Source organism: Glaciecola sp. 33A (assembly GCF_002836745.1).
GTDB lineage: Bacteria > Pseudomonadota > Gammaproteobacteria > Enterobacterales > Alteromonadaceae > Glaciecola.
Genome location: NZ_PJAR01000040.1, coordinates 57,672 through 115,342, shown reverse-complemented (window position 1 = coordinate 115,342; position 57,671 = coordinate 57,672). Strand labels below are relative to the sequence as shown.

48 protein-coding genes, 2 pseudogenes and 1 riboswitch (1 of these 51 only partly in view) are annotated in these 57,671 nt (G+C 40.5%); of the genes and pseudogenes, 23 read left to right on the top strand and 27 right to left on the bottom strand.

Translation table 11 applies throughout. The features are described 5' to 3' along the window. The 4 genes from CXF81_RS10750 to CXF81_RS10735 all read right to left on the bottom strand — a co-directional run. Positions 1 to 1,502 carry the 5' portion of a replication endonuclease gene (locus tag CXF81_RS10750; RefSeq protein ID WP_101181359.1) on the bottom strand. It extends 190 nt beyond the left edge of the window, so 1,502 of the gene's 1,692 nt are visible here — the first part of the coding sequence; it begins with the start codon at positions 1,500 to 1,502; its stop codon lies off the left edge, out of view. After that, positions 1,499 to 1,798 (bottom strand): hypothetical protein, encoded by a 300-nt coding sequence (locus CXF81_RS10745; RefSeq protein ID WP_101181358.1) that lies wholly within the window; start codon positions 1,796 to 1,798, stop codon positions 1,499 to 1,501. The genes CXF81_RS10750 and CXF81_RS10745 overlap by 4 nt, the downstream gene beginning before the upstream one ends. Further along, positions 1,791 to 2,036 (bottom strand): AlpA family transcriptional regulator, encoded by a 246-nt coding sequence (locus tag CXF81_RS10740; RefSeq protein ID WP_101181357.1) that lies wholly within the window; start codon positions 2,034 to 2,036, stop codon positions 1,791 to 1,793. The genes CXF81_RS10745 and CXF81_RS10740 overlap by 8 nt, the downstream gene beginning before the upstream one ends. A gap of 86 nt (positions 2,037 to 2,122) precedes the next feature. Continuing rightward, positions 2,123 to 3,019, bottom strand: coding sequence for a hypothetical protein (locus CXF81_RS10735; protein ID WP_101181356.1), 897 nt, complete (start codon positions 3,017 to 3,019; stop codon positions 2,123 to 2,125). A gap of 518 nt (positions 3,020 to 3,537) precedes the next feature. Here CXF81_RS10735 and CXF81_RS10730 point away from each other — a divergent pair. Beyond that, positions 3,538 to 4,800, top strand: a complete 1,263-nt coding sequence (locus CXF81_RS10730) for an IS110 family transposase (RefSeq protein WP_101181355.1) — start codon at positions 3,538 to 3,540, stop codon at positions 4,798 to 4,800. A gap of 56 nt (positions 4,801 to 4,856) precedes the next feature. On the opposite strand, the gene CXF81_RS10725 is transcribed toward CXF81_RS10730, so the two are convergent. Continuing rightward, positions 4,857 to 5,858, bottom strand: a complete 1,002-nt coding sequence (locus CXF81_RS10725; RefSeq protein WP_101181354.1) for a DUF4062 domain-containing protein — start codon at positions 5,856 to 5,858, stop codon at positions 4,857 to 4,859. Positions 5,859 to 6,449: 591 nt separating this feature from the next. Here CXF81_RS10725 and CXF81_RS10720 point away from each other — a divergent pair. Continuing rightward, complete coding sequence (locus CXF81_RS10720; protein WP_232771888.1) at positions 6,450 to 6,632, top strand: hypothetical protein; 183 nt, start codon at positions 6,450 to 6,452, stop codon at positions 6,630 to 6,632. Positions 6,633 to 6,952: 320 nt separating this feature from the next. Here CXF81_RS10720 and CXF81_RS19890 read toward each other — a convergent pair whose 3' ends face one another. Beyond that, positions 6,953 to 7,099 (bottom strand): hypothetical protein, encoded by a 147-nt coding sequence (locus CXF81_RS19890; RefSeq protein WP_157825551.1) that lies wholly within the window; start codon positions 7,097 to 7,099, stop codon positions 6,953 to 6,955. 151 nt (positions 7,100 to 7,250) lie between these two features. Continuing rightward, complete coding sequence (locus CXF81_RS10715; protein WP_101181353.1) at positions 7,251 to 7,514, bottom strand: hypothetical protein; 264 nt, start codon at positions 7,512 to 7,514, stop codon at positions 7,251 to 7,253. Between the two features lie 465 nt (positions 7,515 to 7,979). Between CXF81_RS10715 and CXF81_RS10710 the strand changes: the two genes are divergently transcribed. Further along, positions 7,980 to 8,807 carry a hypothetical protein gene (locus CXF81_RS10710; protein ID WP_101181352.1) on the top strand — a complete coding sequence of 276 codons (828 nt, stop codon included), beginning with the start codon at positions 7,980 to 7,982 and terminating at the stop codon, positions 8,805 to 8,807. A gap of 208 nt (positions 8,808 to 9,015) precedes the next feature. On the opposite strand, the pseudogene CXF81_RS20315 reads toward CXF81_RS10710, so the two are convergent. Continuing rightward, a pseudogene (locus CXF81_RS20315) lies at positions 9,016 to 9,328 on the bottom strand (transposase); the annotation flags it as partial. Positions 9,329 to 9,412: 84 nt separating this feature from the next. Here CXF81_RS20315 and CXF81_RS10700 point away from each other — a divergent pair. The 5 genes from CXF81_RS10700 (at position 9,413) to CXF81_RS10680 (ending at position 16,710) form a co-directional block, all read left to right on the top strand. Further along, positions 9,413 to 10,560, top strand: a protein-coding gene (locus CXF81_RS10700; protein ID WP_101181350.1) for an IS3 family transposase whose coding sequence is annotated in 2 segments (ribosomal slippage) — positions 9,413 to 9,659 and positions 9,659 to 10,560 — 1,149 coding nt in all. Because the reading frame shifts where the segments join, the coding sequence is not laid out codon by codon here. 703 nt (positions 10,561 to 11,263) lie between these two features. Beyond that, positions 11,264 to 11,920, top strand: a complete 657-nt coding sequence (locus tag CXF81_RS10695; RefSeq protein ID WP_101181349.1) for a cyclase family protein — start codon at positions 11,264 to 11,266, stop codon at positions 11,918 to 11,920. Between the two features lie 150 nt (positions 11,921 to 12,070). Then, entirely contained in the window at positions 12,071 to 14,332 is a 2,262-nt protein-coding gene (locus CXF81_RS10690) for a TonB-dependent receptor (RefSeq protein ID WP_101181348.1), read from the top strand. Between the two features lie 22 nt (positions 14,333 to 14,354). Further along, entirely contained in the window at positions 14,355 to 15,740 is a 1,386-nt protein-coding gene (locus CXF81_RS10685) for a cytosine permease (protein WP_101181347.1), read from the top strand. A 118-nt stretch (positions 15,741 to 15,858) separates the two neighbouring features. Continuing rightward, a complete protein-coding gene (locus CXF81_RS10680) occupies positions 15,859 to 16,710 on the top strand; it encodes a helix-turn-helix transcriptional regulator (protein WP_101181346.1) in 852 nt (283 codons plus the stop codon). A gap of 64 nt (positions 16,711 to 16,774) precedes the next feature. On the opposite strand, the pseudogene CXF81_RS20695 reads toward CXF81_RS10680, so the two are convergent. From CXF81_RS20695 to thiD, 9 genes and pseudogenes are all read right to left on the bottom strand, one after another. Next, positions 16,775 to 17,755 (bottom strand): annotated as a pseudogene (locus tag CXF81_RS20695) (IS3 family transposase); the annotation flags it as partial. 750 nt (positions 17,756 to 18,505) lie between these two features. Beyond that, complete coding sequence (locus CXF81_RS10670; protein ID WP_101181344.1) at positions 18,506 to 19,951, bottom strand: sodium:solute symporter; 1,446 nt, start codon at positions 19,949 to 19,951, stop codon at positions 18,506 to 18,508. A 46-nt stretch (positions 19,952 to 19,997) separates the two neighbouring features. Beyond that, positions 19,998 to 20,705, bottom strand: coding sequence for a thiaminase II (gene tenA, locus CXF81_RS10665; RefSeq protein ID WP_101181343.1), 708 nt, complete (start codon positions 20,703 to 20,705; stop codon positions 19,998 to 20,000). 57 nt (positions 20,706 to 20,762) lie between these two features. Beyond that, entirely contained in the window at positions 20,763 to 21,800 is a 1,038-nt protein-coding gene (locus CXF81_RS10660; RefSeq protein WP_232771887.1) for a HesA/MoeB/ThiF family protein, read from the bottom strand. Then, positions 21,773 to 22,390 carry a thiamine phosphate synthase gene (locus tag CXF81_RS10655; RefSeq protein WP_101181341.1) on the bottom strand — a complete coding sequence of 206 codons (618 nt, stop codon included), beginning with the start codon at positions 22,388 to 22,390 and terminating at the stop codon, positions 21,773 to 21,775. Before CXF81_RS10655 ends, CXF81_RS10660 begins: the two co-directional genes overlap by 28 nt. 7 nt (positions 22,391 to 22,397) lie before the next feature. Continuing rightward, entirely contained in the window at positions 22,398 to 23,171 is a 774-nt protein-coding gene (locus CXF81_RS10650; protein WP_101181340.1) for a thiazole synthase, read from the bottom strand. A 1-nt stretch (position 23,172) separates the two neighbouring features. Further along, a complete protein-coding gene (thiS, locus tag CXF81_RS10645; RefSeq protein WP_101181339.1) occupies positions 23,173 to 23,373 on the bottom strand; it encodes a sulfur carrier protein ThiS in 201 nt (66 codons plus the stop codon). Between the two features lie 12 nt (positions 23,374 to 23,385). Further along, complete coding sequence (locus tag CXF81_RS10640; RefSeq protein WP_101181338.1) at positions 23,386 to 24,405, bottom strand: FAD-dependent oxidoreductase; 1,020 nt, start codon at positions 24,403 to 24,405, stop codon at positions 23,386 to 23,388. Then, on the bottom strand, positions 24,402 to 25,232 hold the full coding sequence (gene thiD, locus CXF81_RS10635) for a bifunctional hydroxymethylpyrimidine kinase/phosphomethylpyrimidine kinase (RefSeq protein WP_101181499.1): 831 nt from the start codon (positions 25,230 to 25,232) through the stop codon (positions 24,402 to 24,404). The genes CXF81_RS10640 and thiD overlap by 4 nt, the downstream gene beginning before the upstream one ends. A gap of 67 nt (positions 25,233 to 25,299) precedes the next feature. Beyond that, a riboswitch (TPP riboswitch) is annotated at positions 25,300 to 25,411 on the bottom strand. 929 nt (positions 25,412 to 26,340) lie between these two features. On the opposite strand from thiD, the gene CXF81_RS20495 reads away from it, so the two are divergent. Together CXF81_RS20495 and CXF81_RS10630 are read left to right on the top strand one after the other, a co-directional pair. Beyond that, positions 26,341 to 26,475, top strand: coding sequence for a hypothetical protein (locus tag CXF81_RS20495; RefSeq protein WP_255409438.1), 135 nt, complete (start codon positions 26,341 to 26,343; stop codon positions 26,473 to 26,475). Positions 26,476 to 26,733: 258 nt separating this feature from the next. Continuing rightward, positions 26,734 to 28,197 (top strand): carbon starvation protein A, encoded by a 1,464-nt coding sequence (locus CXF81_RS10630; RefSeq protein WP_101181337.1) that lies wholly within the window; start codon positions 26,734 to 26,736, stop codon positions 28,195 to 28,197. A 242-nt stretch (positions 28,198 to 28,439) separates the two neighbouring features. Here CXF81_RS10630 and CXF81_RS20690 read toward each other — a convergent pair whose 3' ends face one another. The 5 genes from CXF81_RS20690 to CXF81_RS10600 form a co-directional block, all read right to left on the bottom strand. After that, positions 28,440 to 28,514 carry a PEP-CTERM sorting domain-containing protein gene (locus CXF81_RS20690; RefSeq protein ID WP_369828685.1) on the bottom strand — a complete coding sequence of 25 codons (75 nt, stop codon included), beginning with the start codon at positions 28,512 to 28,514 and terminating at the stop codon, positions 28,440 to 28,442. Positions 28,515 to 28,558: 44 nt separating this feature from the next. Then, the gene (locus CXF81_RS10615) at positions 28,559 to 30,490 is read right to left on the bottom strand and encodes a S9 family peptidase (protein ID WP_101181336.1); all 1,932 of its coding nucleotides are present in this window, start codon (positions 30,488 to 30,490) and stop codon (positions 28,559 to 28,561) included. Between the two features lie 286 nt (positions 30,491 to 30,776). Beyond that, positions 30,777 to 31,145 (bottom strand): hypothetical protein, encoded by a 369-nt coding sequence (locus CXF81_RS10610; protein WP_101181335.1) that lies wholly within the window; start codon positions 31,143 to 31,145, stop codon positions 30,777 to 30,779. A 144-nt stretch (positions 31,146 to 31,289) separates the two neighbouring features. Further along, positions 31,290 to 31,913 (bottom strand): hypothetical protein, encoded by a 624-nt coding sequence (locus CXF81_RS10605; protein ID WP_101181334.1) that lies wholly within the window; start codon positions 31,911 to 31,913, stop codon positions 31,290 to 31,292. A gap of 383 nt (positions 31,914 to 32,296) precedes the next feature. Further along, complete coding sequence (locus tag CXF81_RS10600) at positions 32,297 to 32,725, bottom strand: organic hydroperoxide resistance protein (RefSeq protein ID WP_101181333.1); 429 nt, start codon at positions 32,723 to 32,725, stop codon at positions 32,297 to 32,299. A gap of 112 nt (positions 32,726 to 32,837) precedes the next feature. Between CXF81_RS10600 and CXF81_RS10595 the strand changes: the two genes are divergently transcribed. Beyond that, positions 32,838 to 33,272 carry a MarR family winged helix-turn-helix transcriptional regulator gene (locus CXF81_RS10595; protein WP_101181332.1) on the top strand — a complete coding sequence of 145 codons (435 nt, stop codon included), beginning with the start codon at positions 32,838 to 32,840 and terminating at the stop codon, positions 33,270 to 33,272. A gap of 7 nt (positions 33,273 to 33,279) precedes the next feature. Here the strand turns inward: CXF81_RS10595 and CXF81_RS10590 are convergent, their stop codons facing one another. Together CXF81_RS10590 and CXF81_RS10585 are read right to left on the bottom strand one after the other, a co-directional pair. Further along, the gene (locus CXF81_RS10590) at positions 33,280 to 34,860 is read right to left on the bottom strand and encodes a PH domain-containing protein (protein WP_101181331.1); all 1,581 of its coding nucleotides are present in this window, start codon (positions 34,858 to 34,860) and stop codon (positions 33,280 to 33,282) included. After that, complete coding sequence (locus tag CXF81_RS10585; RefSeq protein ID WP_101181330.1) at positions 34,853 to 35,395, bottom strand: PH domain-containing protein; 543 nt, start codon at positions 35,393 to 35,395, stop codon at positions 34,853 to 34,855. The genes CXF81_RS10590 and CXF81_RS10585 overlap by 8 nt, the downstream gene beginning before the upstream one ends. Positions 35,396 to 35,710: 315 nt before the next feature. Here CXF81_RS10585 and CXF81_RS10580 point away from each other — a divergent pair, with 315 nt between their 5' ends. The 5 genes from CXF81_RS10580 to CXF81_RS10560 all read left to right on the top strand — a co-directional run bounded on the left by CXF81_RS10580 (position 35,711) and on the right by CXF81_RS10560 (position 41,352). Next, positions 35,711 to 35,881, top strand: coding sequence for a hypothetical protein (locus CXF81_RS10580; protein WP_198556380.1), 171 nt, complete (start codon positions 35,711 to 35,713; stop codon positions 35,879 to 35,881). A gap of 356 nt (positions 35,882 to 36,237) precedes the next feature. Next, positions 36,238 to 38,547 (top strand): bifunctional diguanylate cyclase/phosphodiesterase, encoded by a 2,310-nt coding sequence (locus CXF81_RS10575; RefSeq protein WP_101181329.1) that lies wholly within the window; start codon positions 36,238 to 36,240, stop codon positions 38,545 to 38,547. 130 nt (positions 38,548 to 38,677) lie between these two features. Further along, the gene (locus CXF81_RS10570) at positions 38,678 to 39,574 is read left to right on the top strand and encodes a histone deacetylase (protein WP_101181328.1); all 897 of its coding nucleotides are present in this window, start codon (positions 38,678 to 38,680) and stop codon (positions 39,572 to 39,574) included. A 365-nt stretch (positions 39,575 to 39,939) separates the two neighbouring features. Further along, positions 39,940 to 40,821 (top strand): WYL domain-containing protein, encoded by an 882-nt coding sequence (locus tag CXF81_RS10565; protein ID WP_101181327.1) that lies wholly within the window; start codon positions 39,940 to 39,942, stop codon positions 40,819 to 40,821. Positions 40,822 to 40,959: 138 nt separating this feature from the next. Beyond that, positions 40,960 to 41,352, top strand: coding sequence for a TerB family tellurite resistance protein (locus tag CXF81_RS10560; RefSeq protein WP_101181326.1), 393 nt, complete (start codon positions 40,960 to 40,962; stop codon positions 41,350 to 41,352). 78 nt (positions 41,353 to 41,430) lie between these two features. Here CXF81_RS10560 and nadE read toward each other — a convergent pair whose 3' ends face one another. Next, complete coding sequence (gene nadE, locus CXF81_RS10555) at positions 41,431 to 43,311, bottom strand: NAD(+) synthase (protein ID WP_101181325.1); 1,881 nt, start codon at positions 43,309 to 43,311, stop codon at positions 41,431 to 41,433. A 198-nt stretch (positions 43,312 to 43,509) separates the two neighbouring features. Beyond that, entirely contained in the window at positions 43,510 to 44,223 is a 714-nt protein-coding gene (locus CXF81_RS10550; RefSeq protein ID WP_101181324.1) for a class I SAM-dependent methyltransferase, read from the bottom strand. 790 nt (positions 44,224 to 45,013) lie between these two features. Between CXF81_RS10550 and CXF81_RS10540 the strand changes: the two genes are divergently transcribed. From CXF81_RS10540 to CXF81_RS10510, 7 genes are all read left to right on the top strand, one after another. After that, positions 45,014 to 46,258 (top strand): histidine kinase, encoded by a 1,245-nt coding sequence (locus CXF81_RS10540; RefSeq protein WP_157825550.1) that lies wholly within the window; start codon positions 45,014 to 45,016, stop codon positions 46,256 to 46,258. Next, positions 46,251 to 46,898, top strand: a complete 648-nt coding sequence (locus CXF81_RS10535) for a response regulator transcription factor (protein ID WP_101181321.1) — start codon at positions 46,251 to 46,253, stop codon at positions 46,896 to 46,898. Before CXF81_RS10540 ends, CXF81_RS10535 begins: the two co-directional genes overlap by 8 nt. 10 nt (positions 46,899 to 46,908) lie before the next feature. Then, on the top strand, positions 46,909 to 47,757 hold the full coding sequence (locus CXF81_RS10530) for a hypothetical protein (RefSeq protein ID WP_101181320.1): 849 nt from the start codon (positions 46,909 to 46,911) through the stop codon (positions 47,755 to 47,757). A gap of 117 nt (positions 47,758 to 47,874) precedes the next feature. Beyond that, positions 47,875 to 49,071, top strand: coding sequence for a hypothetical protein (locus tag CXF81_RS10525; RefSeq protein ID WP_101181319.1), 1,197 nt, complete (start codon positions 47,875 to 47,877; stop codon positions 49,069 to 49,071). Between the two features lie 73 nt (positions 49,072 to 49,144). After that, complete coding sequence (locus CXF81_RS10520; protein WP_101181318.1) at positions 49,145 to 50,164, top strand: proline iminopeptidase-family hydrolase; 1,020 nt, start codon at positions 49,145 to 49,147, stop codon at positions 50,162 to 50,164. A 330-nt stretch (positions 50,165 to 50,494) separates the two neighbouring features. Continuing rightward, entirely contained in the window at positions 50,495 to 53,386 is a 2,892-nt protein-coding gene (locus tag CXF81_RS10515) for a pitrilysin family protein (protein WP_101181317.1), read from the top strand. Between the two features lie 467 nt (positions 53,387 to 53,853). Further along, positions 53,854 to 55,398, top strand: a complete 1,545-nt coding sequence (locus CXF81_RS10510) for a S10 family peptidase (protein WP_101181316.1) — start codon at positions 53,854 to 53,856, stop codon at positions 55,396 to 55,398. 37 nt (positions 55,399 to 55,435) lie between these two features. Here the strand turns inward: CXF81_RS10510 and CXF81_RS10505 are convergent, their stop codons facing one another. Further along, positions 55,436 to 57,430 carry a sigma-54-dependent Fis family transcriptional regulator gene (locus tag CXF81_RS10505; protein ID WP_101181315.1) on the bottom strand — a complete coding sequence of 665 codons (1,995 nt, stop codon included), beginning with the start codon at positions 57,428 to 57,430 and terminating at the stop codon, positions 55,436 to 55,438. Positions 57,431 to 57,671: the final 241 nt, after the last annotated feature.

The window sequence follows — 57,671 nt, the reverse complement described above, 5'->3', positions numbered from 1 at the left end:
ATCGCGAGGGTATAAGCTTGCCAATCGCTATTGTCCGCAGCAAAACGCGCTTGCTCTAATAACGAATCTTTTTTATCCATAAACTTAGTGCGTAATCGTCTTAATTCACGCCATATCGAAACACTTGCACCACCAATTTGTTGAAACTGTCGAATACACCAACATGAAGCCCACGCATCAATACGTTGTGCTACAAGTATCGAATCATTACCAAACTTATCTTCTCCTACTCCTTCACCATCAATATTTTTAACAATGTACTTGAGAATATAGCCTGTTGCCGAGCCTTTTGTTGGGTCAATTTTTTTAAAGTCACAACGGTTTTCTGCTGCCCCTTTTTCATCACCATCAACCTCTAAGGCGTAATGGCGAATAATATCTTGTAAGGCTTGAAGCTTTTCGCCTTCAATGAAAAACAACATATGCCAATGAGGTGTTCCATCATGTTGCGGCTCAACCACACGAAAACCATAAGGGGTTATATCTTGACGTTTAAACTCTGCTCGCGCTTTTTGCCATTGATGATTTAAATACTCGTTCGCTTCATCAGGCATAAGCCCTTGCCATTTTGGATTAGTGGCTCCTGATTTTGAAAAGGCACGATGATATTTTGAAGGACACGTTATTGTAGTAAACAACGCTTCATGGCCTAAGTCTTTAGCAAGATTTTCAAAGCCTCTTGCGCGACATATAAGTTCGTCTTTTCGTACTTTGGGGTTCGATACGTTTAGGTCTGATATATCCTTTAAAGAATAGCGTTGACCTTGTTCGTTAATGATAAAGCTTGAACTGAGTAGCTCGTCATTTCGTAGTCGTTGCGCAATTCGATTTTTAGTCGTTATGTTGCTCGCGTAAACTTGTCTTTTACTGTTAACGAAATTTAATTGAATTGCCGCTTTTTCGTTTACTTGAGTAATAAGTTTGCGAAATTTTCGTAACCACCAACGATTATCTGAATACCGCTTTAGGCACCCTGAAATTTGTATGGTTTTGTTTAATTCAATTGGGTTTATTTTATATGATTCGACGTAACGTGATAAAAACGTGTATACGGTTTTTTGCTCTGCTGTAGCGAACTCGCTATCCTTTTCGCTCATGGCATAGCGAACAAAGGGTGAAATTCCGTTAACGGATTTACTCTGGTGGACATGAATGAAGGCAGTTTTTTTCGGATCAATGACAATTTGTCGGCAGTAATTCGCGCAAGCTTTCGCTTTGACGTTAATATCATCATCAAAACAAAAGAACATATGCGCCAATTTTTTGGGCAAAAAACTAGCGAGCTTTGCTGAGGTATCCAAAATATGTCTATTACGGTCATAGTTTGTCGATTTATTAAAAGCCTCTGTTAAAATAGTACTTTTAATAAGGTTAGAAAAATGCGTTAGCTTATTCGTAATAAACTGAGCATCCGCTCTATCCACTTGTGCTAAGTAAGGCGCTAAAAAAGTATCGTTATCATTAATGGCCTTTACAATTAATTTTTCCTTGAAAATACTCATGTGCTTACGGAACACGCCATCATTGACACGTAAGCTTGACCCGGTTCGGTCAAAAAGTAGTGCTCGTGCTTTATGCCAAAAGGATAAACCAATTCACTTGTTACAAGGTTTTCGTTAACGAGCTTGTTCAAGGTGCGTATATCAAACTTGAAAGGCTCACCATTATCATTAACGTAAGTATTAAGGCCATTTACTTTTCGATAGGAATAACCCGCCTCGCGACAAATCTCAAAGTGGGTTTCAGTCCATGACAACCAAATTAATAAACGCACTTGCTCTTTAGTTAACTTAGACATGTTCACCCCCTAGAGGGTTTTGACCTAAATGCTCTAAGCGACAAAAGCTATTTAACCAATTATCCAAATCATCCTTTAAGTAACGCACAGCACGACCAATTTTAATAAATGGTGGCGCAGGAGTTCTGGTTTCGCGGTTTCCTTCCATACGTGATTGACGTAAGAAAGAACGACTCATACCGATATATTCGGCTGTTTCTATTTCAGATAGTGCACGTTTGTTTTGTGTAGTGGGCATGATTGCCTCCATGTACGTTTAAGTTCATGGAGGACTTTAAGTGGTTGGGTTAGTCCTAGGACTCCTTTGAGGAGTCCTAGGACTAATTAATTTATTTTCAGCTTATTAATTAGATTATAAAAACTTTTATTTTTTATTGTTTTTATCTCTGAATTATCATCGAACCAATAAAGTGTGTCTAAGTCAATTTCATCGATTATTTCATCAATGTCTAGAATTCTAGGCTCTTTGTTCAAATCATCTTTTAACTTCTCCCAAACATTCGCAGGCTTATCGGCTGGAAAATGCTTGAGTAGCTTTGTTAACAAAACATCAATTGGTCGATTGCTTGTATTTGTAATCCTTGCTAAATGCTCATGATCTTCCAGTGTGGCTGGAGAATTATCTGACAAATAAGTTCGCGCTTTAATTAATTCATCTGAAATAATGCAAACATCATCAAATGTAAATGATTGCCAATTATCAAAAAGCTCCTTTGTAATCGGTTTATCAGGTTCATAAAAAGATAAAGGTTCTAATGATATTTTATTATCAGGAAATTCATCTATCATTTTATAAAATTGCTTTAACAAGCTTTTTCTTTCTTCAGGATAGAAGCAAAAAGGAATTTTATCGAATTGTATTTTATCAAAAGGTGCCGAGTACCATTCTTTCAATACTTTATTGGGTAGCGCAACGCTAAAGGGATTATCAAAAGAACATTGTGTGACTTTACCTTTTTGTAAAATAGTTGATTGAGTTAGGCTCACTTTGTTTGTTTCGAATACTTTAGTTTGTTGATATCTTTTCATTGAAATCAAGCCAGAATAGTTAGCTTTACCAAAAGCACAGAATTTACCTTCTTGATAACCACCAAGAACTATTTTTGTTGTTTTACAATAAAGACAAAACGAGATATCCGTTTCTGAATTTAAATATTTAACGTCTTCATGAGTTATGCCAAAAGCATCCTTTAATTCAGACAATCTATAATACTTTTTCAAACTTACTTCCTATTATTTCTAACCAATCAAATTAACTGCTGCTGCTTTAAGCTCTAGCGCTAAGTGAGCATATCGCAATGTCATTTTTAAATCACTATGCCCAATTGCTGGCAGCAAGCTTTGAGCGCTCAGTTGTCATTGGAGATATTTGGTTTCTGGTAGGGCTATGCTCTATAGCGGGCATTAACGCCCAAATAACAAGCAAAAAATAGTTGATTAAAATAAGCGACGAAGGAGCAAAAACCAACTGTTTTTTGTCCTTGTTAATTTGCTTATAGTTCGACCAAGCCACCTAATTGACTAAAGTAACTTACTATTAGATTAGGTGGAACATGCTTCTGTTGGTTACGAATATTTAATTTCAAACATTCAATGTTTTTAACAAGACGTTCGAGCCAACAGAGCAACTCATTTCAAAACGCATACTCAGGGATTGCCTACCACGACTATCTATAAGACCTGCGAGAAATGAGATTTAAGCACATTCCACTATTAACTTTACGCTTAGGAGCTTCAAAATGAAAGCATATAACGTTGATGATTTCGCTGTGTTGATTGGCATTGATTGGGCCGATAAGAAACATGATGTCTGTGAACACGTTCTCGACTCACAAAAGTACCACTATTCTATTATTAAGAGCAAACCTGAAGCATTGCATGACTGGGCAATGAGCCTTAAACAGCGTTACCCGAGCCAAAAAATTGCCGTGGCTTGCGAACTCAAAAAAGGTCCCCTCATTTATGCTTTATCCAAATATACCCATCTCACATTATTTACCATCAATCCTTCATCCGTAGCTAATTACCGTAAAGTCTTTACGCCAAGTAATGCGAAAGATGACCCCTCTGATGCACTATTACAAGTCGAAATACTCACACTGCATATGGAAAAACTATGTATTATTGAGCCTGAGTCAGCTGCTATGCGATCACTTGCACAGTTAGTTGAATACCGTCGAAGTTTAGTTCAAGATAGCGTAAATTTATCAAATAAGATAACCGCCACCTTAAAGAATTATTATCCTCAAGCCCTTGAATGGTTTAAAGAAAAAGACACCTTTATCTTCTGTGACTTTATCAGTAAATGGTCTTCACTTACCAAGGTTAAAAGAGCAAAAAAACAAACACTCTTAGACTTTTTTAACAGTCATAATTCACATTATGCGCATGTAAATGACGCGCGGATTTTAAGCATCAAAAGTGCGATGCCATTAACTGAAGATATCGGGGTTATAGAACCAAACCAATTAGTAGTTGAAGTGCTAATCGCACAATTTAGAATTTTACTAAAAGGGATTGAGTCGTTAGATAAAACTATAAAACTGGCCTATAAGTCACATGATGACAAAGTGATTTTCGATAGTTTCCCTGGTGCAGGTCCACAACTTGCGCCACGTTTATTAGTCGCTTTCGGCAGTAATAGAGACCGTTATAATGATGCCTCTGAGCTACAAAAATACGCAGGGATTGCGCCAGTCATTGAACGAAGTGGTAAGAAAATGTGGACACACTGGCGTTATAGTTGCCCTACCTTTTTAAGGCAGACCTTTGTTGAATGGGCTGGTTTTTCGATACGTTATTCATTTTGGGCAAAGGCTTATTATGACCAACAAAAAAGCAAAGGAAAACCGCATAACAGTATAATCAGATCACTGGCTTTCAAGTGGATTCGGATCGTATTTAGGTGTTGGAAAACGATCACGCCGTATAATGAATCGAAATACTTAGAAGCCTTAAAACGAAGAGGTTCGCCGCTATTAACATTTGCAGTTAATAGCTAAATGATACTTGTTGTCCACCTCAGGGCGTGTTGTTAGGCGACAATTAGCTACAAACTTTATTCACTCGCCCTAACAACTCTAGCCTCCAACATTTTATTAGTACCCACACCTGTTAACTCCCACTTAGATATTGTATCTTCGTTATTAACAGTGATTAAATTTAATGCTACAAACTGAATACGAATAGTAAATAACACCTGCGTATCGACCAACAGGCTATCGATTTTATAATTGTTCGTATCGATGCCACTATAATGAGAGGCTATAAACTCATTAACTGAGGTTTCATATGGCCGATCAACTAAGAATGGTGAAATAGTGCCAAAAAGTTCTTCCCAAGTAGTTTCTTTAGACCAAGTGGAATATCGAGTATCGTTGTGAAAACTTTTGGCATCAATACTATAATCGCCTTTTAGTATTATTTTGCTATCGAAATTTGCTAACTCAGTTTCAGGTATGATTGTTGTGGGTGCATTACTTTCAGTTAATTGCGTTTTTAAACTATTATTCTCTTTTCTCAATTCATTTATTTCAGCTAATAATTCAGGCGAAGCCGAAGAATCAGCTCGTAGCCAGCCTATAGCAGGAAACATTTTCATGGTTTTGTTTAGACTAAGAGAAACTTCACCAGGCAACTGTGCTGGATTATCCCAAAAACGAATTAATCGACCGTCGCTTACTTTATCTCGAAAATCTTGTAGTTTTTGATAATTACTTTCTTCAGTTTCTGATTTCGACCTTGGTAATTCATCTGGTGCTTTATGCAATAAAGCTATTACTTTTATACCTTTACTAACAGCGTAATCAAATTCTTTTTCTGTATAGCTGAGCCCATCATCAGCTGTTGAACCATAACGGCCACCGATTATTAACAAGTAATAATCGCAGTCATCAATGATTCTCTTGATAAATTCCCACTGTTCTTCATCTGCTGCTGGAAATAATTCCATTCCCGCAGGAATGCAATCCATTTCCATCAAAGTTTGCAAGACACTCTGCCTTTCTTCTCGAAGATCAATATACGTAGAACTAACAAAAACCTGATAACGCTTATCCATAAACTTCCTATTTGTTTTAACAAACTCAAATCGATAACAACATTGCGACCATGTCGCCTTACGCCCAAATAACAGGCTAAAAATAGTGGGCTAAAATGGAGCGGATCTAACAGCCCGCTGTTTTTAGTCTTTGTTGATTTGCTTGTTATGTGTGTATTAGAAAAACATTGGGGACGGTGTCTCGTCCCCTTTGCCCACTACCTAAAGAAGTAAAATAAAAGCTAAACGAATAGCCCATTTTACGACTTCAGGGTGTATTCTGACGGTCAGTTCAATTGTCATGAATAATCCCCAAGTGCAGATCCAAAGTATCGATAAAAAACGGTAAAACCGCCTAGTACCATGACGTTCCAGCACACTATGCCTGGTCGATGGGATGTTAGATGCCACCTAACAGAGCCACTTTTGCCTACTTTTATACTTGATGAGTCAGAAATCCTTTACGCTACCTCGCACACATAACGCTTATTAGTGCGACCTTACAAGCTATACTTACCTGGCAAGGTAGGAGAAAGCTATGTATCCACGCACCAGTAAATATCAAAAAAATTATCTAAATCATACACTAGTGAAGTGAAAACGGAATCACATTTGGAGCAGAATGTTGACCATCAGCCAGTTTGGGAAATTCCAAAGCTCAGGCGAGTGATTGAGATAACAGATTTTGACAGCGGTGGGCCTATTGTTCACAAACTCGAACTATACAAAACGGATCGTATAGATTGCTACGATGTTAATGTGGATGGTGCAATTTGGAAAAATCGAATTGGATGAAGCCAAATTTTAGCTGGTATTAGAAAAGCAATGCCACGAAGAGTAAAAGAATGAATGTATATTGTTTCCAATGGCTAAAGATATGGGTTCCAGATGAATGTCTCCGATCTGCTAACAGTGTCACTGACCAACAGCAGGTATTGGCACAAACCCGGCCAAAATCGGGGTTAATTCAGTTGTGTGAGTTTTCAAACATTAATTTACAGTTTCAAACTTAACCTCGGTGAAAAGTATGACTTATAGCTCTACGTCTTATTATACAAGCCTAAGAGAGTCAATAATGTTAATTCATAATTTTGTTATTTTCATCGATTTCAATTTTAATCCATTACTGGTTTGGATAACTTAATTATTAGCTCACCATTTACTTCAGCGATATCTTGTATTTCCTGAAAATTCCAATCATCTCCAGAAACAATATCAGCATCAAAGGGAACGGTAGTATTAATGTTCTTAAGTCGTTCCAATAGCCCCTTGACTGACGAATACTTGCCTTGAACTTCAGTCCCCTGAATAAATGTTCTAGGTACCGCTTATCTATACCTTAGGCCGATAGTTTGTTTTTTTAATGAGGCAATACGACTGGTCAAGGATATTGTCGCTTAATATTATATGCCATTACCACCAAACTCTAGCATAAATTGCTAAAGAAAATAAAACATAACCTACACCCGAAAGACCCCAAAAGAATTTAGGAAAATTTAAAGTTTTAATACTTACAAAGGCTGATAAAGCGATTAAGGCTAAGCCAATAAATAAACTAGGATTCGGGAAAGCATCATAACCGTGACCTACTTCTAAAGAAGGTATTGGCGGAATAGCTAAAGCTAATGCAAAAAACACCAAAATAACGATTAATAATTGATAAAGAGCAGGTTTCACAAATCATCCTTGAAAGGCATATAACACTTATTATCGAGCATTTCGTATATGTGATTACCCGATTTGATTTTAATCGCCTTGAGTTTTAGCCCTTACCTTCTGATTTAATTGAGTGTTTTTACTCTGTTCATCACAAATTCACTTCGTTCACAAAAAGTAAAAGAAGAGCTGACTTTAACGCGACTTTTGTCCTCCCCACTAAATAGGATGTGAAGAATATTTTCAATAATTAGATTAATGGCTTACAAATTTTCAGCAAAGCAAAGTGAGACCTAAAAGCGCCAATTGACTGAAGAGCCCTGGACAGTCTCCTTCGAGCGATCAAGAGACGTTTATGTTTTCAGATTGAAATGACTTTAGATACAATATTGGGTATTTGTAAGGCAGGGGGCTTCAACCTGTTTGATTTGATTATTGATTGCCTGTAATATCCTGAAAATAACTCAAAATGTACAGGACGTTTTTATGAGAGCTGGATTATTGATAGTTTTGTTGTCTGTCAGTATGACTTATATAGCCAACGCTACACTCGTTTCATCTTCCGAACCTATCATTCCTTTTGTGGATCGGAATGTTCTCAGTTTTTCCGAAAATCAATACTCATACGAGAACGGAAACGGCAATATAATTAACGGTAAATCGATTCTCGTAAGTGGTATGGATATAGAATGGTTACCGTTGAACTTCACCACAAATCATTCATTTAGTGAAATACTGGAATTAACACAGCTAGGACAAAAATTCAATGGATGGAGATTAGCTTCATCCGCTGATATCATTGATCTGACTACTATTTTTATGGGCGGTCCAGTAGATTTTAATATGGAATTTAGCGACCCAAATGATACTTTCCAAATACCTGAGTGGGAGGGCGCGGTGGATGCGTTATACCCATATTTTAGAGATACATTCGGTATCTATGTTATTGAAGAAAATCCTGATTTGTATGAAAGATTGGGCATAAGTGAAGGATATTGGAATGTTGGTGGACATTTCAATGATGACCAAAATTTAACAGGATTTAGCAATAACGATGATGCACCAACCTTTTTTGTTAGTCAGGTTTCAACAGCCCGTGGAAACGGTGCTATAGACCGCACCGGCATGGGAGACTACATTTCAGCGGGTACATTTGGTGGTAGACAACAAAAATATCCAACATTTGGTTCGTTTCTCGTTAAAGATAGCGTGCATGTTGACGAACCCACTACGCTTTTTTTATTTATTATGTTTCTTGTTTTTGCTGTTAGCCAGCAACACTTAAAATGTAAGAGATCAATTACAAAGTATTAGAAAAGGGATTTTAATGAAACTATTTACAGCATTCATTATACTAATAACATCAAGTTTTTATCTAATACGGGTTTAATTGCCCCAGCGGATGGGGCGTTAGACACTGAAAATAATATTGAATGGATGGATTTTACACGAACTACTGGCTTATTGTTAATTTGCAGGTAAAACTGAACCACGGAGGATGCGGCCAATTTCTTGGACTGATTTATACCGAATAACCTAAACTCAAACGATACTCTATTGGGCTTTTCGCTCCAAGTGATATCTTAATGCGTTTCAGATTATACCATTTTATATAATTGTCGATTTCCGCCATTAAATGCTCGAGTGTTGGATTGCCCCAATCCCTGGGATAAAAAATTCAGTCTTAAGGCGACCAAAAAAGCTTCACAAGCAGCATTGTCAGGTGAATAGCCTCTGCGAGACATAGAGCGAGGCAAGCGGGCGTTATCTATGCTTTCTAACCAACCTGGCCAGAGATAGTGTCCTCCCCGATCAGAGTGCACAATGGGTTGTTCCGAAGGGCCTAATGTAAAATTGAACTTCCCAGATTTTGCTAGACACTTTTAACAGTTACAATGTAACTTACAGTAGAGGTGTTTATGAGCAAAGGTAAAAGATATACCGAAGAGTTTAAGATTGAAGCCGTCAAGCAGGTGACTGATCGCGGATATTCGGTGAATGAAGTCGCTGAGCGACTCGGAATAACGACTAAATCATTATACAACTGGCGTAGTCAATTAAGCGGCAAGAAGGAAGTGCGCCAATCATCTGATAACTCGGTTCGGATAGCGAAGTTAGAAGCTGAATTAAAGCGTGTTACGGAGGAAAGGGACATATTAAAAAAAGCCGCAAGGTACTTTGCGAGCAACCCAGAGTAAAGTACGCCTTTATTCGCGAAAACCAGCAAACGTTTTCTGTGTCAGCAATGTGCCGAGTGCTTAAAATTAATCGTAGTGGATTTTATACCTGGTTGAAAAAGCCGTTGAGTAATCGTGCTATAGAAGACAATCGTTTACTTGAGAGTATTAATGAATTTTACGAAGCCAGTGGCGGAACGTACGGTAGTCCTTGGATACACCAAGACTTACGTGAGGCTGGCGAAATATGTAGTGTCAATCGTGTCGCTAAAATTATGCGGCAAAACAACTTGGTAGCGCAGATAGGTTACAAGCGAAAATATGTGAAGGACAGCAAGCTTTCAAATGTTGCGGATAACGTTTTAGACCGTAACTTTGCACCTGATGCCCCTAATATTGCGTGGGTGAGTGATATCACGTATATCCGCACTTATGAGGGATTTTTGTATTTGGCAATCGTTATAGATTTATTTTCTCGCCGCGTTGTTGGTTGGTCAATGGACAAAAATATGGATAAACGATTGGTGATTAACGCGTTACTGATGGCGGTTTATCAACGGCGGCCAAGCCAATCAGTGCTAGTACACACTGATCAAGGTAGTCAGTATGGTAGCGCCGACTACTTAGCATTCATGAACGAACAAAACCTTATACCCTCAATGAGCAGACGTGGCAATTGTCATGATAATGCGGTAGCCGAGAGCTTTTTTGGGACACTTAAAAAGCGTGTGTTAAGAAACAAGATATTTTCAATGAGGGACGAAGCGAAGACTGAGATATTTAATTTTATCGAAATGTTTTACAATCCAAAAAAGCGTCATTCGCACACATGCGTTGTATCACCTACTAAATTCGAAGAAGCGTATTTTTTGGAACAACAAACTGTCTAGTGAAGTCTGGGAAGTTCAAACCTGTGAATAGCTCCATTTTGGCTTAATAAGAAAGTGCTCCAATAATTGATTCTCTTGAAGTTACCTGACACATTTTTTTGTAAACTGAATAAGTCCCCTCATCTACTTCAACCTCACTACTTGCCAGATCGGTACAAAAATCAGGAAATTCGCTTTCCATCAATGCTTCTGCGGTTTGACTTTTAAGTCCATAATCAATTAAATTTCTGATTTAAATTAAGTTTTTAATTGAATCTTCGTCTGAAACCTTTTTTATGACATTTAATTGGCGAAGATTGCACTTTAAGTCACTTGTATTTACATAATCACAACTGCCTCATAATGCTGAATTCTGGTTTGAAGTACTATTTAGCCAATTAAAGTTCTCATCAGAAGCAAAAGTACTAGTACTAAAAATTACCATTAACAATGCTGTTAAATTTCTCATTCGTCTTCCTTGTTTTGATACCTCGTTATTCTAAATATCTACACAGTCTATTTTTAGCTTATAGTTAATAAGTTAAGATAAACTGCAATAAGAAAAAGTCAAAATCACTATGCTAATTCAAATCAACCGCGGTTATAGTCATCAAGATAACGTTATATTCAGGTTATAACGAATAGTTCTTATGGACTATTCATAGTCCAATATTGCTGTGTTTCAATAAAATGATAACGTTCATTGAAAAATAAGATGCTATCCATGATAAAACTACGCAAAATTGTTGACCTATCGTTAAAGTTAAACTCTGACACGCCAATTTACCCCGGCGACCCTAAACCGAACATAAGTATTGCCACCACCATAGAAAACGACGGTTATAACCTTTTTAATTTACACTTAGGGAGTCAAACTGGATCTCATATTGATGCGCCTTATCACTTTGATAACCAAGGTACAACGGTGGATAGTATCGATCTAACATTATGTTTTGGGACGGGCTTTGTCATTGATGTATCTCACAAAACTAGTAACGAAGAGATAACACTTGAAGACATTCTTCCACATGCCAATAAAATAGATAACTGTAATATGGTTTTATTTAAAACGTGCTGGGATAAAAAAAAGGGAACCAAAGAATTTTTTGAACATCCATATCTATCAAAGACGGGCGCTGAATACTTATTAAGTAAAGGTATCAAAACTCTTGCTATAGACACCATTAATTTGGATAAAACGGGAGGTAGCTCTTTCCCAGTTCATGAACTCTATGCGAAAGCGAATGGGATCATTGCAGAAAATTTAGCTAACTTTTCAGACATCACTTTTGAAAACCCTGTCATTTCTATTTTGCCATTAAATTTAGAGGGCTGTGATGGCTCCCCTGTTCGTGCTGTCGCGATACAACTCAGTGAATAGATAGTCATTATTGTATCTGAGTATAGTACTTAGGGACTATACCAAATGGAATGTAGATGCTGTTCTATACGTAAGGTCAAAACAGAGTTTTGAACTAATACAATAAAAAAAAACTTAAATTTTGTTTATTTAACACTGAGGATCATTTTAATGAAATCATTTCCGCTTAACCCAATATCTCTGGGTCTTGTTGCCGCAAGCCTTTCATTTTCGGCATCTTCAGTAGAAGAAACAAGCTCAACAACCGTTGAGAATAACCTTGTACTTGAAACAATAATAGTAACCGCTCAAAAGAAAGTACAAAACATTCAAACCGTTCCCGTTAGTGTTATTGCATTGGGTCGTGACGATTTGAGTAATATGAAAATGCGAAATACCCAAGAAATCGTATCTCAAGCTCCAAACGTCCAGATGTTAGGCAGCAATGGCGATGCACAATTGGTATTAGGCATGCGTGGTGTAACACAATCTGACTATAGCCCTAATGGTAGCGGTGCGGTTGCCTTATATGTTGATGAAGTTTATATGGGTGCAACACCTCTCGCTGCAGGAGTTCAACTTTTTGATATAGAGCGTATCGAGATGTTGCTGGGTCCTCAAGGGACACTTTATGGCAAGAACACGACCGGTGGTGCGGTAAACATTATGACCACTAAACCTCAAATGGACGGCATCAGTGGATATATTGATGTAGGTTTAGGGAATTTTGGGTTCCAAACTGTCACTGGTGCGATTGATACAGAAATATCTGACAATTGGGGAGCTAGGTTTGCATTCACGTCAAGTGAAAACGATGGTTTTGTCGACAATAAGCTGCCAGATACTGAAAATCCAAGTCAAATAAACGAAAGTGCGATCCGTTTCTCATTAGCCTACCAAACAGACGGACTAGACGCGATTTTTAGGCTCCACAATAGTAGTAGTAGAGCAAATCACTCAAGTATCTTATTACTTGAAGCTGATGAGGGTGTCGAAAATGGCGGTATAGGCATAGGAAATACGGGATATGGTCGAAAAGATATAGGCTTTCATGACACTGAATCTAATCGAGTTGAAGAAAAAGAATTCGATCTTACTGGTGCAAATTTGACCATCAATTATGGTATTGACGACTTCACCATTACTTCTATCACCTCCTATGATGACGGCGAATATTTTGTTCCTGAAGACCCTGATGGTAGTCCATATCATTTACTTGAAGATGACTTTTATGCTCGAACTAATCAATTCACTCAAGACTTAAGATTATCAACTGATTTTCCTGGCCCATTCGATTTTATTGCTGGTTTGTATTATAGCGAAGATACAACTGACGGAGCTACTCGCTATCGTTGGTTAGCGGATTTTGGTGATGGTACACAACCGTTAGCTAATAATTGTGAAGATACCTTCTTTTTTGGCTGTTATTACTCAAATAGTTATGAACAAACGAGAACAACTGAAGCGGCCTATATTCATAGTACTTACCAATTAACGGACAGTGTATCTCTTACCCTAGGTATCCGACATACACGTGATAGTATTGAAGTTGATGATTACAGCTCATGGTATGGTGAAGCCGAAAATAGTTTCGAGCAAACTGTCGATGGCCCTTTACTTGGTAGCTTGGGGTTAGATGATCGAAATGAAAAAATTAATGATTCTAATACATCGGGTAAAATTGGCGTAGATTGGACTGTCGATGAAGATCTAATGATATATGGTTCATACAGCACCGGATATCGCGGCAGTGCATTCAATGGTTTTGCTTTTGCACCAGAAGAGTTTACTTCTGTGAAACCTGAAGAATTATTAGCTTGGGAGTTTGGTTTTAAATCAACACTTCAAAATGGACAGACACGATTAAATGCTGCAGTCTTTAACTATACTTATGAAAACCAACAATTTCTTATTTTTGACGCAGGATTACAATCTTTACTCAATGCGGGTGAGTCTGAAATAAAAGGCATGGAACTACAGCTAACGACTCAGGCGACAGAAAAGCTTTCCATTAATGCGGGTATTGGTTTATTAGATGCGAAATATATAGAGCTGAATTATGCGGGGGCTGACTTATCTGGTAATACATTACCGTCGGCACCTAAAGTAAATATAAATATGATGCTCAATTATGATCTATGGCAAAGTGATTCGCTCTGGGTACAACTGCACTACGATGCTAATTATGTCTCAACACAATATTTTGAACCATTCAATGATGATCGTTTAGACCAACCTGGATATACTATCCATAATGCGCGTGTAAATTTTTCGTTTGACGATGAAAATCAAAAAGTAAGTATTTACGTTAAAAACTTAACAGACGAAGAGTATGCAACTTATTCTGTAGACTTAACTGCTGACTGGAATGGCTTATTTTTCTTTCGTGGCGCGCCAAGAACATTTGGTATTGATTATAAGTACTCATTTTAAAGTTTAAGAAAAGGACTAGTTGATGTCACAACTAAGTTCACCACTAAACTCACCACTACCGGAATATAATTCAGTGTCAGAGAAAAAAAGTGAAGCGTACGGACCGGTTAAAGGTACTTTATCTACGGGACGTATAGCCATGATTTGGTTAGCGGCAAACTTAGTAGTGACAACGTTACTCACTGGAACATTATTTGTTCCAGGAGTATCTTGGCAACTTGCGTTGTCCTTAATTGCAATAGGTACTGTTATAGGTTCAATTGTATTGGTTTTAATTGGTAATATGGGCACCAGAACTGGTTTAGCGACGATGTCTCTAACAAAAGGCGCCTTTGGCCTTCGTGGATCATTTTTTACCACTATTGCCAATGTCGTAATTTTAATGGGTTGGTGTTGGGTTCAGGCAATACTGGCTGGAGTCACCGTTAATTTTCTAGTCGAACAATACACGGGGTTTTCAAATCCAGTGTTATTTTCTGTGTTATGTCAGACACTTGTTGTTGGTTTGGCAATTTTTGGCCATGAGGGTATTTCAAAGGTCGAACCTTGGTTGGCAGTGATGATTCTTATCATTATGATGTATATTTTTTCAGTGGCGTTTACTGCATATTCCGTTGACGAGTTTATGTTTTTACAAACGGACAATGCACTAGGTTGGAATGCCTCGTTAGTAATCGATGTAGTTATCGCTACAGCAATTTCTTGGACGGTATTATCTGCTGAATTTAACCGCTTAGCAAAATCACAAAAAGCAGGGATCGTTGGTTCAGGCTTAGGTTACATTGCATCAACAATACTTTCTATGAGTTTGGGCGCAACAGCGATTGCTTACATTGCATTGCAAGGATCGGAAATAAAAAGCTTTGATCCTATTTCCATCGTGGCTGCGTTTGGTGCACCCTTTGCCTTAGTCATATTTTTATCCGTTATGGCGACTAATACCATGGTGGTTTACGGCATGATTGCTTCTGTTGTAAACATAACACCAAATAAGAAAATAAAATTTGTGCCAACAGCATTAGTTTTGGGTGTTATTTCAATTATCGGTTCTAGTTGGCTAGCAATGTTAGATCAATTCACTTCTTTTTTAACTTTAGTTGGAACACTATTTATCCCCGTTTTTGCCATCATGATTGTAGATTATTATATAATTAAGAAATCAAGTTATCATCATGACATTTTGCTTGGATACGGCGGCCGATATTGGTATCAGAATGGTTTTAATATTCCTGCAATTATAATATGGACACTAGGTGTTATCGTCTCTTTAATATTAACTTATTCTATTCAAAGTCCGGTAGGAGTAACTATTCCAACGTTTGGTCTTTCATTTATTGCTTATTTAATTTGCATGACGTTACTAAAGAAACAGGTGAAAACAAAAGAAGTATCCGTTCATTTGGGGTAATGAGAGGAATTAGTCGTTTAGTTATATAAGGTTAGTTTGAAATTTTGGGTATTAACATTGTACTATTTTTATAAAATTCAATAGTATCAGTACTGTTATAAGTTAATAGGGCAGTTGAATGATTAACACTCAAATTGCAAAATGGTATGAATTACTGGTCAAATTACAAAAAGATGTCGGCAGCGATTCATTTTATGCCACTTTATCAAGTACATTAAAACAAGTGATTAAAATTGACTGCTCGGGCGTTTTTTTTTATAACGGCTGCGAGGTAACTATCATTTATGAAGACGGGCATACTCCTACGTATCGTAAGTATATAGAACTTTACTTGGAGGGTCTTTATTTACTCGATCCACGTTATAGTTTTCTTTCCAAGGGAGCGCAAACTGGTTTATATCGTTTTAGTGATATCGCCCCTAGTTGCTTTCAGGATAGTAAGTATTACAAGACTTTCATCAAGCCTGTTGGTATTTCAGATGAGTATGATTTCATTATTAGCATTAACAATTGCTATGTTGACTTCTATTTAGAGCTTCTAGGCGACCAGTTCTCTAAGCAAGACAGTGAAACGCTTGAATTAATTAGTCCAATGATTACCTACTTAATCGAGGAGCATTGGCATAAATGTGAGACAAACTCAAAAGCAAGCACTGCTGTAGCTGATAGTATGGCTTATCAGAGTATTTTTGACGCTTTTGGCAAGTCTATTTTAACAAAAAGAGAGCAAGAAGTAGTTCAATGTATATTGCATGGACATTCGTCTAAATCATTGGCAAATAAACTCAACATTTCACCAAGTACGGTTAAAATACACAGAAAACACATATACCAGAAGTTAGATATTACAACCCAGTCAGAATTATTTTCGTTATGTCTACAATCTTTGCAACTTGGAAGGGTAAGTCGTTCTGAAGATCCGCTTGAGAGCTTAATAAGTAAGCAGGTACCTAAATATAGTTTAGGGTAATATTGGACAGCGAAACAGTATCACCAGCAGATGAGCAAAATCTTGAGAAAGAGCAAGCTCAAGGTTATCTAAAGGCCAGAGAGCTTGACCGATATTTAGACGCTGAATAACATGCAAATTTGTATATAGAAACAGTACTTGTTGCATCACTTCGCGTTGCGTACACTTTTCGCTTCACTCACTCTGTTTTAAGTGAATGGAAAAAGCTTTCCGCAACAGCATTATCTAAACAATGACCTCGGCGACTCATACTGGGTTTTAAATTATGAGCAGCTAAGAAGTCTCTATAATCGCCGCTAGCATACTGACTGCCTTGGTCAGTGTGTACCACAACACCCGTTGCTTCAGGTCGTCTCCAAATAGTCATTATCATCGCTTTTACTACAATATCGGACGTCATCGTTGATTGCATCGACCAGCCAATCACTTTTCGTGAAAACAAGTCCACTACTACTGCCAAATAAAGCCATCCTTCATATGTTTTAATGTATGTGATGTCCGCAACCCATGCTTCATCAGGCTCGCATACAACAAACTGCTGTTGAAGATGATTATCAGCAATGACCGATGGTATAGCTGATTTAAAGTACCGTCGTTTGTAGCCAATATTAGCTCTCAACTTAGCTTGTTTCATTAACTTCGCTACGCGGTTTTCACCACAAGTTTCACCTGAATAGCGTAACTCATGAGTGATGCGAGGACTACTGTAAACACTCGGCACATGGTGCTGACGCGATAAGTTTGGAGTCCGGATTTTATGAACGTGTACGTTTGTTTGACTCGCTTGCAAAGTACACGGCTGAGGATTCAAGTCAACAGCGGCTTCCTTTAGGATGTTTCGCTCTTCTGTGACATGCTTTAACTCCGCTTTCAGCTTACGTATTTCTTCTTGCTCAGCAGACTGACTGGTCGGCTTTTTAGCTTTACTGACCCAGTAATACAAGGATTTATCAGACATACCTAAACGCTTAGCCACGCTTGGTATCGAAAAGCCTTTAGCCAAGACTTGTCGAACGGCTTCTTGCTTAAATTCATCAGGATATTTTTATTCATAACACTTTTTACCTTACTTCGCTTTCTAAGTAAAAAATGTCTACAGATTTAGGGGAAGATCAGCCCTCAGCAAATTCGATAAACACTATTTGTTCTGATCATTCCCGCTTTTTGCTTATTGCGATATATCTCTGTCGGTCGGCTCTACGGCAAAAGGGGTCATAAGTCGTTCAAATGTTCGCGGGGAATATGTGCAATCGGTGGTCGTGGCTCTGGCTCAAGAAAACTAGTTTTTACGCTCTTGTAAGCAACCAAAGCGGTCAGTCGAAAAACTACTCATAATGACAGATGGTGCGACATAGCTGGCGTATTTGATGTTGGTTAACAACCTTTAAAAGTAGATTATTAGAAAACTTATGATTTAAATTGACTACAACACCTTTAAATTGAAAAATGTCTACAGATTTAACGGAAGAGCAGGAACGTACAAATACCCGTAAAGAACGTGCGGATTTTTTTGAGAACGTCTGGAGCATAACAATCACTGCCTATATTTTCCATCGTAATAATGCTGGTGTATCTAGAAGTTGTTTTTTTGAGCCATTGGCGTCATTATCAGTTAGCATCTTCACGAGGCCATCAGCTTCATCATGCAACAGTATCAATTCAGCATCCTTGTTGTCCCATTCTTGTCTCCCAAGCTTTAGTCTGTCAGTCGCTTAAGAGGAGATCCGTAACAGATAGTCATGTGAGAACATGGATGCTGTTAAGCAAGTTACGAAACGTAATCATTTGCCTCCACTTATCTAAAGCTTAGTACTTTATTTTTAATTTGTGAAAAATTAAAGGCTGTCCGGCTTGGTAATAACATTAGCACAAGGGAAACGATGACCGGCGTTAATGATGCCCACAAAAATGATTCGAATAAATAGTCGGCTGCTTCGCCTGGCGCTGGAAAATAATATGCACCCGCTACAAGCCCTGAGACCAAACTTAAAATGGCTTGATAATTTTTATAATTAGCATTGTAAAATCCAATAAAAACCGGAAACGCAGCCGCACAACATAATAAGTCGGCCAATAAAAACAAATACAAAATACTGTATCCTTGTGATGCGACAAGCAAGGCAATAAGACTTATAAACACAATTAACCCTAGCGATATACGCATTAATTTATGGTTACTTATATTCGGTAAAGCGTGTTTTAAATCAACAATAAACATGCTGTTTAGTGCACTAATTGTAGAATCTGCGCTACTCATCACCAACGCTAAGCCGAAAAAAATCATGGCTACTAAGAACCAATATGAAGCGTTGCCCAACAGCACACTAAATAAGGCGGTAGAAATTTCTCCGGGCAGCGACAATCCCACAAATGCTAAGCCGAATAAGCCCAAGCAAAATATAATTGGAAAACTAACTAAAGCGCTTATTATAAAACCATTACGTACTACTCGATCGTTTTTGGCAGCAAATATACGTTGCCACGTACCTTGGTAAAACAAACCTGTTAACGCTACCGCTAAGAAAAACGTGACACCAGTTTTGATACCTTGACTATCGAATGGATTAATAAGGTGAGGTGCATTTTCTTTTAAGCCACTAATTACAGGCTCCATTCCACCTATTCCTTGCCACGCAAGTATGATTATTAACGCAATAAAAGGCAGAATAAATATCATTTGCAGACGGTCGGTCAAAATAGAAACATTTAATCCTCCGTACAATGTGTAGGTGAGCGTGCAGAGCATAACAATGCTTGCTGTTATCCATAATGGTACGGAAGAAACCAGATTGACCAACTGTGCAATACCGGTCATGCCTGCGGTTAAACCAATAAACAAATAAAACACCATAATGCTAACAACGAACACGTACATCGTTTTACCGTAGCGCGCGTACACAAACTCTGTAAGAGTATGTCCATTGGGCATAATTTTACGTATTCGAATTCCCAAAGGTATCAATACAAGCGATGGAATTAATACCCCAAGTGCGTAGCCTAATATAGCACCAATACCGCCCCACACTGCGGATTCTGCAGGCCCAAATAGGACCCATGTCCCCATTGTTGTCGCAACAAGCGTAAGCCAAGTGGCATGACTACTTTGAGTATTGCGTGCCACAATAAATGTTTCGAGGTTTTTGGGTTGGGCACGTGACAACCATAAACCAAGTATCGCAAAGCTCAACGCAAATAACGATAAAAAAAGTATAGCGTGGTTTGAAGATATTGTGTTTTGCATAAAGTCCTCTGGTTTTGGATAGGTCGTTGTGGTGTGCTAAATCGGCTCAATTTAATACTTTAAGGCCCATTCCCCAGAACTCGGCTTCGAGTTCGACAGCTTTTGTGAAGCGGGCCTGCATCTTATTCCAACGAGGACTATTTTGAGGATCTTGCCCTACTCTAGTTGCCACGGCTAAATCAACCAGCTTTCCAACTTCTACACATACATCTTGAAATTTAGTACCACAGTAAGTACTGATCCATTTTTCGTAAGGGTGATCATCGCCCAAGTGTTTTTGTAATTTCAATCCAATTTCGCCATAGCCAAATGCACAAGGGGCTAAAGCCAAAATTAAATCAAGAAAATCACCTTGAAGTCCAGAATCAAGCACGTAACGTGTGTATGCAATGGTTTCTAGTTCTTCTTTTGCATTAAATAAGCTTTGCTCATCAATGCCATTCGCTGCACAAGTTTGTATATGTAACGAAAATTCATGATTAATTAACGAGTCGACCGTGGACGCACACAATCGCATTTCTTCTGTTGACTCGCTTTTAACGACACCTAGCGCCCATGCACGAGCATAATGCACAAGATACATATAATCTTGAACCATATAATGCAAATAGGCCTTATGAGGCAACGACCCGTCTGCTAAGCCTTTAACAAAATCATGATTAATATATTGGCCCCATTGCTTGGAACATCCCGCTCTCATTAAACTAAACGTTTTGCCATAGTTTGGTATAAAATCTGGTGTTGAATTTTTCATATTTTAGTCACTCAGTATAAGTTAAGGTAAATCTTAATTACGTATTTGTAGGTGTCATTAAAGAGGGTCTTCGCCCAATGCAATTAGGCGAATATCACCACTCCAATATTGTTGCAAGAGCCGAGCAGCGCGCCATGCTGTTAACCCGGTTTTGCAAACAATTACTGCATTTTGTTGGTTTTTTGGAGTCGGTCTGATCTTACAAAATTCATCAATACTTAAATGATGAACGGCCTTGTTGCGTATAGAAGTAGCGGCATTTGCGTCATCACTATTGGTTGTCGCCAAACTACGTAAGTCGAGCACCCAGTCATCCCTACATATTGCTGATACATCAATAAAAGACAGACACTTATCGATAGGTGGCTCTTGAGCATCATCAAAACGAAAGCTACGGTGTTTTAACAAGCGTAAGTCAATTGAGTATAACTGGCCTAGTGGAGATGGTGTCAGTTTAAGTAATATATTGAGGGCGTATTGCGCTTGGACGCTTGCTAACATGCCAACTACAGGGCCCATAATCCCCGCTGAAGAACAGTTTTGAGCGCGTTGTGGTAACTCAGGAAATAACGCCCTTAACGATGGCTTACCACCACAGAAACCGCCTACATACCCCTCAAAACCCAGCACCGAAGCAGACACCAAGCTCACGTTATGGGCTAAACAATAGTCTGACAATACATAGCTCACTGCAAAATTATCGGCACAATCAAGCACTAAATCGATACCGTCGCATAATTGGGCTACATTAGCGGATGTTAAGCGTTTGAAGTGTGTCTCAATATAGCATTCATGGTTAAGTGCGTTTAACTCGCGTTTTGCGCATTCTACTTTGGTGAAGCCAACATCCGACTCTTTATACAAAACTTGCCGATGAAGATTAGAAAGCGACACTACATCGGGGTCAACTAGTACGATATGTTTAAGTCCAGCTCCGACTAAGTAAGGTAATACGCCATTGCCCAAGCCACCCGCACCAACCACGAGTACTTTAGTCGTGCGAAATACTTGCTGTCCGTGTACCCCTATCTCGGGCAAACACTGCTGACGCTCATAACGATTAGTGCTCATATCTTTTTGGGATCTTGATGACATGCTGCAATCCACTCTGCAATTCGTTGTTCAGGGTCAGGATGCAAAGTAACATCGGTAACTGCTGCAACAATATCGGCACCCGCTGTAAATGCCCCGTCCGCTCTTTGTACAGACATCCCACCAATGGCCACTAAAGGGATGTTGCCAAGCGTGCTTTTCCACTCAGTTACTCTACCTAAACCTTGTTGATACCATTTCATCTTTTTTAAAATAGTGGGGTAAACAGGACCTAATGCAATGTAATCGGGTTTGAGTTGTACCGCTCTTTGTAACTCTTCTTTGTCATGTGTAGACACACCTAATTTCATACCTGCATTTTTAATAACATCAATATTAGCGATGTCCAAATCCTCCTGACCAAGGTGTACCCATTTGCAATCTAGTTCGATTGCGAGTTGCCAATAGTCGTTAATGATTAATGTGCAGTCATATTTCTCACATACTTTTTGTGCCTTTAATATTTCTGCACGAATATATTCTTGACTCTTATCTTTTATGCGCAGTTGAACCATTTTGATACCCAATGGTACTAAACGCTCTAACCAGTCACTATTATCAAAAATTGGATAAAATCGGCTTAAATCTGACATTAATAATTCATTCCAAAAAGCCCTTACCTAACACTGGGGTAGACGGGCTAGCCATATCTCTGGGTAACATAGGGCAAGCAGCTTCGGCGAGTTGACCTGCATAAATTGCACATGCAAAAGCTTCTGCCATTTGGGCGGGGTCTCCTGCTTTAGCCACAGCGGTATTAAGTAAAATGGCGTCCATTCCTAGTTCCATCGCTTGCGTTGCTTGACTAGGTAAGCCTATTCCTGCATCGATAACCATTGCTATATCAGGAAAGTGCGCCCGCAACGCTCTTAAACCAAATACGTTATTAAGCCCCATTCCCGATCCAATAGGCGCACCCCATGGCATCAATACTTTGCAACCCAAGTTCACTAAACGATCGGCAACAACCAAATCTTCAGTGGTATAGGGAAACACATCGAAACCGTCTTCAATTAAAATGCGAGTCGCCTCGACTAAAGCGAAAACGTCGGGGTGCAGCGTATCCTCCTCGCCAATCACTTCTAATTTTATCCAGTTTGTTGAAAATATCTCTCTTGCCATATGAGCGGTAGTTACCGCTTCTTTAACACTGTGGCAGCCCGCTGTATTGGGTAGCACCTTGACGTTTAAATTTTGAATAAGTTGCCAAAAATATTGCCCTGCCTTATCGCTGCTGGCTTCTCTTCTTAACGATACTGTCGCCACACTTGCTCGGCTGCGTGTAAATGCATCTGTCAAAATTTGAGGCGAAGGATATTGCGCAGTTCCTAACATAAAAGGGGTATCGAGTTCGACGCCATAGAAATTTCGCATATTAACCTCCTTGCATGGGCGCTAATACTTCAACTTGGTCACCCGTTTTAATGACGAGCTGTTGACGATTTGTTTGCGCTACGAACTGTCCATTAACGGCTGTAGCGACGATTGCACCGGCATAACCGAGTTCATTTAATAGCTCGGCCAAATTAAGTGACTCACAATTCACCTGCTCACTATTAACGTGTATTTGTTTCATATAAGTTACCTTTTAGTTGGACAATGAGGATTCAAACCACTCGGGTTCAACTTCATCAACAAGGTATTGAGTTACCATTTTGGCTAGCGTTGGGGCGAGTAAAAAACCATGCCTATATAAACCATTAGCCGTGATTACGTTGCCCTGATGACGCACCTTTGGCAGGTTGTCACTAAATGCGGGCCGACTATCAACACCGATTTCTAAAATTTCTGCTTCACCAAAAGATGGACTTACCGCATAAGCGGCGCTCAATAACTCCATCACCGAACGCGCCGTAGCATATTTTCTTGCGCCGCTTTCTATCATTGTGGCGCCAATCATATATACGTTGTTTCCACGAGGTACAATGTACAAAGGAATTCGAGGGTGGAGCAAGCGAATAGGTCGCTGCAAGTTAATATCGGGGCAACGCAATATAAGCATTTCTCCCTTTACACCGCGCAAACCCTTTGTGCTGGATTTTGCCTTTATTCCTCGACAATCGATAACCAAATGCTGTTTACCAAGCTCTTGAGGATCAACCTGTTGGGTAAGAAATTTCGCTCCTCTAATCAACAAGTTTTCGCGCAGTTTGTTTAAAGCATCCCGTGGCGAAAGGTGCGCTTCACTTTGATAATATAAACCTCTAACAAAGCGTCCATCGAGATCTGGCTCCAATGCAGAAACTTGTTGTTGATTTAAGCTAACATGATTTTGTGTGAGCTTAGCGAAACGCTGTAAATCAGCATGATCTCTATTGTTTGCTATTACCAAAGACCCGTTTTGTCTGACTAGCCCGGTTTTTTCCTGCCACCACGTGGCTGCAAACTGACCAAATTTGAGCACAGACGGTTCTGCACTTTCTGATTCACAAAATGGCGCGAGCATTCCTCCAGCCCACCAAGAACATGATTTTGGGCCAGGTTTAGATTGGCGGTCAATCACAGTCGTAATAAAGCCGTTGTCCAATAATTCACTTGCTACACATAAACCTGCAACGCCTGCGCCTACAACTATTACTTTATTTTGTGTGGATGCGTTTTTGCTCATTTTGTGTGCCAACTTTTATAGAAGTGATGCACTGGACCATGACCTTTACCGACTTGCAGAGTGTCTGCATTCATAATGGCTTGGTGTAAGTAGGTATGAGACATCTCGACAGCCTTTTCCATTGTGTAGCCTTTAGCCAAGTGCGCAGTAATACTAGACGAGTAAGTACAACCGGTGCCGTGGGTATTTTTAGTGGCTATTCGAGGGGCTTCAAAAATAGACGTGTTTAGATTCTGCCCGACTAAAATATCGCTACAAACATCTTTGTTACCATGTCCGCCTTTTAACAAAACATGCTTGGGACCTAGTGAAAGCATAGCTTTTGCATACTCTTGCAAGCTAGGCTTTTTATCTTCAATAGTGTTTGTCTGCAAGCCAAGTAAAACCTCAGCTTCTGGATAATTGGGAGTTAACAAATCTACGTAAGGGATCAACTCTGACAACAACGCATCAACGGCACTTTGTTGTAGCAATATATCTCCCGATTTAGCAATCATTACTGGGTCCAGTACAACAATACCTTTAAAATCTTTGATTGATTCTGCAACAGCTTTTACTAAAGCGGGTGAAAACAACATACCAATTTTAATCGCTTGCACATCAAGGTCGTTCAACACAGATGATATTTGAGCCACTACAATGCTAATGGGAATAGGATGAACTGCGCTGACACAAAGCGTATTTTGTGCAGTAACCGCTGTGATTACACTTGCACCATACACATCGTTAGCAGAAAAGGTTTTTAAATCAGCTTGAATACCCGCCCCACCACTACTGTCTGAGCCAGCAATAGTTAATGCGATAGGAGTAGAATGATTGAACTGCATAGCCACTATTTGTTACCAAAGTTACGCACATGGCAAAGAATAGAGGCAAAAATAATACACACAGTGGCACTAGATTGCTTCCGTTCCCTACGCCAATGCTAATTGGATCAGGTTCACCGGGTTAATGCCATGCATCTCTCAGCCTAAGAAATAAAACTTAAGCACCCCGACGGAATATTGGATAAAGATAAAGCAAATGGACAGTGTTGACAAGTTCACTTATAGAAGTAATTTCTGCGACAAGGTTTAAAGAGCGATATTGAAGATGATAAGTAGGTGGCTATATTTCATATTTTTACTCCTGTAAATAATTTTGTCTGGATATTCACACGTCACTTTATTACTTAGTTATATACACCAAACAAATATGATGACGAGCCCGCTTCGTTTGAATATATGAAGTGCCAATGGTGACAGAAGAAGATGAAGAGAATGTAGTAATAATGAAAATTCAAGTTAGAAATTAATAGATTTTTAAGTGTTAGAGTTAGCACTTTTAATTATTGATATCTTCATGTTTCGAACATCCACTTCAATCGCGCTTTCGTTTGGTAAAGCTAATCTAGCCGAATGACGGCAATTCTCTCGGAACTGCCTGTCAGTCTAATTTAATTTAACTTCGCCGCAGGTTTTTCATAGTCGAACATAGGCGCTGAAAATAACAAAAGCTTATGTCAGCAATCAGGCATTTTTTGTCTTTAACCAAAATCAGTCAACGGCTCCTATAAGAGATCACGTTCCAGTAACATTTTATTCAATCGTACAAATATAATTCGCTCAAAACGGAAGTAGTTTGTATAAACTCAATGTCGCTTAACTGCCCATTTGAGACCGTCATCAGATCATCTTGCGACGTTGGCAAATGGCATTGCGCAGTAATTCAATAAAAAGCGCTTACTGTCCGCTTTCTTCCATTCCGGCTAGTTCGCTTATCCATAAGCTCTAAGTTCCAAACATTAATTTATCGAATTATTATAATAATTGGGCTTTGGATTTTCTCAGTTCCAAACTTTACGAAGTTTTGAGACAGTCTAGGTTGGATAAATCGCAGTGTGCAAGACGTTTCAGTTTCACACATTAATACACTCGCACACAAACTGCAGGTCTAATGATAGTCACGAACATAATCGACTTTACATATAAAAAACGAGTATCACCAACAGATGAGCATAACCTTGAGAAAGAGCAAGCTCACGGTTATCTAAAGGCCAGAGAGCTTGACCGATATATAGGCCCTGAATAACATGCAAATTTGTATATAAAAACAGTACTTGTTTTATCAATGAGCAATTGTTGTGCATAAATCCTCATTAGTTACTTTTTCTGCAATTAGTCGAGAGTAATAATCCGTGTTATGCATTTTTTGTTGTGGCCTAGTTTGTTACTATCTGTGCCGTAAATTAACGTTCTGTTAATCTATTAAACATATTCATGGATGGAATGGTGGAGTGCTTTTGTCGCGCTCCTTTTTAAATTACTCTGAACAGAGATACGCGTTGTTATGATCATCTTTTTTATCTGTATCACTATATTGATCCTAGGCTATAAGTTTTATAGCCCATTTGTTGAAAAACAAGCTGGGATCGACACCACTGCCGCCACCCCGCAAACTCGCTTCAGCGAAGGCGTCGACTATGTGGCTATTCATCCGGTTAAAGCTTTTTTAATTCAGTTTTTAAATATTGCTGGTGTTGGGCCTATTTTTGGGCCTATTTTAGGCGCACTTTATGGCCCCATTGCCTTAGTATGGATCGTGCTAGGCAACGTTTTAGGCGGCGCCGTTCACGATTATTTCTCTGGTGTAATGAGCGTCAAAGAGGACGGTAAAAGCCTACCCGAAATCGCTGGGCATTATTACAACGTAGTGTTCAAAGCTTTTATGTTGATATTTACCGCCATGTTGCTGTTTTTTGTTGGGGTGGTGTTTATCATGAGCCCTGCCGGTTTGTTGAGTAACCTGGATTATTTTAAAGACACTTTTTTGGCTAATAATACCTTTTGGGTATTAGTGATTTTGGGTTATTACTTTTTAGCCACTTTATTACCCATAGATAAAATCATCACTAAATTTTACCCAATCTTTGGTGGTTTGATGATAGTAATGACCTCTCTTATCGCCATATCTCTGCTGATCAACGCGCCACATTTACCCGTTACTGGGGATTTTTTAGCTTATTTTACTGCCGATCATGCTCATGATTTTCTAGAACCGAATCCGGATGGGTTACCTATTTGGCCGTTGCTATTTATCACGATTACATGCGGGGCCATCAGTGGTTTTCACTCCACCCAAGCGCCAATCATTGCCCGGTGCCTAACAAACGAAAAATATGTGCGCCCGGTGTATTACGGCGCCATGGTATGTGAAGGTGCAGTGGCTTGTGTTTGGGCCTTGGCGGGCATTGCTGCTTTCCCTGATGGCTATGCTGAACTTAAAATCATGCTCGATGCAGGCGGGCCAGGGTTAGTGGTTAACCATATTGCCAACAGTTACCTCGGTGTATTTGGCGGCATTATGGCGATTATTGCTGTTGCTGTGTTCCCCATCACATCTGGCGATACGGCTTTTCGTTCACTGCGTTTAACGATGGTTGATGCGTTTAATATTCCGCAAAGTTTACGTAACCGTATGTTGTTAGCCGTGCCCATTCTTACCATTGCTTATTTTATGACTAAGCTGGATTTCACCGTGATTTGGCGTTATTTCGCCTTTTCTAATATGTTGTTATCTACTAGCGTATTGTGGCTAGCCACTAAATACCTATTTGACCGGGGTACCTTTCATTGGATTGCCAGTATTCCGGCCGTGATCGCTACCGCTGTGACGGTTTCATATATTATGACTGCGGCCATTGGCTTTCATTTGTCGTCTGACTTTGGTAAACCCATTGGCGCTGTCGTGGCGGTGATTGGTTTGGTATTGCTGGTACTGGCGCATAGCAGACACAAGACACCCGCTGCTTAGCACAAGCGAGTAAAGTATGGACTATAACCCGGCCGATCTGTTTCAAATACCGGTACTGTGTAACGGCGAACGATCTCTAATGTGCCATCGGTACTTGCCGCTATCAAGAACAATAATGTCATCGGCTAAGTCTTCCACAGACTCTAAATAATGTTAAACCACATTCCCTTGCTATCACTGCTTTATAAGCAAAAAAAAGCACCTGTTATAAAACAGGTGCGTAGCTCGTAAGTCGTGTTTCTTTACATTTTGAATCTGCGCGATGCGAGGCCAAGTGCACCCAATACAAACATTGCTAGGGTTGATGGTTCAGGCACGACAACTGGTGTTGGTGTGGCGTTTTCGCAAACTAACAGCCTGGCTAAGGAACTCCGTTCTCAGCCGGCAGATTAATTTTCAAAAACTGCTCTATAGCACCTAAAGTTTGCAGTCGATTGTTGTTGTTACTTAGATAATGGTCGCCTTTGTCAAGCTCTATAAACTGCACCGGTTTATTGGCATCTTTTAAAGCCTCAAACATATCCTCAGATTGTTCGATGTTAACGACTTTATCGTTTTCGCCGTGAATAAGAAGGATGGGACTGGTAATGTGCTGCACATGATTAATAGGCGATATTGCCTTAAGAAGAGATTTTTCGACATCGCCTTGTGCAATGACTTCTTCCCAATATGAAACCACCCAGTGATCATCTCCCGCCTCTCGGCGTTCTCTTTTGAGCATAACTTCAATATCGGATACGCCATTAATCGCTACAATGCAGCGATATACATCAGGCGTGAAAGCAGCACCAGCGAGAGCTGCGTAGCCACCATAGCTGGCGCCAACAATACATACTCTATCTTTGTCGATAATGCCTTTTGTGGCAAGGTCAGCTACCGCATCGGTTAAATCGTCTTGCATTTTGCGACCCCATTCTCCTCGCCCTGCCAATAAGTGTTCAGCACCAAAGCCACTTGATCCTCTATACTGCGGCTGAATAACAGCATAGCCTTGGTTGGCAAAATATTGCGCTAACCAATCAAAGCTATTTCTGTCATAAGATTCTGGGCCACCGTGCGGCAGCATGATCGCAGGCAAGGCTTTTGCTTCTTTATGATTAGGAAGGGTCAATAACGACGGAATAGCCAGTTCATCTCTCGCGTTATAACTATATTCAGTGACATTATGAACACTTTCTGCTGGTATATCGGGGCGCGCGCTAGCGAGCATGCTGAGTTCACCTCGCGTGTATAGTATGTAGTTTCCGGCTGACATTTCGCCTTCCATTAAAAAAATCATATTTGATAAGTTGTCAGAGAAGTCTGTAAGTCGAAAGGTATTGTTTGGCATGGCTTTTTCAATACCACGCATTTTCGCATTTAGTGTTTTGTCGAAAAATTCATACGTGGGCGTAAAACCAGAATAAGTCACGCCATGGACTACTCGATTAATATCCGTTATCAATGACTCTGCGTCTTTGTCTGCACGCTCAAAAATAGGGCCTTCTATTTTGCCATCACTTAATGCCAATGTGTAATAAGCCTTTCGGTTTGTGTTGTCATTATTAGCCCGCATAACAAGATGTTTCATATCAGGCGTTATGCCGTTAAAACCGACGTTAATGATCGGTGTCGTTTCACTGAACACAGTTACCCATTGATCATCAATTCTGGATTCAATCAGGTGTAAATTGGTCTCGTTGTTGTAACGTTCGCGGGCAACGACCTCGTCGTTGTTACCTATAAAGAAGTCGATAGTGTCTTTTTTCCCACGCGATACAACACGTGGTTTACGCTTTTTGCCTAAGGTGACTTTATACAAGTCGAACGAGCCAAGGTTTTTATAAGCGGGCATGTAAGCATACTTTTTATCTTTGGATACGCCTACAATTCGTCCTATATTGCTTTGCCCCGGAAAAATGCCATAACCGGGTTGCAGCATTTGATGCAAGTTATTGTCTTTTATATTAAATGCATAGGCAGCGCTTACATCGTGGCGCCCTCGGTAACCTGCAAAGCGTCTGTGACCATCCACGACTACCAGAATAAGCGTATCGTTATCGACAAAATAGGCACTGTCGGGGCGCACGCTACCAATATCAACTCGACCTACAACGCCACCATTAACAATGTCCATAATAGTCATTATGTCGGTATTATTTACGACCTCACGATAAGCAATACGCGTACCGTCATTGGAAATAGTGAACATGCTTTTATTAGGGATCCCGCCATAGGCTTCTAAAGGAACTTTGGGCTCAGTGGCAAACACAGAAAATGATAGTAAAAAATAGAGGCTAAACAATAGTCGCATAAAATACTCTTATCTAATAAATGACACGATTTCCCGAAACAAGTCCTTGTCGAAACACATCCTGTCGAGTTGACGAAAGTTGGCTATGGGTGAGCCAACTACTACATAATATCAAGGCATGGACTAGCATATAATTATACAAGCTAAGCTGGCGCCATTCATCATTTGCACCTTATGATCCACCAATGGTGAAAGATGAAAAAATGAACAGAAAGAATAAAACACATCGCTGTTGGATGCAACAGGGATCGATTTCGCTGGTTGCTAGGTGAAGACGATTTTTTGTTTATTTATTAACGCTAGGTCTATTTTGTGCCCAATCATGAATCGCTTTTGCGACATACAGTGCATCCAACTTATCACTAGTTTTTACTTCCCAATATTCAATTTGATAAGAACTTGAATTAGAGCCTGAGGGACTCTTTATGGTTGAAAACCGACCGCCAGAAAACATTACTTTGCATTGCGTATAACAAAGTGGCTCTATGTCGTCAATTAAGGCACTCGCGAAAATATCCCACTGTTTAACTTCTTTCTTAATCTGACTTATCATTTTATCTTCTGAACCTTTAAAGATGAACGAAAGGGTTTTCTTCACCAGTAAAGCAATAATAATTGAGACTATTAGGCCACTCAACATAATCAACAATTCCATACTATTCCTATTTAATTTGATTTCTCACTTCTTGACCAAAATAACCCGTAAACTTGCTAGACACTTTTAGTCTCCACCTCGCCTACCCTAATTTGCTCAAACAGTCTCATTTATGAATAGACAAAATCGAAGCTTACTATAATCCTAAGTGCCACTCACTTTTGATGGAAACAACTCAATTAATTTTGAAGACAAAATACAAGCGTCCTTTAGCGCTAATTCAATCTTAGGAAAGTCTAGGATAAAATCAGCTTGCTGCTTACTGTTTTTATCAGCACTGTCGGTCTGCTTATTTGAGTCATCTATTGCATCGGTCACAGACGCTGAAGACTCAGTCGTGCTTTTAAACGGATTTTCCTTTTCTTTTGGATATGGGAAGGCGAGAATTTTATCTCCTCCAAGAATATGTGGTTCCTCGGGTGCCCACGCATTTAAGCGAGAGCTCGGAAGCTCGCAGTTAAATGGATAATCACCGCTCCAATCCTTAATATTTTCCATCTGCAACAACAGCGCTCTATCTACAGTGATGCTTTTTTGCTTAATGACCTCTAGTGAGGTCTTTTTATCAAGTTTTATTAACCCTTCATAAGTGGCAGAGCCAATAGACACAAACTTTCTATTTGAAAGTGACCCTATTAGGTACTTGGTTGCTTGCCTGTAAAAGACCAACCCTAGGTCTTTTTTTTCAACTGCGTAACTAATGTCCGCAATTGATATTTGAAATAGCGTGTCCAGTTCATTCAGGTTGTAGTACTTTTTATCTAGCATTTTTTACAAATATCCATGTCGATTGGTTTATTTATTACTGTTGGGTTAGGTTGAAAGTGAGTAAACCTAAAGGCATTTTTTTGAAGCTAAGCTTCTTCACATTTACGTGCTCTACTCACTAATTGTAGGTCATTACACAGCCGCACATAGGACTTACTCTTCGCTGCTGGTCCCTTGTGGTGCATTTTACTTTGCACTTAAGCTCACTGCAAGTATTGGGCTAGATCATCCCATTTTATATTCAACTGTGTCAAAGCCATTTTGTGCTTTTCAGCACATTTAACAACAGTGGCATGTTGCCATGACGAACCTCAGACTCTGTAAAAAAAAGCACGCAGCCTGTATCCAGAATGCGTGCTTTATTATCGATATAACCTAGCGTATTAAATTACCGACAAAGTCACTTCAATGTTGCCACGAGTCGCATTTGAGTAAGGGCATACTTGGTGAGCTTTTTCTACCATTGCCATTGCCTCGTCTTTGTCCATATCACCTAATGACACAGCTAGCTTAACCGCAATACCAAAACCACCTTCGATGGCACCAATAGACACTTCTGAATCAATGTGGGTATCGCTAGGTAAACTGCGTTTTTCTTGCCCCGCAACAACCTTGAGTGCGCCAATAAAACAAGCCGCATAGCCTGCTGCGAATAATTGCTCAGGATTAGTACCCTGACCGTCGTCGCCGCCCAAGCCCTGTGGAGTTGATAATGTCAGGTCTAAACGGCCATCATCAGACTTTGCTGTGCCTTGACGACCGCCAGTTGCGGTTGCTTTCGCTGTGTACGCTACGTTTTGTAATACATTCATATAAAATTCCAAATTAGTTATTATTTAGTTTGTACGCAAAATAATATAGGAAAAAAATACTGATTGCAAATACTTTGCATGCAAATTAATATGTCGCGTCAAGGAGTAAGTTATGTCGTTTAATCAATTAAAACTCAAAAATCAGCTTTGTCACCGTTTGTATATGGCGTCAAACAGTATTGTTCGTGCCTATCGAGAGCCACTGAATGGTCTCAATATAACCTATACACAATATATCGTGATGATGGCACTGTGGGAGCAAGACAAAATCACGATTGCAGAACTGCTCGAAAAAACGGCCATTGATGGCGGTGCTATGACTCAAATTTTGAAGAAAATGGCCGACAAACGCTTATTAGAAATAATTAAGGACGAGAAAGATAAGCGTAAACGGCTTGTGCAACTGACAAAACAGGGACAAGCCTTAAAGCTGGAAGCGGTCAACATTCCAAATGAGATCGGCTACAAGTTTGAAAGTATCGACAGCGAACAGGCAGTTAAACTCAGGCAATTACTCGATTTAGTAGTCAGTGATTTACGCGTTTAGACAGCGTTCACATCCAAGAACGCTTGTCGATGACGAGTTGATCTAGAATGCAATTTATTATGTTCTTAACGTCTGATGCCGGCATATAGGGAACCAGCTTTGCACCTGAAGCCAACACGACTTTTAAGCTTGCCAATTGATAGGGACGAATGAATATACTTTGTTTAAATTGAGCTTGCTGTACTTTATACATTGGAAAGCAATAATAATTAACACCAAAAAGCCCCCTCCTAATGTAAAAATATTCTTTGTCATAACTGTACCCCCAACGCTTCCATCGTATGACCAATATGGCGCCGATGAATACAAATGCAGAACAAGCCACACTCGCAGCAACATAAAGATCGTTTCTAAATATCGCGGTAAAAAGTAATCCGCCGACTGGCAGCGCAATCAATAACAATCCACGCAATATATAACGTTTAGAAATTGGCTTAAATACCTGTTCAGCTAGGGTTTGGGAGGGCATCGCGTTTTTCATTAAAGCCAAGGACTCGGGGATGGTGACAGATGGAACAAGCAGCTTATTCGACATTTGCCCATCTGACTTATTCGCATTAGCTACGCCAGAAGTATTCTGTTCGAAGGACAGGTTAACTCTACCAAGTAATACATCAAGCCAGTCTTGTGCTTGCACCATTATTTGAATACGGCTAAGCTTCATACTCACTTCATGCTTAGTTAGCAAACCTGAGCGACGAATATAGCGATCCTTAGTTTTACTCAATGTGTATTTGTAAAACATCAAAATAGCGCCTACAACTGAAAACGAAACGACGACTAGCATGATTAGCATAGCAACCGACAAAACATGCAAGCCGAACTCCCACCAAGCTTGGGTTTCTATACTAAAATACGCCTCAGCATCAAAACCTATCGATTCAAAAAATTGAGACAAAAAGTCCGATATAGAACCATAAAATGGTGCTAGGGCACCCAAAAAAATCCAGATACGATTATTCGTTAAGCCGTGAATAACTAAATCACGCATACTACGGTGGTTCAAAATCACTTCGTTTGAAGCAGCGCCGGCGTCAGCAGAAGCAATGGAAGAAAAAGCATCACTTTTTGATTCAGTCGCTGTCTCTAGAATCTTTATACGAAATTGTTTCGCTAAATCAGTTTTTAGCGCCACAATTTTAGCTTCTTGTTTTGCACTACCTGCGGTATCTAGCTCGATGCAAGAATAATCATTGATGCGGTAATAAAGCGGTTGCGACAACTTAACATTCTGAATTCGAGCAAAGGGCAAATCAATATGCGACTTCTTAAAAATCCCTTGTTTGATTTCTATTCTGTCACTACCTACTCTAAATCGATAAAACCAGTAGTTAAGCACCCCCATCACAATGAATATGATTAAAATACAAGCCGCCACAACAACAATGATAAGCGGTTGTTCTTTTATCTTATTAAAGTTGATGGCTAGAACGGGTATTAAGTAAAAAAACGTGGTCGCAAAATCAAAAATCGAGCGCACAGCAAAGTAAACAATGCTGATAGGAGACAGTTTGTTCCATTCTCCGTTTTGAAGTTCAGCAACTTGCTGGCTATCCTCATTATTCTGAGAAAAGTCACTATTATCCATTTTGACTAACATCCTTGTGGTTCAAAATAAATTGACGCAGCTCAATCGCTTTTTCATAAACCAGGCCAGGGATTTCAAACGCATGATTAGCGCCACCTGCACTGTATACTTGCAAAGTAGCTAAACCAGCACTGCGCTCTATGGGGCCGCGTTCAATTTCAATGTGTTGAATACGCATAATTGGCTGACTAACAGTGCTAGAAAAGAGTAAGCCCGATTGAAAATGCACATCAAACTCGCGGATCGCATACTTCTTTTTGGGGTCAGCGAAGTAGCTATGTAAAACAGACCACAGCGTTAAAAATGTAATGGCCATAACCGCAATATAGTAGTAATCGAGATATTTTTGTGGCATTGAAAACAACGGCTGAATTGCCAACAATAGAATAATTGCCACCATTACAAAGCCAATAACTAAGGATATAATAATATTCAAACTGCGATACTTAGGTGACAAGGAATGCAATACCATATCTTCAACTTTGCATGTTCCTGATAGTTCAACTTGTTGATTTGACCTAAGTTCAATACTCATTTTTTATCCTTTACTGACTTCATTTGTAGGCAACCCCAATGATGCGATGCAAGTATGATTGAGTTCTTTGATTTGTTTAATTATCACTTTGGCTATTATTAACTATATGCGACGGTTAGTCATTTATTACGCCGAATTAACCTTTAAACGAGCAATTTTGTTGTTTATCTATACCCTTTCATATCAAGACATCTACAGCGAAGCGGTAACCGATAACCTCAATGCTTTGTCCAATAACATGGCACACTGATTTCTTTCAAATCTATTGGTGAGAAAACGTTTCCAAATGACTATTTGTTATGGCTTAACAGTAAAATGCTATTACCGTTACAAAAACTTGCGCGCCTAGCTCATCAAATTAAAGAAACTAATGACTACAGCATCGATATGACTGTTGATGGTAAGCAAGAAGTTGTCGATGTGAGTGATGCAATTAGTAGCACGATCGACACTATTCATTCAGACGAGATCCAGAGTATCGGTTGAATAAGTCTTGCCCTAAAGGAGTAATAATCATTTGGCTGGGGCGGTTAATTAACCGTCTGCATAGACGTAATTGAACACCAACATATTCACACAATTGCCTTTTTACTTTCGATTGAGTATGTACGTTAATACCTAGTTATAATGCATTACTCTAAACTCGCTAAGCAATTTGGTATCCTATATCTTGGTTAAAGATCAATCTTTGGCACTCTTAACTATCGCCTATGCAAACATAACGAGTAATAATGCCGTTGCGTAGCAATATTGAGAACCAACGCACAACGCTGCCATTTGGCTTGGATATCAAAAAGCCAGAAATTGAAACTGGGTTTAGGAAAAAAGTTGGTGACTAAGTAATGCAGCAATCTTTAAATCAACGCATCAACAATCTCATCATTGGGGTCGTCGTTCTAACGACGCTTGTACTGGTATTGTTCGTTTGGAAATCAACTAGTGAGCAAGCAGCGTCTCGACTGAAAAATGACTTAGCCGTTGCACGTAATGTACTGACCCAAGTCCTACAAAATCGACATGAACAATTAACCAGTTCAGTTAGCGTATTGACTAACGACTTTGGCTTTAAGGATGCGGTTGCAAGTAGAGATAAGCGAACCATTGACAGCGCCCTTTCAAATCAAGGTGAGCGCATAAATGCCGATCTTATGGCCTTGTTTTCACTTGATGCGATTACAATCACCAGTGTGCCGGAACTCATAACCGCGCAAACGCCTTTTATTTACCCCGAACTCATCGATTCAGCACAATTAAATGGCAACTCCACCTCAATATTGTCGCTGGACGATAAACTATATCAAGTGCTGTTTTCAAATGTTAAAGCACCGCGCTCAATTGCCGTTGCTTTAATGGGCTTTGAGATTGACCAAGCACTTATCGAACAACTGAAGCAAATTACGCAGCTTGAAACCACTGTTATTGTGTATATCGACGGCAATAACGCATACCAAATAAGTACATTAAAGCCAGACCAATACAGCCAGAATATTCAAATTGAAAACACTGACGCATTGTTCCTTCCACTTTTAGCGTATTCTTCAGACAGTAAACTTATTTCAACCTCTTTTAACTTGCTAAAAAAAGAACGTTTAAAAATAGACATTATGCTGAGTAATGATATTAAAACGGTTTTTTCTGACTTTATTTCACTGCAAACGAGCATTGGCCTAATTGCTATTATTGCTGTAATTATGGCCATATTCTTAGGCGCATTGTTTTCCAGAAAATTGGTTAAACCTATACAGTCATTGACGATCCATGCAAAAAACATTTCAGCCGGTATCTACGATGAAAAAATTGATGTTGATTGGCATTCATCTGAACTGAGTATGCTTTCCCACGCATTTGATACCATGCAAGATAATGTAAAAGACAGGGAACACAAAGTTATCTATCAGGCGCAACACGATGTGCTAACAACGCTATACAATCGTAATCATGCAGAGACACTATTAAGCAAAAAATTTAACCGCCAGGAGAGCTTCCAAGCCATTGGTATCAACATATTTGGATTTAGAGGCGTTAATGATACTTTTGGTTACCACAATGGCGATCGTTGTCTGCAAGAATTAGCCCAACGAGTCATTAATTTAGGCGGACTGTCGGCACGTTTGACCGGCGGCGAATTACTCTGGATCCCAGACCATATATTGACTGAAGATGAGCTTATACAATTAAAGAACCGATTGGATGGCCATGTGATTAGTGGTGATTTGAGCATTCCGATGACGGTTGCTATTGGCGTTATCAATTGCCCACTAGAGACTCACTCGCCAAGTGAGTTGTTTAGACGTATGAATATCGTGATTGATGAAGCTCAAATGACTCGCCAGTTTATTTTACATTTCAGCGCTGAGTTAGAAGAAAAATATACACGACGCTTATCCATTATTACTGAATTGAAAAAAGAACTATCCAATACTCAGGGTGAATTGGCGCTGTTTTATCAACCCAAATTAGACTTAACACATAAAAAAGTAAGCTCTGTTGAAGCGCTTATTAGATGGAATAACGCCAAACTTGGGTTTGTGTCGCCGGAGGACTTTATTGAGGTGGCAGAACATGCTGGGTTCATCGGTGAAGTAACAGCGTGGGTATATCAGCAAGCTATTCACGATATCCAGAGCTTCAGGGCACAAGGAATTGAAGTAAACGTAGCGATTAATATTTCAGCCCAAGATGTGATGAATCCTGAGTTATTGCCAAACATAATGTCGCTGCTGCACGCATATGAACTGCCTACCTGCGTCTTATCGTTTGAAATGACAGAGGGCCAGCTTGTTAAAGATTTAGGTAAAGCAGTTCAACAGCTAGCTCTCATGCGCGAGGCCGGATTTAAAATTGCCATTGATGACTTTGGCACCGGCTATTCATCCTTGTCTTATTTGAGCCGATTACCTGCGGATATTTTAAAAATAGATAAAAGCTTTATTTTGAAATTAAATGAGCTCGCCTCGGACCAAAATATCGTTAAAAGCGTGATTCAACTAGGTCACCAATTTAATATGGAAATAGTTGCAGAGGGCGTTGAAAACCAAGAATCGCTTAATCTACTAATCGACTATGGTTGCGAGTGGGCGCAGGGTTACCATATTTGTCGCCCAGTCAATGCCGCTAGCTTCGTACAATGGTTCCAAGACTACCAATATTAACGTACATGTTTTTACCAAAATACTTTCTGGTATTTCCCCTTAGTCAGATAAATTAAAAGCAAACTTATTGCGTAGTCTATTCGTTTATGCTGAAATATTGATCGTTTTTTTGTACTTGCACGGAGTCTTGATGCCGCATCTTGTTTTTCATCCCATTTATAGTCAACTCGACTTACCCGTTCGGCATCGTTTCCCTATTCAAAAGTATCAAGGCATTAAAGATGCGTTGCTACGAGAAAACGTTTCCAGTGACTGTTTTTATGAGCCAGAACAGCTAAACATTAATGCCATATCACGTATCTACGACCCGCTGTATATTAAGCAACTGTGTTCGGGTGAACTTGATCAAAAGGCAATGCGACGCATTGGTTTTCCATGGTCCAAACAACTGATTGAACGCACACTAACAGCGGCCGCTGGTACCGTACTCACGTCGTCATTGGCGTTAGAGCATGGCAAAGCACTAAACCTGACTGGTGGCTATCATCATGCTTTTGCTAACTTTGGTTCGGGCTTTTGTATGGTCAACGATTTATACCTTGCTGCGCTTAATATGCTGCAATCAAAAAGTATTGATAAGGTTTTAGTGTTTGATTGTGATGTCCATCAAGGCGATGGAACAGCCAAATTAGCGGCTAACAATAATGCCGTTTATACCGTTTCCATTCATGGTGAAAAAAACTTCCCACATCGCAAACAAGTATCTGATTTAGACTTTGGCTTAGCAAAAGGCACCGGTGATGACGAATTTTTAGCAACCGTTGAACAAGCTTGGCAAATGGCAATAACCTACTTTCAACCCGATGCGGTTATTTACGATGCCGGAGTTGATGTGCATATTGATGACGATCTTGGGCACTTAAATATAACTACCGAAGGTGTATTAGCGCGCGACCAGTTTGTGTTTGCACAATGTGAAAAACAAGGTCTTCCGATTGCAGCCGTCATTGGCGGCGGTTATCAGCGTGATATTGATGCGTTAGTGAACGTTCATATGCAGTTATTTAAAGCTGCTGGCGTTTTTTAATCCAGCATTAAGGTAGGCTGAATGTCGTTGTGTAACCATCTGAACCTAGTTGACTTGTGATTTCAATATCAGCGCGTTCTGCAATTTTAGTCACAATTTCCATCCCATAAGATTGTCGAATTTCATTATTTATCCTTGTTTTATTTGCTGTAAACGGTTTAGGTGCATTTACCGCCTCAATCTGAATATCAAACCACTAATTTTGTAAAATGAGGGGTCGCTATATTTGCAATTTCATTGGCAAAGCAGCATCGATGAAGCAATCATTTTGATTGCACACTGGTCATTTATACACTATTCTACGCTCTTCGCTTACACATAAAAAACGATGTTGCGACAAATGCAGTTAACGGAGATTGAATAGAGTGAACACCACCGAAATCATAAACGAAATGCCCCATGCACAAAGAGAACGATTGGCGTTCATCGACTTCTGCCTGCATTTTTTTGGGCATATAACACGCAATGATTTGGTTAATCGTTTTCAAACTGGATTAGCCGCGTGCACTAGAGACTTTGCAGCTTATCGCGAGTTAGCAAGTACCAACTTAGTGCTCGACCATTCGACCAAACAATACTACCGGACCGCTGCATTTGTGGCACTATTTAGATATCAACCAGATATTATTTTGCAATCACTCAGTCGTGGTTTTGGTAATGGTATTTCAAATGCAACGCAGCCATCGGAACAATGCTTTGATGCCGTTCAACTCATCCATCCTGACAGCAGCATTATTGCTGCTTTGATGCGGGGTATTCATAATCAAACAGCATGCGAAGTTGGCTATGTATCGGTTTCTTCAGGTAAATCAGTCAGACTGTTTATTCCGCACACGATGATAAATAATGGGCATCGCTGGCATGTGCGCGGTTACGATTGCAAAAACCAAGGTTTTAGAGATTTTGTGTGTACCCGCTTTACAGATATTATCAGCTCGGATGAAGAAATATTGCCTCATCAACTGGTCAGTGCTGACGTTCAATTCAATCAAATTGTTAACTTAGTCATTGTTCCTCACCCAAGTATTGAGAATCCTCTGGCTATCGAGATGGACTTTGCAATGCACGAAGGTAAAAAGATAATGACAACAAGAGCCGCTCTTGCTGCTTACATATTAAGGCAGTGGCAAGTAGATTGCTCTGAAGGACATCGAATTAGAGGACAAGGATGTCAGCTTGCACTTGAGAACATCGATGTCCTGCAGCGTATTGAAAATCCGACGTTGGCTCCTGGCTATTCAATTTAAATTAAGTAAATACATGACCGCAAATTCAGCCAAATAACGAGTTTATTTTAATAACCTTGTACTTTTTTGGAACTTTACTTAAACAATTTGGGTCTCTATAAATTATAAACTCGCATTCACTTCCCAAAGGTAGGAATTATGTCTGAACTACATCAATTAGATACTAGACAACATCAACTCCACAACGAAGCTTTGATCAAGTTAACTGTTTTGCTGTATCAAATTGACGGTAAAGTAACGTTGACTGAGCAAGATTACTTTGATGAACTTCTAGAGAGTATGCCTTGGCATAGTGGGATTTCAAAACAAGCTTATGTTAACGATGTTATTCATCAAGCTCGCGAAGCCATTGACGATATGGCGGCTCACGACTATGTCCGTTCATTATCTGATGAGTTAAACATAGATGCAGCACGTTCGTTGGAAGTGGCAATGGCAATCACTAAAATAGACGGTGAACGCAGCGAACGAGAAGTTGAGTTACTTGCATTATTGGCTAACAGAGTGCTGGCCAAAGGTCTGGTTACGTAAATATTTAATAGTTTTAAAGTAGCCCATCATGAGCTCATACGTTAACCTTCAAGACCAAACCAGTCTGATTCATGTACTCTAAGCTCTCAGGTTACGCACCAAGGCTTTGTAACGAGTCGTCTCAACCCGTTCAAGAATACTTTCTCTGAAGTCCCAACCAAAGCTGCGTTTATCAACCGTTGGACCGGGAACACTCTGGACTCGTTTAAATACGGCTGCATGAAAGAGCGAAAAGCAGCGTTCCAAGTCTTCGAGCCACGCTTGTGATGTCGGAAAAAGCATATTAAGCCTGCCCTTTGACAGTTGCAGCTTTTGTTCCAACGAACCGTTTAAATACTGCTCAACAAACCATTCAGCGCTATACCTAAACGCGACCACTGCTCGCACCATCTGATCGTGATAACCATTTTGCCTTAAGTTTCCATAGTCAAAAGGATCACTGCGTGCACCGCTTCCTGCCTCTGCCAACTCATCCATTGGAGGACGGTCTATAATAGACTGAAGGATAACTTCGCGACCATACACTTCACGGTTTAGGTAGTCACCTAGGCGATAAACGTCTTGCTTAAGGCAGTTCATCCACGGTGAGAACGTGCCTCTCATATCACCATTTAGCGTACCATAGCCAAACGCAATTTCAGTCCAATTGGCATTACAAGTGAAAAAACCATCGGCCTGTGAAGCTAACGCCGAGAGCACATTCATTCGCGCTACAGCCTGAGCAGTTTTGTGCTGACTGGTACCCACTTTAATATCAGTCAACACACAAGTAGCGTCAACAATGGTGTCAATAGGCACAACTCGGTACTCAACATTAAGACGACGACACATTTGGGCAGCATCATCTTTCGTTTCAGCTGCATTATAGTGTTTATACGGCATGTTTACTCCCAGCACTTTATTCGCCCCCATTAAGTGAGCAAAGAATGCGACAGACAAAGCTGAATCCATGCCGCCACTAACCCCAATAATCACTTTTTCTTGTGCGCTCGTTGGCAAGGTCGCAAGAAAGCCCGTACTTGCGACTTCAATGGCTTTAAACATTTGTGCAATATCAGATGGGTCGTGACGAGTAAGCGAAGCGCGCTGACTATCAAGCGCAGCGACGTTTGTTTCATGCTGATAATTATTGGCAAGTGCAACGACTTCCCCAATCGGGTTATAGATAGTCGAAGCGCCATCAAAAGAGATAAAATTTTTGCCATTGTTTTGGCAGCCAACGTTGTTTACGTACACAAACCATAAACCCGTTTGCTGACAGATATTAGCGATCACTTGATCACGTTTCGCATTCTTACGCCAGCTCCAATTGGAACAAGATAGGTTTATTAGTACTTCAGCACCGTTTTGCTTGAGTGTTCGAGCTGGTTTTTGAGCGTAATCAATATCCCACATATCTTCACAAAGCATGACGCCTAGGCTATACACAGTACCGTGGATAGTAACCAGAAATGGTTGTTGCAGCTCAGACAACGGTGCAATCCGTTCTGCTGCTAACTTTCGTAAGTCATAAAAATGCCGAGAATCATCAAAGATTCGATAGTTTGGCATCAGCGATTTAACGGCAAATCGAAGGCTTTTGTTTGCATTCCAAACCAGTTCTCCGGCTTGCACAACAAATGCAGCGTTATACTTACGAATGCGACCGTCTTCACCTACAATGCCGTCGCTATCACAAGCAATTCCGCCGTATAAAAGTACCGCATCTATTGATGTAGATTCTGCGATAATAAATTGTGAAGCTTTGATCATTTCCGCAACGAAAGTATCATCTTCATACCTGTCACCGCTGACATACTGACTAAGCATCATTTCTGAGCCAACTACCACGTCAGCGCCTTCCGCGACGGCTTCCCTGACCTTAGAAAGAAAATTTATTGCATTTTCCATGGGATCATTTGCGATAGCCATTTGAACCATGGCAATGCTCAGACGCTTCATTTTTTGTTGATAATTCATGCTGTCTTTCCTTAATTAACAACAACGGCTAGGCACCCAGAGCAAACAGACAAAAGCGCTAATAAGAGTGAACTCTCGGTAGCATTGAGAATGATTTTATTCGTTAAATAATGCCGAAAATGACTCACTCATAAAATTAAGCGAAAGTAGCGTTTCCATTAAGACCTGTTCCTCTGAATTAAAAAATGAAAATGAGCCTTATATTTTGGTAAATATCATGACGTGCTGCTGCGGCAAATAGTCGTCGGTACGTAACCATTTCAAGCCGACCGCGCTCATTTCTTTTTTAGCTTGTAGTTGTGTCATTTTATGTAGACGCTTGATCGGAACACTACTGTCCTCACCGCGGTATTCAACCAGTATCACCCGGCCGCCCTGCTTTAAGCCTTTAACTACTCCAGCCATCACCTCGCGCGGATACGAAAACTCATGGTAAGCATCGACCAGTAACACCACGTCAACACTTGCATCTGGAATATTAGGAGAGCGTTCACTGGCCAGTATGACATCAATATTTTCAACTCCGTCGGCTGATTTTCGCTGCTCGATGAGTTTGAGCATTTCAGGCGCTATATCGACGGCCAGTACTCTGCCCGCTGTTAATTGCAAAGCCATAGGGAAACTAAAGTAACCGGTACCAGCGCCTAGGTCGACGACATAATCTGTCGCCTTTAAAGATAAGTTTTGGAGTAACAAATCAGTGCCCTCCTCGCGCTCGCGTTTGGGACGCTCGAGCCAACCAGCACCAAGATGCCCCATAACATGGGATATTTCTCGGCCCATATAAAATTTACCGATACCATCGCGACTAGGCTCACCTATTTGGTAATAGGGTTCATTGTTATTAATATCTGCTTGGATTTGAGTGGGTGCCAGAACCAATGTCAGAGTGATAAGAATGTTAATGAACATAAAAGTACCTTAAATTTTAAGCCTGTTTCATCACGTTCAGTTTTGCTCTTTATCGTGATGATAATAAGGATATTTTACGCAGGGCTGGAGCCTAGAGATCAGTTTGCTGATGACTTACTTACCTTTCTTTTAGCACTAAATTACTATTCTGATCCACACGCAAAATTTTAGGAACGACCATGTTATAGAACCGCATCGATGGAAACAAAACCCAGTGCACAAGCTTGCCGATGCCCGGCCAAAAATCTCAACTCGCGCTGTTTTACTTTCAATGTTAATAGCAAATATTCATTATGCTGAAATATAATAAGAATACCCAAAAAATCCGGATCATCTGTACAAACCTTTCAGTGTCTGTATTCTCTGAAATCATGCCAGCTCTAATGACCAGCGGGATTGTCAGCACCATTATCGCCATTAAAGCGCCAGTGCCCGCAACTATGTACATATTATTGGCGTAATAACGACCAAATTTAACGTGATTAAGTTTACCTTTTTGAGTAAATATAGGCACCCCAAAAAAATTAATGCCGCTGTTCCAAATAAAATGTGTAGGATAAGCTGAAGTGAATGTATGACATAGCAAAACCCCAAGTTGTGTAGACCATTTTGGTCATTAACGATGTCAATGGGGCTTTTGTATTTTCTGGGAATGAATGAAATGAGTGCCACAAGTCATCACTTAAAAAGTGACTTTTGGCCTATCGCACTTCAATATATCTGACTGATATGCTCAACAACAGAAAAGCGCCGACATAACTCAAATTAATAACGCATGGAAATTGGTTATATGGAAAGTCAGATTAACAATGAATCAATAGCTGCGTTTTATCGCAGACTCAAAGCAAACATCAGCATAGAGCGTGCTTCTGCTATTTTTACGTGGTTATTGGTTAGTGCAGCCTCCCTTTATTCTATGTTGATGTGGACGTCAATTTCAAATACTCAAGTGGCTTTAGCTGCTGTTTTGTTTCTTAGTTATTTATTCTTTTGGTTACTACTTTGTCGAAAAACTGAATACAAAAATGCAACCAGCGTACGACTTTTTTTGCTCGTCACTACGTTCATTATTGTCATCGCTGTTTATTTTGTTGTTCCCTTTGTTTATACCGCTATATTGATGGTTGTTTGGAGCGCCATCCTTCCCAACTTCATGAAGATAAAGACGGCATTCATACTCTCGCCAATTTGGTCCTTAACACTTTATTTAGTTTATGGTTTATATTGGGATTTCGTTGGTATGGGTGTTACCGCAATGCTGTTTTGGACCTTTAATCTATTTGCATTAGTCATGGTAGCCAGCACTATTAAAGCCAAAGAGAGCCGTGAAAAAGTCGAGATGATTAACTTGGAGCTAATATCAACTCAGCAACTTTTAGGGCAAGCCGCCGAACAAGCTGAGCGAGTGCGTATTGCCAGAAACATACACGATCTGCTTGGTCATCATCTCACTGCGTTAACAATTAACCTGCAAGTTGCCGGGCGCCAGCTTGAGAAATTGAATGTTGGTTTATCGGATGAATCAAGCAAAAAAGCAATAAAAGACTCTATCGAGCAATGCCACAGTTTGTCTAAGCTGCTGTTGAGTGATGTTCGTGAGGCGGTATCCGATATTCGCATGAAGTCTAACCTAAATATTAAACAAGCAATAATCGCAATGACTGAGCGCTTGCCAAATATCAATGTGAGCCTTGATTATCCCGGCGACATCACCATTACTGATGTTAATACGGCAGATGTTCTGACCCGGTGTATTCAAGAAAGTATGACCAACGCATTAAAACACAGTCATGCTAAAAATGTGCATATTGCTTTTTTACAAACCGAAGGGCTGTTGACATTATCGATTGAAGCAGCACTTTCGAAGCAACAAAAAAAATCAAAAACAACCGACATCAAGCCGAATTTTATACTTGGAAATGGACTGAAAGGAATGCAAGAACGACTCAAACAGATAAAAGGAAGCGTGGTTTTCACCTTAAATAATGCGGCGTTTATAACCGACATTAAGGTGCCGGTTCTCGATCATGATTAATGTATTATTGGTGGATGACCAAACCCTAGTTAGACAAGGTATAAACAGTCTTTTGGGGTTGTCAGATAGCGTAAAGGTAGTAGCACAAGCAAACGATGGACTGCACGCGATTGCTGTGATCCAGGATCAAGAAGTCAAAATAGACATTATTTTGATGGATATTAGAATGCCCAACTTAGATGGTATTCAAACACTCTTAAAACTAAATGAACTTTGTATTAAAATCCCAGTAATAATGTTGACTACCTTCGATGATCACGAATCGGTTATCAAGGCGATTAAAGCGGGTGCAAAAGGCTATTTATTAAAAGACGTTTCACTGGAAACATTAGTTGAGGCTATTAAGACCGTCGATGCAGGCAAAACCCTAATACAACCCGCAATCACCGAACGACTTATTCAAGGACTACAAGGCATTAAAGGTGATTTTGAATCTAGCGAAATACCCGAGCCTTTATCGCAGCGTGAAACTGAGATTTTGCGCTTAATGGCCTCCGGTTGTAGCAATAGAGAAATGGCAGAAAGCCTTTTTAAATCGGAAGGTACGATCAAAAACCAAGTTTCAAGTATCCTAGCAAAATTAGGTGTCCGTGACCGCACGCGAGCAGTGCTAAAAGCAATAGAGTTAGGTCTAATTTGAGTATTATCAGTTGAGTGGCGCATTAAAAACAATTTTATTTTTTGCTGCTATGCTGGCAGGGCTAACTTGGTTTTTCTCTACTATGCTCGGGCCCGATATTAGTGGTGTTAAACGCTTAAATAGCGGCGTTATTCAATACTTTGGTCCTATCGATATGCAGCGGGTTGAAAAATTTAAGCGACTATATCGACCCGGCGACCGCTTGTTGGTAAACAGCAATGGTGGCAGTCTTTATGCGGGTATCGACATGGGTAACTTCATTCATGAAAACCGGATGACCGTGGAGGTGGCCAACCTGTGTATTTCTAGCTGCGCCAATTATGTATTTTTAGCCGGTGAAACTAAAATTCTCAACAAAAATTCCCTCGTTATCTTCCATGGCGGTCCTCGACAAGCTAATTTCCTATCATTAATGGAGCAAGCCGACGCTTCTAACGCTGAACCAGGAACCACTTTTGGAAGAGCCGATTATGAAGGTGTGGTAACTATTGAATCTGCATCAGCGCAGCGTGAGGCAATAGCCTTAAATTATGGAAGCCGCTGTGCAATTGGCCAAGTTCTAAATATGAATGGTGACTGCCAGACCATCACCGCCCAACAGCGACTCCAATTTTTAATTGATTTGGAAGACCAGTTATATACCAATGTTAATGCAAATATGGATAGGGATATTCCTTACCTAGGGCAAGTCGGTGATTACGAGCAGGTGTATCTTGCGTATAAGTATTACGGCTTTTTTTATAGTATAGAGAGTCTTAAAAAGCTCAATGTATCAAACGTCTATACGAAAGACGGCGACTGGTCACCTGTAAGTAATCCCCTGTATAACAAAGTCTATGAAGTTGTGGTTACAGACTAACGTGATGTTACTGATAGGTTTGATGGATCACAAAACAATAGACGATACAGAAATAGTCGCTGATGTTACCTCGCTTTTTATGTAGAGCACGCTTGTAATAGAGGCTTAGAGGGCTTAATGTTAAATTATCTAATTGTTCTTGTCACCATCGCCGTTGGTGCGTTGTTACTTTACCCTAAACTAGCTAAAGCCATTCTCTGGCGCGCCACTATTACACCATTGGCTTCCATTATTGGCAGTGGCTTTTTGGTACTGGGTCCGATCCTAATATCTTCCTTCGGCCAACATGCACCGCTTGTCATGATTGTATTATGCGTGATTGCTTACCTTTTTGGCTCTACTATCCGCTTTAATATTGCGCGCCTTGAGGAATGCAGCGGTGTTCGAAGTTCTCTCGAGGACCGTCTTGAAACCGCTTCGTCTTGGATCCTTGCATTCGCCTATATTATTTCGGTCGCTTATTATCTAAACCTACTTGGGGCGTTTGCAGTCAGCCTGACACCATTAAACGATGCGTTCAGTGCGCAGCTGCTCACAAGTGCTGTCTTTGTGGTGATTCTGGTCGTTGGATGGACGCAGGGATTCCAAGCGCTGGAGCATATGGAGCAGATCACGGTCACAATTAAGCTCGCTATCATCGCCGGGCTTTTATGTGGTCTTGGCTGGTTTTTTATTGACAAAGCTGCAGCCCATGAACTGATAATTGAACCTGCAACAGTCTCAGGGTGGCAAGCAGTTGCTTTGATCGCAGGCTTGCTTGTGACGGTGCAAGGGTTTGAAACATCCCGATATTTGGGGGATGAATACCAAGCCCAAACCAGAATTCAGTCTATGCGATTAGCGCAATGGATCTCAACTGCTATCTATTTAGTCTATATTGTTTTTTTAAGCTACGTATTCGCCCCTGAAAATTTACAGCTAAGTGAAACTGCGATTATCGATCTGATGGCGATCGTTGCCCCAGTATTGCCGCTACTCTTGATTGTGGCTGCAATTAGCGCCCAATTCAGTGCAGCAGTCGCAGATACAGGCGGTTCAGGTGGTCTAATTGCCGAACTTACCAAGGGACGGATCTCACCAAGAGCAGGGTACAGCGCACTCGTGGGCATCGGATTAATTCTGACATGGGCAATGAGCGTGTTCGAAATTATCAGCTATGCATCACGTGCGTTCGCATTCTACTATGCATTACAGGCGTTCATTGCAGCCAAGGGAAGTTGGTCACAATCGGGCTGGTCATTTAAAGTAAGCGGATCCGCGACCCTAGGCATTCTAGGGCTGGCAATTATTGTATTCGGGACACCTGTCGAGTAGACTTTAGGCCCTGATCGGTGGATCAGTCTGCGAAGCGTTTGCAGAGCTTCATAAACACAAAGAGGTAAGTTAAATGGAATCACGCTCAACATTTTTTATGACGCTATGTATAGTCACCGCGTCGCTAATACTTATGCCTAATGCAATGGCAAAAGAAGATACTTTAGCCGCTGCTTATGCACAGCCAGATCAAGAACTGATGGTTGCGGTTGAAGGGGGCAAAGTATACGTTCGAGTGAATGGGATCATTAGTAAAAAAACAATACCGGCGGTTTTCATTCACGGTGGTCCAGGGGGAACACATAACTCTTTTGCGGGCATATTGAATCTTGCAGATGAACGCCCAATAATTCTTTATGATCAACTGGATAGTGGTAAGTCTGAGCAACCAAACGATCCTGCAAATTGGCGCGTTGAACGGTTTGTTGAAGAGCTCGAAGCAGTCAGACTGAAACTTGGAGCAGAACGTTGGCACTTAGTCGGCCACAGCTGGGGATCAGCAATCGCCCTAGAATATACTGCTCGTTATCCGCAACATGTTGCGTCTACGGTTCTTGGCGGTACTTTCATTTCTACGCCGCATTGGATCACGGACGCCAACTTACTGGTCCAAAAGGCAGCCAAAAAAGTTAAATTAACGCTTGGCGCTTGTGAAACAAAAACACCGCCACCAGACAGCGAATGTGACAAAGCGTACACAGCGCTATATTCCCAATTTTATGCAGCCGTAGCCCCGAGCAAAGAGGCTGTCGCATATGCCGCTCAAATTGGCGGCAATGGCTTCAATCCTGTAATCTATAATGCAATGTGGGGACCCAGTGAATTTACATCAACAGGCTCACTTAAGACTTACGATGCGGTGCAGCTTTTACAGCGGATCGACGGCAAGCAAACGATGTTTCTAGTAGGACAGTACGACTCTGCTCGTATCGACACGGTTCAAGATTATGTGACGCTAACTCCTGGAGCGGAACTCGGTGTTGTGCCTGGGGCTGCTCATGGTTTCTTTCGTGACCGTCCAATAGCAACCGAGGCAATTCTGCGCGGTTGGTTTAAGCGTAATGACCCATCTAAGAAAATTGGCCCCGAATAAAGATCTATGCATTAAATAAGCAATTGAACATTTCATTCGATGAGATGTTCACTTTTATTAGCAGCGTATCGTAAAACTTACATTTTTGCTGTTATTAAATGTTTACACTAGGAGTGCAAGCGAACGTGCGTGTGGGAACTAGATCCCTCATATTTGATTACAAAAAACCGCACCCTATACCACCTAAAGCCTAATTCTATTTGTCATCATCGCGTTTCAGAAATCAGGCTATATACCCTATGCGCAACCAAATCGATGTCTGTTGAATAGATCGGGTGCATCGTTTATTCTTAGTCTTGTGTTTAATTATCAACGAGTGTATATAGTTTTATGAGAAAACAGATACTGTTAACAACAGGCATAGCCGCCTTAATTGGTCTAAGCGGCTGCGATACGCAAAATGCCCCAAAGGATGCGACTTCTCCAACTGCGGTTACACAAACTATCGCCTTACCTGCTGGCATTAACAAACTCGCTACTGTGACTAAAACAGAGGGTGAAATAGTTATTCCTTTCAACAAATATGTACTCGACAATGGCCTGACTATTGTATTACATCCCGATAACTCAGACCCATTGGTGCACGTAGACATTACTTACCATGTGGGTTCTGGTCGCGAAGAGCCTGGCAAGTCAGGTTTTGCCCACTTTTTCGAACACATGATGTTTCAAGGCTCGGAGAATGTTGCGGATGAGCAACATTTTGGGTTGATCACCGAATCAGGTGGCACACTGAATGGCTCTACGAACACGGACCGGACTAATTATTATGAAACGGTTCCATCTAATCAACTAGAACGCATGTTGTGGTTAGAGTCGGATCGTATGGGCTTTTTCCTTGATGCCGTTACCAAAGAAAAATTCGAAAATCAGCGTGAAACCGTTAAAAATGAACGCGGTCAAAATTATGATAATCGCCCTTATGGTTTGCTTAGAGAAAGAGTCGGCGAAGCGCTTTACCCTGAGGGACATCCTTATTCTTGGTCCACTATTGGCTATATAGAAGACCTCAATCGTGCAAACCTAAATGATCTGAAAAAATTCTTCTTACGCTGGTATGGTCCAAATAACGCCACTTTAACCATTGGTGGCGACATGGACGAGGCGCAAACTTTAGCTTGGGTCAAAAAGTATTTTGGTGGGATCCCTCGAGGACCTGAGGTGAATAAGCCTGAGTACACTAAGGTAACCCTAGATCAAGACCGTTATATTTCTATGGAAGATAATGTTTCTTTGCCTTTAGTTTATATGGCATTTCCAACAGTGCATGCAAACCATCCTGATGAAGCACCACTTGATGTGCTTATGTCTATTATGGGCAGCGGTAAGACGTCGCTGTTATATAAGAACATGGTAAAAAACGGCAAAGCGGTGCAAGCTAATGCAAGTCATTCCTGCGGCGAGATAGCGTGTCAGTTTTCTCTACTAGCATTGCCTACGCCCGGCAACACGTTAACTGAGTTAGAAACTATTATCCGTGCTTCGCTCGATGAATTCGAAAGCAGGGGTGGCGCAACCGATGATGATTTAGAGCGAGTTAAGGCGGGTATTATATCGGGTATGGTTTACGGACTAGAAAGCGTCGCTGGAAAAGTAAGCCAGCTAGCTGCCTATGAAACCTATCGTTCAAATCCAGATGGTATTAGCGATGATATTACTAGATACGAAAATATTACCAAAGACGATGTGATGCGTGTTTACAAAGCCTATATAAAAGACAAGCATTCTGTTGTTATGAGTATCGTGCCTAAAGGACAGCCAAACAGTATTGTTAAAGCAGATACTTGGCAACGTTATGAAAGAAATATCCCAGAGACCACTGGTGATAATAGCTTAGTATTGCGCCCTGGTGTGTCTGATTTTGATCGTTCTGTAATACCTTCTCCAGGCAAAAACCCGAGTATCAAGGTGCCTGATATATACCGCGTTGAAATCAAAAATGGGGTCAAGGTATTAGGAGCTGTAAATGACGAAGTTCCGACCACAACTATTCAAGTAAGTATTCCGGCTGGCCAGACACGTGAAGCAATAGACAAGCTTGGTTTAGCTTCTTTAACTGCCTCTATGCTGGGAGAAAACACCCTACAGTCGAGTGCTGAAGAGTTATCTAACGAACTGCAAAAACTAGGCTCAAATGTGTACTTTGGTGCAGGTGAGAAATTTACAACGCTTAGAATAAGAACCTTAACGAAAAATCTTGCGCCTACTTTAGCCATTGCTATGGAACAGTTAACGTCACCTAAGTTTGATGAAGCTGACTTTGAGCGTTTAAAGAAACAGCAAATTGAAGGGTTAAAAAACGCTAAAAAGAATGCTAGCCCAATGGCTACAGAAATCTTTAATAAATTGGTTTTTGGCATGGATAATAGTTTTTCTCACTCCAATAATGGAACAATAGCTACTGTAGAAAAACTAACGCTTGCAGACGTAAAGGCTTTTTACAGCTCGAATTATGGGCCAGCGAATGCCGAAGTTATTGTGGTCAGCGACCTAGATAGTGCGGTTATTACCGAACGTTTAGAAGTGCTTAATAATTGGAAAGGTCAATCAAGCCCAGTTTCAGCGGCTAATGCATTTCCTGAGTTAGCAGCCGGTACTCTGTACTTTATTGATAAGCCAGACGCTGCGCAATCGGAAATCCGCATTGGTAAGCGAGCTATGAACTATGACGCTACAGGTGAATATTACCGCGCAGACTTAATGAATTATAACTTAGGCGGGGCTTTCAATAGCCGTATTAACCTTAATCTGCGGGAAGATAAAGGATATACCTATGGTGCACGCTCGTTCTTTAGCGGTAATGATTTCAGAGGAGTATTTAGAGCACAGGCCGGCGTTCGTGCAGATACGACCGCGGATTCTATTTTACAATTTAGAAATGAAATAAACGCATTTAGAGAAGCAGGCATGACAGATCAAGAGCTCGTATTTATGAAAAGTGCTATTGGTCAGCGCGATGCTAGGGCGTACGAAACGCCTAATCAAAAACTAGGTTTCTTATCAGAAATTATGACTTACGGTCTTGATAAGACATTTGTAGATGAGCAAAACGCTATTTTAGCAGATATCGGTAAAGCGGAGCTGAATTTACTCGCGGCTAAACATCTGAAACTTGATGAGATGATTACGGTAGTGGTGGGTGATAAAGCCAAGGTAATGGAAAGCCTTAAACCGATGTTTGACAATATTGTAGAGTTAGATGAAGACGGCAAACCCCTGTAGTTATCGTGCTTAATTATCGCGTTTAATTAAATCAAAGCCACTATTTTTATAAATAGTGGCTTTTTTAATGCGTATACTTTGCTCTGTTCCAAGTTGGTCAACATATCTCTTTAAGTGCTCCCTGACAGTAGCCCAGGATGCTGCAAGGTCTGCAAACCTGCTATTTGCAGATAACGAAATTAACATTATTTTGAGCTGTTGGTTTATTCATATTTGCATTAACAAAGAAGCAGAATTGTTAATTATATTTACTGAGTTTGGTCCAATGCATAAACTTAAAGACAATATAAATCTTCACCTTTGTCTGATTGAGAGGATTTTCAATTTAAAAATCATAAGTTGAAATCGTTGCTCGATAAATTTAGCTTTACTCAGCATCAAAAAACCTAATAGTTGAATAAGCCTTTGCTTTTCAAACTAACTATTTGTTAATCTTTGAGTTAATTACCAAATTCGAGACATATAATATGCGAAAGAAATTCGCTTTCATTACCTCTTTATCTGTATTTGCGTGGTTATTAGTATTAGCGCCTGCTAATGCACAAGAAGCTCCGCCTCAACCGCATAAAAGAATGCTACCGGTCGATACCGAAGTTATAACCAAACATGGTATAAAAATTAATGGTGAGAAAATTTCTTATACCGCTAGCGTCGGTACTCAACCAGTTTGGGATGAAGAAGGTTCGCCTATTGCCTCATTATTCTATACTTATTACGAACGCCAAGATGTTGATAAACGTGAAGCGCGACCGATTGTTTATTCATTTAACGGCGGTCCAGGTTCAGCATCGGTTTGGATGCATATTGCTTACACCGGCCCAAAAGTCCTTAACTTAAGTGACGAAGGTTATCCAATTCAACCTTATGGTATGCAAGACAATCCATACTCTATTTTGGACGTGGCCGATATTGTTTTCATTAATCCTGTTAATACTGGCTATTCTCGAGTCTTACCAAATAAAGACGGTGAAATGCCCTCGCGCGATAATCAAAAACAGCGCTTTTTTGGTGTAAATGCCGATATAAAATACTTAGCAGAGTGGATGAACACCTTCACCTCACGTAAAAATCGCTGGCAGTCACCCAAGTATTTAATTGGTGAAAGTTATGGCACAACGCGTGTTTCAGGCCTTGCGCTCGAATTACAAAACAATCAGTGGATGTATTTAAATGGAGTTATTTTAGTCTCCCCTACCGATATTGGACTTGACCGCGACGGTCCCGTAAAACAGGCTAATCGATTACCTTATTTTGCCGCGGCAGCTTGGTACCATGGTGTCTTACCTCAAGAGTTGCAACGTAAAGATCTGGAAGAAATACTACCAGAAGTGGAAGCCTTTGCACTTGATCAATACCTTCCTGCGTTAGCGAAAGGAGCGATGTTAACTGGTGATGCGCGGGATAAAATGGCTGAACGTATTGCTCATTTCTCAGGCCTTTCTATACAAGCGGTGCTTGATAATAACTTGGCACCCAGTACAAGCTTTTTTTGGAAAGAATTACTGCGTGAACAAAATCGCACCATTGGCCGGCTCGATTCGCGCTACTTAGGCATAGACGGGAAACGCTCAGGCGATCGCCCTGATTACAACGCCGAGCTGACCTCTTGGTTGCATTCATTCACACCCGCAATTAACTATTATTTGCGTGAAGAATTAAACTTTGTTACCGATTTAAAATACAATATGTTTGGTCCTGTGCACCCTTGGGATAGAAGTGACAACAATACTGGCAAGCACTTGCGCCAAGCAATGGCGCAAAATCCATACCTAAATGTGCTAATTCAATCAGGCTACTTTGATGGCGCGACCAATTACTTTGACGCTAAGTACAATATGTGGCATGTAGACCCTAGTACTCAAATGAGTGATCGCATTGACTTCAAAGCCTATAGAAGTGGTCATATGATGTATTTACGTCGCGCCGATTTAGAAAACGCGAATAATGATATACGTAAGTTTATTAGTAAGTCTGATTCAAAAGGCCAGCCTGCTCAATACAAATTAAAATAATAGACCACAGCAACAGCTGGTAAGATCTGGTCAGAGGCTAATTCAACATGTCTTTGGGCAGAGTAATCTGATATTTTTTCAGACGACGATAAAGAGTTGGGCGAGATACGCTTAACTCTTTTGCTACTGACGATATATTCCAGCGGTGATGCTGTAACATCTCAACTAGTGCTTGTTTCTCAGGTAATTGAACTTCACCCTCGGTAGCACTTGCGGCCGTTTGTTCAGGTGTAAGCGTCGGTATGGGCGTCAACGATGAAGGACTCTGCCATCGATGCATTACACATTCTTCCGGCAAGTGATGTACTGTTATTTCATTTGCTTCACAGATCGCATCTGCAAAAGTCAGGATATTAGATAACTGGCGGATATTACCTGGCCATCCATAGGCGAGTAAAGCACTCATCGCATCCGCTCGTAACCGCACAGTGGGATTAATCCGCTTAAGTAAAGTGTGAATGAGATAGTTCTTATCGGTTCGTGCTTTGAGTGCAGGTAGTTTTAAGGTAGCACCATTCAGCCGATAGAAAAGGTCTTCTCGGAAGCGACCATCAGTGATCAGTTGCGCGATGTTGCAATGAGTAGCCGCAAGGACCCGTACATCCACTTTAATGGGCTTAACTGCACCTACAGGAAGCACCTGCCCTTCGGCTAATACACGAAGTAAACGAGTTTGCAAGTGTAAGGGCATATCACCAATTTCATCTAAAAATAGCGTTCCGCCGCTGGCTTGCAGGATGAGCCCTTTGGCTCCTTTTGCGCGACCACCGGTGAACGTGCCGGGTGCATACCCGAATAACTCGCTCTCAATCAGTGACTCAGCAATTGCTGCACAATTGACCGCCATAAAAGCGTTGTTAGCACGCTCGCTACTAGCGTGGATCGCTTGTGCTAAGACTTCTTTTCCGGTACCTGTTTCTCCGAGTATGAGTATGCTGACATCCCGATCGCGTAGACGTTTGGCTAAACTGATGGTTTGGCGCATAGCTGGATCATCTGCACCTAAGCAATCAAGCGCAGGCAAAGATTCATCCTGTATGCTCCGTGCTTGGAGGACTGCTGGTTTGGGTTTACTCGATAGATTCGACGTTGGCTCAATGAGCATTCCATATAGAATATGTTGGGTACCGGATACTCTGAATGCGCGTGTACCGTCTTTAGTATTATAGGTAATCGACAAGATATCGTGCCACTCGCATTCCAACAATAAGGGTAAAGAAACGCTAGGTTGGTCAAGCACAGTGAGCGTTGATAAAAGAGCTCTAGCTGCAGAATTAGCGGCTAGAATATCGCCTTGCTCATCCACAGCGAATAATAATTGTCCGTTCACTTGGACTAACTCACGTGACTGATCACATCTGAAAATTAAACTGTGTCGGTAGCGTCTTAGGAAATAGGCATCCTCAATCAACCTAGCATACAACTGGGTTAAGTGAAGTGCAAAATTTTGGCTGTCGCGCGTTTTAGATGAATCTAATGCTGAAATATCTAAAACTGCTAGCAATTTACCCGATGGATCTTTAATCGGGGCAGCTGTGCAGGTTAAGCCTATATGAGAGCTATCGAAGTGATCAACACGATGGCAGGTTAACGCTTGCTGTTCTTTAATACAGGTGCCGACAGCGGAAGTTCCCGCATATTGCTCCCTCCAATCAGCGCCTAAGTAAAGCCCGGCCCGATGCAGGCGTTCATTATCATGCTTATTACCCAAGAACTGCACAGTAATACCACGATAATCACTCAACAATACAACATAACCGAGAGCCGCTACTTGGGTATATAACTGCTCTACACCTGCGCGCGCTACATTTAAAAACTCATCTACTGAGTCTTGATGCTCGCGTAAAGTTTGGTGGGTCACAATACGCGCCTGTCTTGGCTCACTTGGATCTAAGCCATATTCGTTTAGACATCGCTGCCAAGAACGTCCGATCATTTCATTGCTAGGCGAATGGTTTGTACTTATCGCTTGATGACCACCATAACTGAGTATTGTATTGATATGGCGACGCTGCTGGCTTGTGCTATGCATAACTGCTCCCTCGTCCGCGGATGCTACTTTTAGTTAACATCTGGACAAGTCTACCCTTAATAGATGGGCTGTCCATAGTGCTTTGTGACAATTTTTAGCAAGGCACGCACAAATAAAGCGACATATGTTTACATTTGTAACAATTGACTTACATATCTCGTTACACTTGGTATGTCAGCCATTACATATGTAAACCTAGGAACAATCAGAATTGACTATTTGACTGCAAAAATAATCAATC

Bases quoted from the DNA above. Each gene is read 5' to 3' on its own strand.
- CXF81_RS10745 (WP_101181358.1), bottom strand. From the start codon at position 1,798: ATGTCTAAGTTAACTAAAGAGCAAGTGCGTTTATTAATTTGGTTGTCA.
- CXF81_RS10740 (WP_101181357.1), bottom strand. From the start codon at position 2,036: ATGCCCACTACACAAAACAAACGTGCACTATCTGAAATAGAAACAGCC.
- CXF81_RS10730 (WP_101181355.1), top strand. From the start codon at position 3,538: ATGAAAGCATATAACGTTGATGATTTCGCTGTGTTGATTGGCATTGAT.
- CXF81_RS10725 (WP_101181354.1), bottom strand. From the start codon at position 5,858: ATGGATAAGCGTTATCAGGTTTTTGTTAGTTCTACGTATATTGATCTT.
- CXF81_RS10710 (WP_101181352.1), top strand. From the start codon at position 7,980: ATGAGAGCTGGATTATTGATAGTTTTGTTGTCTGTCAGTATGACTTAT.
- CXF81_RS10695 (WP_101181349.1), top strand. From the start codon at position 11,264: ATGATAAAACTACGCAAAATTGTTGACCTATCGTTAAAGTTAAACTCT.
- CXF81_RS10690 (WP_101181348.1), top strand. From the start codon at position 12,071: ATGAAATCATTTCCGCTTAACCCAATATCTCTGGGTCTTGTTGCCGCA.
- CXF81_RS10685 (WP_101181347.1), top strand. From the start codon at position 14,355: ATGTCACAACTAAGTTCACCACTAAACTCACCACTACCGGAATATAAT.
- CXF81_RS10680 (WP_101181346.1), top strand. From the start codon at position 15,859: ATGATTAACACTCAAATTGCAAAATGGTATGAATTACTGGTCAAATTA.
- CXF81_RS10670 (WP_101181344.1), bottom strand. From the start codon at position 19,951: ATGCAAAACACAATATCTTCAAACCACGCTATACTTTTTTTATCGTTA.
- tenA (WP_101181343.1), bottom strand. From the start codon at position 20,705: ATGAAAAATTCAACACCAGATTTTATACCAAACTATGGCAAAACGTTT.
- CXF81_RS10660 (WP_232771887.1), bottom strand. From the start codon at position 21,800: ATGTCATCAAGATCCCAAAAAGATATGAGCACTAATCGTTATGAGCGT.
- CXF81_RS10655 (WP_101181341.1), bottom strand. From the start codon at position 22,390: ATGTCAGATTTAAGCCGATTTTATCCAATTTTTGATAATAGTGACTGG.
- CXF81_RS10650 (WP_101181340.1), bottom strand. From the start codon at position 23,171: ATGCGAAATTTCTATGGCGTCGAACTCGATACCCCTTTTATGTTAGGA.
- thiS (WP_101181339.1), bottom strand. From the start codon at position 23,373: ATGAAACAAATACACGTTAATAGTGAGCAGGTGAATTGTGAGTCACTT.
- CXF81_RS10640 (WP_101181338.1), bottom strand. From the start codon at position 24,405: ATGAGCAAAAACGCATCCACACAAAATAAAGTAATAGTTGTAGGCGCA.
- thiD (WP_101181499.1), bottom strand. From the start codon at position 25,232: ATGCAGTTCAATCATTCTACTCCTATCGCATTAACTATTGCTGGCTCA.
- CXF81_RS20495 (WP_255409438.1), top strand. From the start codon at position 26,341: ATGATAGTCACGAACATAATCGACTTTACATATAAAAAACGAGTATCA.
- CXF81_RS10630 (WP_101181337.1), top strand. From the start codon at position 26,734: ATGATCATCTTTTTTATCTGTATCACTATATTGATCCTAGGCTATAAG.
- CXF81_RS10615 (WP_101181336.1), bottom strand. From the start codon at position 30,490: ATGCGACTATTGTTTAGCCTCTATTTTTTACTATCATTTTCTGTGTTT.
- CXF81_RS10610 (WP_101181335.1), bottom strand. From the start codon at position 31,145: ATGGAATTGTTGATTATGTTGAGTGGCCTAATAGTCTCAATTATTATT.
- CXF81_RS10605 (WP_101181334.1), bottom strand. From the start codon at position 31,913: ATGCTAGATAAAAAGTACTACAACCTGAATGAACTGGACACGCTATTT.
- CXF81_RS10600 (WP_101181333.1), bottom strand. From the start codon at position 32,725: ATGAATGTATTACAAAACGTAGCGTACACAGCGAAAGCAACCGCAACT.
- CXF81_RS10595 (WP_101181332.1), top strand. From the start codon at position 32,838: ATGTCGTTTAATCAATTAAAACTCAAAAATCAGCTTTGTCACCGTTTG.
- CXF81_RS10590 (WP_101181331.1), bottom strand. From the start codon at position 34,860: ATGGATAATAGTGACTTTTCTCAGAATAATGAGGATAGCCAGCAAGTT.
- CXF81_RS10585 (WP_101181330.1), bottom strand. From the start codon at position 35,395: ATGAGTATTGAACTTAGGTCAAATCAACAAGTTGAACTATCAGGAACA.
- CXF81_RS10580 (WP_198556380.1), top strand. From the start codon at position 35,711: ATGCTATTACCGTTACAAAAACTTGCGCGCCTAGCTCATCAAATTAAA.
- CXF81_RS10575 (WP_101181329.1), top strand. From the start codon at position 36,238: ATGCAGCAATCTTTAAATCAACGCATCAACAATCTCATCATTGGGGTC.
- CXF81_RS10570 (WP_101181328.1), top strand. From the start codon at position 38,678: ATGCCGCATCTTGTTTTTCATCCCATTTATAGTCAACTCGACTTACCC.
- CXF81_RS10560 (WP_101181326.1), top strand. From the start codon at position 40,960: ATGTCTGAACTACATCAATTAGATACTAGACAACATCAACTCCACAAC.
- nadE (WP_101181325.1), bottom strand. From the start codon at position 43,311: ATGAATTATCAACAAAAAATGAAGCGTCTGAGCATTGCCATGGTTCAA.
- CXF81_RS10550 (WP_101181324.1), bottom strand. From the start codon at position 44,223: ATGTTCATTAACATTCTTATCACTCTGACATTGGTTCTGGCACCCACT.
- CXF81_RS10540 (WP_157825550.1), top strand. From the start codon at position 45,014: ATGGAAAGTCAGATTAACAATGAATCAATAGCTGCGTTTTATCGCAGA.
- CXF81_RS10535 (WP_101181321.1), top strand. From the start codon at position 46,251: ATGATTAATGTATTATTGGTGGATGACCAAACCCTAGTTAGACAAGGT.
- CXF81_RS10525 (WP_101181319.1), top strand. From the start codon at position 47,875: ATGTTAAATTATCTAATTGTTCTTGTCACCATCGCCGTTGGTGCGTTG.
- CXF81_RS10520 (WP_101181318.1), top strand. From the start codon at position 49,145: ATGGAATCACGCTCAACATTTTTTATGACGCTATGTATAGTCACCGCG.
- CXF81_RS10515 (WP_101181317.1), top strand. From the start codon at position 50,495: ATGAGAAAACAGATACTGTTAACAACAGGCATAGCCGCCTTAATTGGT.
- CXF81_RS10510 (WP_101181316.1), top strand. From the start codon at position 53,854: ATGCGAAAGAAATTCGCTTTCATTACCTCTTTATCTGTATTTGCGTGG.
- CXF81_RS10505 (WP_101181315.1), bottom strand. From the start codon at position 57,430: ATGCATAGCACAAGCCAGCAGCGTCGCCATATCAATACAATACTCAGT.